The organism is Pseudomonas delhiensis, from assembly GCF_900187975.1.
GTDB lineage: Bacteria > Pseudomonadota > Gammaproteobacteria > Pseudomonadales > Pseudomonadaceae > Pseudomonas > Pseudomonas delhiensis.
Genome location: NZ_FZPC01000018.1, coordinates 55,632 through 112,323 on the forward strand (window position 1 = coordinate 55,632; position 56,692 = coordinate 112,323).

Sequence of the window (56,692 nt, forward strand, 5' to 3'; positions counted from 1 at the left end):
CAGCGGCGAATCCGCCGGCAGGTGCAGGCGCAGCGCCGCCGGGCGTACCTCGAAGCGCGCCCGGCGGGCTTCCAGGGGCTCGCCGTCGAGGTTGATCGCCAGGCCCTCGCCGGCCTCCAGTTCGAGCCACGGCAGGCGCGCGCGGACGAACAGCTCCTGCAGCCCGCCACCACTGCCGAGCAGCGTCCCCAGGGCCGACAGCATGTCGCCCGGCGCCGGCAGGATGCTGACGTCCAGCAGCCCGTCGTCGGCCAGGGCCTGGACGCACAGCGGGTGACCGCCGCCGGCCTGGCGGCCGTTGCCGATGCCCAGGGCGAGGAACTCGCCCTGCCAGTCGAAGCCCGGGCCGCGGAAACGGCCCTGGGCCGAGTGCACCTCGGAGAAGCGGCTGATCCCGGTCAGCAGGTAGGCCGCGCCGCCCAGGGCCTTCTTCAGGTCCTCGGAGGTGTTGGCGGTGACCGTGGAGCCGAAGCCGCCAGTGGCCATGTTGAGGAAGATGCGCCCTTCCACCTCGCCCAGGTCGATGGGCCGCGCCGCGTCCTCCAGCAGCCCCAGGGCCGCGTCCGGCTCCAGCGGGATGCCGGCGGCGCGGGCGAAGTCGTTGGCCGTGCCCAGCGGCAGCAGCGCCAGGCTGGCCGCTGCGCCGGCGCGGTACAGCGCCTCGGCCACGGCCCGCGCGGTGCCGTCGCCACCGCCGGCGACCAGCGCCGGGTAGCCGGCCGCCAGCGCCTCGCCGACCAGGCGCTCGGCGTCGCCTTCCTCCCAGGTGACCCGCACCTCCAGCCGCCAGCCGGCCTCGCGGCGCGCCAGCACCGCCGCGCGCACGGCGTCGTTGGCCGCCTGCTTGCCGTGCAGGATGAGCATTGCCTCGGGTTTCGCCATGGTCCCTCTCCCCTTCTCGAAATCCATTCACTATGGACCAACGAACCGGGGAGCGAAGTTCAGGCCGGGTAGCCGGTGATCTCGCGGATGCTCCGGTACAGCGGCCGGAGTTGCCGGTACATACGCTGGTAGACCTCGCGGTAGAGCCGCTCGTAGGTGCGCTGCGCCTGCGGGCGCGGCTGGAATACCTGGCCGACGCGGGTCATGGCGGCGATGGCGCTGGCGAAGTCCGGGTACAGCCCCAGCCCCACCGCGCAGTCGATGGCCGCGCCCAGGCCGGAGGCCTCGTAGACGTGCGGGCGCTCCGCCGGCAGGCCGAAGATGTCGGCGGTCAGCTGCATGGCGGCGTCGCTCTGGGAGCCGCCGCCGGCCACGCGCAGGCGCTCGATGCGGGTGCCGGAGCGCTTCTCGATGCGCTCCTTGCCCTGGCGCAGCGCATAGGCCAGGCCCTCGAGGATGGCGCGGTAGATGTGCGCGCGGGTGTGCACGTCGCCGAAACCGATGATCGCGCCCTTGGCTTCCAGGCCGGGTTCGCGGATGCCCGGCGTCCAGTAGGGCTGCAGCATCAGGCCCATGGAGCCGGGCGGCACCTGCTCGACCAGTTCGTCGAACAGCTTCTCCGGCTCCACGCCCAGCTCGGCGGCGCGCTGCATCTCGCGCAGGCCGAACTCGCGCTTGAACCAGCTGACCATCCAGAAGCCGCGGTAGATCATCACCTCGGTGTTGAAGTGGTCGGGGATCGCCGCCGGGTACGGCGGGATCAGCGGGATGGTCTCCAGGTAGCGCGGGCGGGTGGTGTTGATGGTCGCGGTGGTGCCGTAGGACAGGCAGGCCACGCTGGGCTCGATGGCCCCGGCGCCGAGCACCTCGCAGGCCTTGTCGGCGCCGGCGGCGATCAGCGGCAGGCCGGCGGGGATGCCGGTGTGGCGGCTGGCCTCGGCGCTGATCTCGCCGAGCTTTTCGCCAGGCTTGAACAGCTGCGGCAACTGCTCCTGGCGCACCTTCACCGCCTGCCATTTCCAGTCGCGCGGGGCGGCCCATTTAAGACGTTTGTAGTCGAACGGCAGGTAGGCCACGCTGCACGCCAGGGAATCGACGAAGCGCCCGCACAGGCGGTGAGTGAGAAAACCCGACAGCAGCAGCACCTTGTGCGTGGCCGCGTGCAGCTGCGGCTGCTGCTGCGCCACCCAGTTGACCTCGGCCTGGCTGCGGAAGTAGTCCACCGCGCCCTCGGCGCCAGCCAGCTTGAACAGCCAGCCCCAGGGCCCCTTGATGCGCCCCTCGACCTCGGCGCGGCGCTGGTCCAGCCAGAGGATCGCCGGGCGCAGCGGCCTGCCCTGCCCGTCCACGTGGATCACGGTGCCGCGCTGGGTGGTCAGCGACACGCCGCGGATCAGGCTGCGGTCGACGCCGGTCTGCGCCCAGAGCAGCTGGCAGGCCTCGCCGAGCCTGGCCCAGTAGTACTCCGGGTCCTGCTCGGCCCAGCCGGGCTGGGCCGAATAGTAGGCCTCCAGCTCCACCTTGCCCTTGCCCACCAGGTTGCCGGCGAGGTCGAAGAGCAGCACGCGCACGCTCTGGGTGCCGTTGTCGATGGCCAGCAGGTAGCTCTTGTCGTTGTCCATTGCGCGCTCTCGGTCTTCTTGTGGCTTGCCGCCCGTGGCTCTCAGCTACCCGCCGGGGCCGGCAGGCTGTAGCAGCGCCGCCAGAGGTCCAGGTAGGCACGTTCTTCCTCGCTCCAGCGGGCGTCGTCCCAGCCCAGGCGCGCCTGGCACAGCGCGCGGATGGCCGGCAGCTCGGCGGCGCCGCCGCTCTCCAGCAGCAGGCCCAGGCGCGTGCGGCGCAGCAGCAGGTCGTCCAGGTGCAGCACCAGTTCGCCTTCGGCGGCCCAGGCCAGCTCGGCCCACAGGCAGTCGCTGTCGCCCACCCGGCCGTTGCCGACTTGCGCCAGCAGCCCGGCCAGCTGCGCCAGGTTGCGCCCGTGGCGGCCGGCCAGGCGCCGCCGTTGCTGTGGCCCCAGGCCCGGCAGGTCTACTTCGGGGGCTGCGGCGAAGATCGGCTCGGGGCTGTCTTCCAGCGTCTTGCCGAGCATGGGCGCGCAGGCCCGCAGCACTTCCAGGGCCAGCAGGCGGAAGGTGGTCAGCTTGCCGCCGGCCAGGGTCACGCAGCCGGGTTCGCTCCACAGGGCGTGCTCGCGCTTCTCGTCCGAGGGCTTCTTCTGCTGCGCGGCGCCGCTGGCGACCACCGGGCGCACGCCGGCCCAGGTCGAGCGCACGTCGGCCTCGCCGATGCGGGCGGCGGGAAACTGCTGCACGCAGGCCTCCAGCAGGTAGTCCAGCTCCGCGCGGCTGATGCGGGCGTCGCCGTCCAGGCCGTCGCCATGGTCCAGGTCGGTGGTGCCGACCACGGTGGCGCCTTCCCAGGGGAAGACGAAGACCGGGCGCTTGTCCGCCCGGTGCATGAAGCTGAAGGCATGGGCCACCGGCAGGCGCCAGGCCGGCAGCAGCAGGTGGCTGCCGCGCAGGGGGCGGATGTGCTCGTCGCCCTCCATCCGGCGCAACCGGTCGGCCCAGGCGCCGGTGGCCAGCGCCACCGCGCCGGCGCGGAAGGCGAAGCGCCCCGCGCCTTCGCGGTCCTCCGCCAGCAGGCCGGTGACCCGCCCGCCGTCGCGGCGCAGCTCCAGCACGCGCAGGCCGTTGAGGGCCTCGCCGCCGTCGGCGCGGGCCTCGTCCAGTACGCGCATGACCAGCCGGGCGTCGTCCACCACCGCATCGGCGAAGCGCGTGCCGCCCAGCAGGCCTTCCTCCTTCAGTCCCGGCGCCAGGTAGCGCAGTTGCTGCAGCGGGTAGTAGAGGTGGTTGCGCTTGCCGGCCAGGGCGTCGTACACGGCCAGCAGGCCGCCGAACACCTTCGGCCCGGGGAAGCCGCCGCGGTAGTGCGGCATGATGAAGCTCAGCGGCTCCACCAGCCCCGGCGCCTCGCCGAGCAGGCGCTGGCGCTCGCGCACCGAGTCGCGGGTCAGGCCGACCTGGCCCTTGGCGATGTAGCGCAGGCCGCCGTGGACCATCTTCGAGGAACGGCTGGAGGTGCCCCAGGCGAAGTCGCGCTGTTCCAGCAGCAGGCAGCGCCAGCCGCGCCGCGCGGCCTCGCGGAGGATGCCGGCGCCGGTGATGCCGCCGCCGACCACGATCAGGTCCCAGTCGCGCCCGGCCAGTTCGGCCAGCGCCTGCCCGCGCCAGGCGGCGTTCCACATGGCGTCAGTCCTGCAGCAGGCTGCCGGGGTTGAGCCGGCCGGCGGGGTCGAAATGGCTGGCCAGGGCCCGCAGGGTGGCCATGCCCAGCTCGCCCTTCTCCACCGCCAGGTAGGGCGCGTGGTCGCGGCCCACGCCGTGCTGGTGGCTGATGGTGCCGCGGTTGTCGACGATCGTCCGGCTGGCGGCGTCCTTGAGCCGGCGCCAGCGTTCGAGGGTGGCGGCGTAGCTGGCCGCGGGGCGGAACACGTAGGTGGTGTAGATGCTGGAGCCTTCGCCGTAGACGTGGGACAGGTGGGTGAACACGTGCACCCGCTCGCCCTCCGCCGCCAGGCCGTCGCGCAGGCTGGCCTCGATGCGCCGCATGAGGTTGTCGACGTTGCTCCAGTCGGTGGCGGTCTCCAGGGTGTCCACCACGTAGCCGGCCTGCCACAGCGTTTCGCGCAAATAGGGCGAGCGGAAGCGGCTGGCCTCCCACTTGCGCCCCAGCAGGGTACCGGTGAACACCCCGCCGAAAGCCTTCAGCAGGCGCCGCGCAAGCTTCAGCGAGGCGGCGTTCTGCGCGCGGCTGCCAGTGACGCCGAAGGTCAGCATGCACTTGCCCTCGCCCGCCCCGCGCCACTTCAGGTAGCGCTCCAGCCAGGCGATCTGCCCGGGGTGCCCGGCGAGGGTCAGCTGGGTGCGGGTTTCCACGGCATTGGACAGGCGCAGCATGGACAGCTGCACCCGTGCCTGGGCCAGGTCGCGGATGGCTGCCAGGCCCTGTTCCCAGGACGGCAGGAAGACCACGTAGAAGCGTTCCTGCTCGGCCAGCCGCGAGACGCGCACCTTCACCGAGGAGAGGATGCCGAAGCGGCCTTCCGAGCCCAGCACCAGTTCGCGCAGGTCGGGGCCGGCGGACGAAGCCGGGAAGGTGGGGATGTCCAGCGGCCCGGCGAAGGTCTCCAGGGTACCGCCGGCGAACAGTTGCTCGATGCGCCCGTAGCGCAGCGACTGCTGGCCGCTGGAGCGGCTGGCCACCCAGCCGCCGAGGGTCGAGAGCTCCCAGGACTGCGGGAAGTGGCCGAGGGTGTAGCCGCGGGCGCGCAGTTGGCTTTCCACCTGCGGGCCGTTGGCGCCGGGGCCGAAGGTGGCCACCAGGCTCTCCTCGTCCAGTTCCAGCAGGCGGTTCATGTGCGCCAGGGAGACGGTCAGCACCGGCTTGCCGGCGGCCGGCGGGTTGATGTGCCCGGCCACCGAGGTGCCGCCGCCGTAGGGGATCAGCAGGCAGTCGGTGGCCTGGGCATGGCGCAGCAGTTCGCGGATCTGCTCGGCGCTCTGCGGGTAGGCCACGCCGTCGGGGAAGCGGCCGAACTCGCCCTCGCGCATGGCCAGCCAGTCGGCCAGGCTCTGGCCGCGGGCGTGCAGCAGGCGGTCCATGGGCTCGCGCAGCACCAGCGGGTGCTCGGCCAGGCGCGAGGCCGGCACCCTGGCCAGCACGCTGTCGAGGCTGGCGTCGGGCAGCGCGAGGCCAGGGCCGATCTGCTCGGCGAGAAAGGCGCGGCCCGAGCCGGGCAGCTCCATCGAAGTGCTTTCCTCACCCCAGCCATTCCAGCGTCGCATGCCTGCCGTGCTCCTGTTCCGATCGCTTGCAATGGCTGCCTATACTAGTGCGCCGCCCGAGCCTGTCACTGTCGGATCGGGCCAGCGCCTGTCGCCAATAGAGCCACCAGAACAAGAGCGCCCCATGCACGCCCTCGGCTACACCTCCGTACCCGCCCTGCTCAAGTACCTGCGCCAGGCCGAGCACCTCGGCCTGGACGTCGACGCCGCCCTGCGGGCCGCCGGCCTCACCCGCGCGCAGCTGGCCGACAACAGCCAGCGCCTGCCCAGCGAGGCCCACGAGCGCCTGCTGGGGCATTTCTGCGAACACGCCGGCGACCCGCTGTTCGGCCTGCACGCCGCGCGCTTCGTGCAGCCGGGCTCGTGGAGCGTGCTCGGCTACATCACCATGAACTGCGCCACCCTGGGCGAGGCGATGAACCGCATCATCCCCTACGAGAAGCTGGTGGGGGACATGGGCGTGAGCCGCGTCGAGCCGGGCGACGGCCACGTGCGCCTGGTCTGGAGCTGCCGCCACCAGGCCGCCGACATCCGCCGCCACATGGTGGAGAACGTGCTGGCCTCCTGGCTGCTGTATGCGCGCTGGATCGCCGACTTCGAAGGCTCGCCCGAGGAGGTCTGGTTCGAACACCCGCAGCCGGCCGGCACCGACCTGGCCGAATACGAGCGGCTGTTCGGCTGCCCGGTGCGCTTCGAAAAGCCCTGCAGCGCCCTGCTGGTGCCCCTGCCGCTGCTGGCCTTCCCGCTGCGCCAGGCCGACGCCAACCTACTGCGCACCCTGGAAGAGCACGCCCTGGCCATGATGGCCGAGCTGGACGACGATGAGCCGTTGCCGCTGCGGGTGAAGAACGCCCTGCGCCTGCTGATGAAGGACGGCCTGCCGCGCAAGGAGCGCGTCGCCGAGCGCTTCGAGATGACCGTGCGCACCCTGCAGCGCCACCTGCAGCAGGCCGGCACCAGCTACCAGCAGATACTCGACACGCTGCGCCAGGAGCTGGCCGAGCACTACCTGCTGCACAGCGACCTGCAGATCCAGGACATCGCCCAGTACCTGGGCTTCACCGAGTCGCGCTCCTTCCACCGCAGCTTCAAGGGCTGGACCGGGGAAACGCCGGGGGAATACCGCCAGCGCCACCGACCGGCGGCGGGGTGAACGGCTTCGCCCTACGTCACGGGTAGGCCCGGCGTAGGGCGCATAACGCCTACGGCGTTATCCGCCGCTTTGCCGTGCCCTCCGGCGGCTCCGAGGCTGACCTGGGCATTGGCCGTGGCCCCGGCGCATCGGCGGATAACCGCGAACGGTTATTCGCCCTACGTCACGGATAGGCCTGGCGTAGGGCGCATAACGCCTACGGCGTTATCCGCCGCTTGGCCGTGATCCTCCGCGGCTCCGAGGCTGACCTGGGCATTGGCCGTGGCCCCGGCGCATCGGCGGATAACCGCGAACGGTTATTCGCCCTACGTCTGGGCGTGGGGAAATGCCTGCTGGGAAAAATCGCAGGCAATAAAAAACCCGCCGGTTAAGGCGGGTTTTTCGGGAATTGGTCGGAGCGACTGGATTCGAACCAGCGACCTTCTCGTCCCGAACGAGACGCGCTACCAAGCTGCGCTACGCTCCGTTTGATGGCGCGCATTCTACCGAAAAACTTTTGATGCACAAGGGGTTAGCGAAAAATTTTTCAGAAATATTTTCCTCCCCCCGAAAAAGCCGACGCCCCGCGGGACTCGGAGTCCGGCGGGGCGCCCGGGTGCTGGCGGTCGGGGATCAGAGATCCTTGACGGTGCGCACCTGGTCCTTGTTCACGCGTACGCGTTTGCCGTCCAGTTGTTCGAATTCATAGAAACCGGTGTCGTCGTCGTACTTGGGCGTGTCGACGGACTGGATCTCGCGGCCGTCGTTCAGGGTGATGACGCTGGGGCTGGAGCAGCCAGCGAGTGCGCCAAGGCCCAGGACGAGCAGGAAAGCTGGGAGCGCGCGATTGATCATTCGTATATCTCCTGTACGAATCGAGGTTTGTTCGGACTTTCCGACTGGGAGAATAGTGGCAAAGTTCCCCGTCATTTCTCGAAAGACCCTGGATCGAGCGTCTAGCCCGGGCTGTTCAGCAACTCGGGGGAGTTCAGGTTGGCCAGGCGCGGGTCGTCCCTGGCGCAGGCCACCGGGCATGCCCCCAGGGGCAGCAGGACCTGGCGCGGGCTGCGCTCGCCGCGTTGCCAGGCGGCTTCCAGCTGGGGCGCCAGGGCCTTGGGCAGGATGCAGAACAGCGGCTCCCAGTGCTCGCCGTCGTGCAGCATGTGCGGTACTTCGGGTCGCGCGGCGGCGGCCTGGCGCAGGCGCCCGATGAGTTCCTCGTCGAACAGCGGGGCGTCGCAGGGCAGCACCAGCAGCCAGGGGTGGCGGGCGGCCCGCAGGCCGGCGCGGATGCCGGCGAGCGGGCCGGGGTAGTCCGGGGTGTCGTCGTGCACCAGTTGGTCGGCGTAGGCACGGTAGATGTCGGCGTTGCGGTTGCAGGAGACGATCAGGTCGTCGCTCAGCGGGCGCACGCGTTCGTGCAGGTAGCTGATCAACGGGCGCCCGCGCCATTCCAGCAGGCCCTTGTCGCGCCCCCCCATGCGCTGGCCGCGGCCCCCGGCGAGCAGCAGGACGGAACAGGGCGGCAGGATGGTGTCAGGCATGGCGAGGTCTCCGGAACGGGCCTGTGATATAACACCGGCATCCCCGTCTCTCAAGCAAGGACACCGTCCATGAGCCACCTGGCCACGCCCGAATTCGTCCCGCTGAACATCGCCGTGCTCACCGTCAGCGACACCCGCACCCTGGCGACCGACACCTCCGGCCAGTTGTTCGTCGACCGTCTGAGCGCCGCCGGCCACAACCTGGCCGCGCGGGTGTTGCTGAAGGACGACCTCTACCGCATCCGCGCCCAGGTCGCCACCTGGATCGCCGAGGAGCAGGTGCAGGTGGTGCTGGTCACCGGCGGCACCGGCTTCACCGGCCGCGACAGCACCCCGGAGGCGGTGACCTGCCTGCTGGACAAGGTGGTGGACGGCTTCGGCGAGCTGTTCCGGCAGATCTCGGTGGCCGACATCGGCACTTCCACCGTGCAGTCCCGCGCCCTGGCCGGGCTGGCCAACGGCACCCTGGTGTGCTGCCTGCCGGGCTCCACCAATGCCTGCCGCACCGCCTGGGACGGGATCCTCGCCGAGCAACTGGACGCCCGCCACCGCCCGTGCAACTTCGTGCCGCACCTGAAGCAGGCCGCGCCCTGCGAGAGCCGCGGATGAGCTGCTGCGACAAACCCGGCCTGCTGCCGGTCGAGGAGGCCCTGGCGCAACTGATGGCGCTGGCGGCCCAGGCGCCGATCGAGGACGTCGAGCAGGTTCCCCTGGCCGAGGCCGAGGGCCGCGTGCTGGCCGCGCCGCTGCTGTCCGGCTTCGACCTGCCGCCCTGGGACAACAGCGCCATGGACGGCTACGCGCTGCGCCTGGCCGACTGGCAGGGCGAGCCCCTGGTGGTGAGCCAGAAGATTTTTGCCGGCGTCGCCCCCGAGCCGCTGCGGGCGGGCACCTGCGCGCGCATCTTCACCGGCGCGCCCGTGCCCCATGGCGCGGATTGCGTGGAGATGCAGGAAAACGTCGAGGTGCTGGAAGACGGCCGCGTGCGCTTCCTCGAAGCGCTGCGCTTCGGCCAGCACATCCGCCCGCAGGGCCAGGAGACCCGCCAGGGCGACCAGGTGCTGCCGGCCGGCACGCGCCTGGGCGCCATCGAGCTGGGCCTGGCCGCCTCGCTCGGCCAGGCCGTGCTGAACGTGCGGCGCAAGCCGCGGGTGGCGCTGCTGTCCACCGGCGACGAGCTGGTGGAGCCGGGCCAGCCGCTGCGCACCGGGCAGATCTACAACAGCAACCGCGCCCTGCTGAAGGCCTGGCTGCTGCGCTCCGGCTGCGAGGTGCGGGATGCCGGCATCCTCCCCGACGACCTGGCGAAGACCCGCGAGGTGCTCGGCTCGTTGGGCGGCGCCGACCTGATCCTGACTACCGGCGGCGTCTCCGTGGGCGAGGCCGACTTCCTCGGCGCGGCCCTGCGCGAGGCCGGCGAGCTGGCGCTGTGGAAGCTGGCGATCAAGCCGGGCAAGCCGCTGACCGTCGGCCACTACCAGGGGACTCCGGTGATCGGCCTGCCGGGCAACCCGGCTTCCACCCTGGTCACCTTCGCCCTGCTGGCGCGCCCCTACCTGCTGCGCCGCCTGGGAGTGGAGGCGGTGACGCCGCTACGTGTCGAAGTGCCCGCCGGCTTTGCCTGGAAGCGCGCCGGCAACCGCCGCGAATACCTGCGCGCGCGCCTGGAGAATGGCCGTGCGCTGATCTACCCGAACCAGAGCTCCGGCGTGCTGCGCAGCGCCGCCTGGGCCGACGGCCTGGTGGAAGTGCGCGAGGGGCGGACGCTGGAAGAGGGCGAGACGGTGCCCTTCATCCCGCTCAGCGAGGTGCTGTTGTAGGGCGAATAACCGTTCGCGGTTATCCGCCGATGCGCCGGGGCCACGGCCAATGCCCAGGTCAGCCTCGGAGCCGCGGAGGATCACGGCCAAGCGGCGGATAACGCCGAAGGCGTTATGCGCCCTACGCCAGGCCTATCCGTGACGTAGGGCGTATAACCGTTCGCGGTTATACGCCGTTTCACCCAGCTCATGCCCGGCTTCGCGGTTGAACTCGGAGTGCCCGGAACGAGGTACTCCGTGACCAAGCCCGAGGCGCGCCTGAGGCCAAGGTCAAACGGCGGATAACGTCGAACGTTATCCGCCCTACGCCCTTACGCCTGCCCGGAGCGGCGCATCGCCACCTGGGCCAATGCCGCCCAGTCCCGCTCGCCGTCGCCCTGGGCCACCGCCTCCAGCAGGTTGTCGCGCAGCACGCTGGCGAACGGCAGCGGCACGTGGCGGCTCTGCCCCGCCGCCAGGGCCAGGCCCACGTCCTTCAGGCCGAGCACCAGGCGGAATGCCGCCGGCTCGTAGCGCTGCTCGGCGATCAGCGCGCCGTAGTTGCGGTACACCGGCGCGTTGAACAGGGTGCTGCCCATGATCTCCAGCAGTTGCGCCGGCTCCACGCCGAAACCCTTGGCCAGGGCCGAGGCCTCGCCCATGGCCTCGATGGCGCTGGCGATCATGAAGTTGCCGGCGATCTTCACCGCCGCCGCGCTCAGGGGCTCGTCGCCCAGCGGCCAGGTCTTCTGGCCCATCAGGTCGAGCAGCGGCTGCACTTCGGCGATGGCCTCCGCGGGGCCCGCGGCGAGGATGTTGAGCTTGCCGGCCTCGGCCACGTCGGTGCGGCCGAACACCGGCGCGGCGATGAAGGCCAGGTCGCGCTGGCGGTGGCGCTCGGCCAGTTCGCCGATCAGGGCCACCGACAGCGTGGCCATGCTCAGGTGGATCAGCCCCGGCCGCGCCGAGTCCAGGGCGCCGCTGTCGAGGAGCACCGCGCGGGTCGCGGTGTCGTCGGCGAGCATGGAAATCACCACGTCGGCATCGAAGGCCGCCACCGGGTCGGCCGCCGCCAGGCCGCCCAGGGCCAGCAGCGGCTCCAGCGCCGCCGGCGAGCGGTTCCACAGGTGCACCTGGTGGCCGCCGCGGATGAGGTTCGCGGCCATGCCGGCGCCCATGCCGCCAAGGCCAAGGAATCCGATTTTCATAGTGCTGTCTCCAACGAGGGGGTTAGACAGCACAAGACTGACACAGAGCGACACCGGGCGCAGAGGCGTCGCCGGCAAGGATCAGCGACTGAGGAAGGCGGCCACCTGTTCGGCGTCGAACGGCCAGTTCAGCTCCGCCCCCGTGTCGCAACGGCGCAGCACCGGGATGCTGAGGCCATAGCGCTCGACCCACTCCTCGCGGTCGGCGATGTCGACCAGCTCCACCAGCAGGCCGTGCTCGACGAACGGCATCAGCAGCGCCTCCGCCACCTCGCACAGGTGGCACCCCAGGGTTCCGAACAGCTGGCATTCAGGGCCCATCGCATCCTCCCCCGTCAATGGCCGGCCTGGCGCAGCAAGGCTTCCGCCACCTCGCGCGCCTCCAGGGCCTGGTCGGCCGGACCGTGCATGTGCGCCATGACCAGCACCCCTTCCAGCAAATATTGCAGCTGCCGCGCCAGCTTGCCCGGCTCGTGTACGCCCAGCGCCTCCAGTTGGCGGCGGAAGAACGCCTCGACGAAACCCTTGTGCTCGGCGGCCTGGCGGTGGATCGGGTGCCCACGGTCATGGAACTCGGCGGCTGCATGGATGAAGGCGCAACCGCTGAAGCCGTCCTCGTGCAGGTAGCCGTGCAGGTTGTCGAAGACCGCCAGTATGGCCTCGCGCGGGGCCAGGCGCGAGCCGTCGCGGAAGCGGCGCAGGGTGCGCGCGTGGCGTTCCTCCAGGGCGGCCATGATCAGCTCGTCCTTGGACTTGAAGTGCTTGTACAGGGTCATCTTGGCCACCCCGGACTCGGCCAGGATACGGTCGATGCCCGTGGCGTGGTAGCCCTCGCGGTAGAACAGGTCGAGGGCGGTATTGAGCAACTGCTCGCGCTTGCTGGAAGCCTTGCTGGACGTCATGGGCACCTCCTGGGCGGTCATTATGCGCGAGGCGCCGGCGCTCTTGAACCGGCGGGCACCGGGAGGGGCGTATTTCGAGCTTGAACTATACAGACTTGTCTGTCTAATATCTACCGGAACCGTTCCCGACAACCCCCCAGCAGGAACACAGCCATGAAACTGCACGACATCCCGCTCTCCGGAAATGCCTACAAGGTCCGCCTGTTCCTCAGCCTGATCGGCCAGGGCGCCGACCTGGTCAACGTCGACCTGCGCAGCGGCGTGCACAAGCGCCCGGCCTTCCTCGCCATCAACCCGCGCGGCCAGGTGCCGGCCCTGGAAGACGGCGACTTCGGCCTGGGCGACTCCCAGGCCATCCTGGTCTACCTGGCGCGCCGCTATGCCGAGCCGTCCTGGTACCCGCTCGACGCCGAGCCCCAGGGGCGCATCGCCCACTGGCTGAGCTTCGCCGCCAACGAGATCCAGCACGGCCCGGCCCAGGCGCGGGTCATCCAGCTGTTCAAGCGCCCCGGCGACCTCGGCGCGGCCCAGGCCAAGGCGCGCCAAGCCCTGGAACTGCTCGACGGGGAGCTCTCGCGCCAGCCCTGGCTGGCCCGCACGGCCGGGCCGAGCATCGCCGACATCGCGGTCTATCCCTACGTAGCCCTGGCGCACGAGGGTGGCCTGGAGACCACCGGCTACCCCCACGTGCTGGCCTGGCAGGAACGCATCCGCGCCCTCCCCGGCTACCTCCCCCTGCCCACCCTCTGAGCCTACGGACCAGGATGCCCGCCATGCCCCTCGCCAGACTCCTCCTCGCCCTGCTGCTGGGGTTCGCCAGCCTGCCCGGCCACGCCGACGGGCTGCGCTTCGCCCTGGTGCGCACCTCCGGGCTCACCACCCTCGACGCCCTGACCCTCGCCGGCGGCGACTGGACGCGCCAGGTGCGCGTCAACCACAGCGCGCTGCTCATCCAGCACCACGCGGCCACGCTGCTGTTCGACACCGGCCTGGGCAGCCGGGCGCAGGCGCAGTTCGAGCAGGACATGCCCTGGTGGGACAAGCCGCTGTTCCGCTTCGGCGAGGTGCGCCCGGTGCGCGAGCAACTGGCCGGCAGCGGCATCCGCATCGACCGCATCTACCTGTCCCACGCCCACTGGGACCACGCCTCGGCCCTGGTGGACTTCCCCGAGGTGCCGGTGTGGGCGCCCTATGCGGAAATCGACTACGCCCACGTCGCCACGCCGCCGGCGGTGTTCCCCAGCGAGTTCAGCGCGGCGACGCCCTGGCGGCCCTATGTGTTCTCGCCCACGCCCTTCCTGGCCTTCGACGAGAGCCTGGACCTGTTCGGCGACGGCAGCCTGGTGCTGGTGCCCATGCCCGGCCATACACCCGGCTCGGTCGGCCTGTTCCTCACCCTGGGCGACGGCCGCCGCTTCTTCTTCAGCGGCGACACCAGTTGGCGCCTGGAAGGCTTCAGCGGCCCGCGGCAGAAGTTCTGGGTCAGCAGCCGCCTGGTGGACCGCGACCGCGAGCAGACCCTGGCGCAGTTGGCGAAGGTCCACGAAATGCTCCTGGCGCACCCGGAAATCACCGTGGTCCCGGCGCACGACGCCCAGGTGCAGGACCGCCTCGGCTACTACCCGCAATGGGTGCAGTGAAAGTCCTTCGGTCAACTCCAGGCAAATCAGCGGGATACCCCGGGCAACAGCGACTAAGGTCTAAGAGTCGGAAAAAGCCTGTAATGATTTAGTAGGCAGGCTGTAACAGATCGACATGCCGGCGTAGTCCAGGCATCACCGAACTGCTCAAAGCGCTCGAGGAGACAATAACAATGAGCAAGACTCCGATCGCCCGTGCCGTGGCCATGGCCGCGCTGGGTTCCAGCTGCATCATCCCCGCCCTGGCTCACGCCGATTTCATCTCGGACAGCAAGGCCAGCGTCGAACTGCGCAACTTCTACTTCAACCGCGATTTCCGCACCTCCACCCCGGCCCAGCAGAACAAGGCCGAGGAATGGGCGCAGGGCTTCATCCTGCGCTACGAGTCCGGCTATACCGACGGCACCATCGGCGTGGGGGTAGACGCCATCGGCATGCTCGGCCTGAAGCTGGATTCCAGTGCGGACCGTACCGGCTCCGGCCTGCTGCCCAAGACCGCCAGCGGCGACGCCGCCGACGACTACAGCAAGCTGGGCATGACCGCCAAGCTGCGCTACGAGAAGAACACCCTGAAGGTCGGCACCCTGATCCCGAAACTGCCGGTCATCATGCCCAACGACAGCCGCCTGCTGCCGCAGGTGTTCCTGGGCGGCGCCTTCAACTCCACCCAGCTCGACGGCCTGACCTTCGACGCCGGCCGCCTGAACCAGACCAACCTGCGTGACTCCTCCGACTACCAGGAGATGACCATCACCGGCGGCGGCAAGAAGAACATCAGCTTCCGCACCGGCACCACCACCAACGAGTTCGACTTCGCCGGCGGCACCTACGCCTGGACCAAGAACTTCAGCACCGGCTACCACTACGGCCAGTTGGAGGACTTCTACAAGCAGCACTTCCTGACCGCGACCTACCTGCTGCCGATCACCGAGGGCCAGTCGCTGAAGACCGACTTGCGCTGGGCCAAGTCCACCGACGACGGCAGCAGCAACGTCGACAACAAGGCGCTCAACGCCATGTTCACCTACAACCTGGGCTACCACGCCTTCGGCGTCGGCTACCAGAAGATGAGCGGCGACACCGGCTTCGCCTACATCAACGGCGCCGACCCCTACCTGGTGAACTTCGTCCAGATCAACGACTTCGCCAACAAGGACGAGAAGTCCTGGCAGGCCCGCTACGACTACAACTTCGCCGGCCTCGGCATCCCCGGCCTGACCTTCATGACCCGCTACATCAAGGGCGACAACATCGACCTGCTGACCACCAGCGGGGAAGGCAAGGAATGGGAACGCGACACCGACGTCGCCTACGTCTTCCAGGACGGCGCGCTCAAGGGCTTCGGCGTGAAATGGCGTAACGCGACCACCCGCAGCAACTTCAGCCGCAATACCGCCGCCAGCAACGCCGCGGACGAGAACCGCCTGATCCTCAGCTACACCATGCCGCTGTGGTGACAGTGCGCTGAAGGAAGACACCGCTCCTATGGTTTGAGCCCCGCCATCCGGCGGGGCTTTTTTATACCCGCGGCATACCTGCAGGGCGGATGGCGCCCCAGGCGTTATCCGCCTGATCGCGGACAGAGTCCGCTCCTACAGTTCCCGGCAAGCACGGCCGTAGGAGCAACTGTCTCGCGCCCGCGCCGAGATGCTCTTCGTAGGAGCGAGCTTGCTCGCGAACTCTAGCCTCTCGCTCCTCCCTTAACCTTGCCATTCCCGCGAACGCGGGAACCCAATGATGTCGGGTTTGGGTGTAGCGCGCCGCTCCGAGTGCTCGGATGTCTCTTGTTTCGCCCCCTCGGGCGAGTCACTTCTTTCAAACGTCGGGAAGCCGAACCTCAAAGAAGTAACCAAGAAGGCTTGCCCCGCATACGGGCCCGATGGAGCCGGGCTACCCTCACGAACTCCCCCGCCACGGAGGCCCGCCCCGACAGCACGTCCCTGTGCTGATCGGGGCTCTCGCGACATCCATGTCGCATGACCTCCTGAGCGCCGGTTTCGCTCGGCCTTCTGAAGGGGCGTTCCGGTGCGCTCGGTTGTTTCTCTGGAAACCCGTAGGGCGCATAACGCCTACGGCGTTATCCGCCATCGTCGTCGGGCATCGGTGTTTGGGCCAATGGCGGATAACCGCGAACGGTTATTCGCCCTACGAGTTTGCCGGCTGACGCTGCGTTATCCGCTTGCTCGGGACAGCCCCCTCTCCCCTCAGGGAGAGGGTTGGGGAGAGGGAGCGGACTTCGCCCACGCACCTCTGCCACCTCTTACGCCGCCCCCCTCCCTAACCCTCCCCCGCAAGCGGGAGAGGGAACCGTCCGGCGCGGGGCGAAACCACAAAGCTCCAGGGCTCTCCGTAGGGCGCATAACGCCTACGGCGTTATCCGCCATGATCGCGGACAAGGTCCTATGGCTCCAGGAGGCACGAGCGTAGGAGCGGACTCCGTCCGCGATTGGACTCAACGGCCGCGCCGGACGCCGCGGTGGCGCGAACGGCGCTCAATCGTGGTTGATCGCCCCGATCTTGTGGATCGACAGGTCGGCGCCGTAGTACTCCTCTTCCTGGCTCAGGCGGATGCCCACCACCGCCTTGATCCCGCCGTAGACCAGCAGCCCGCCGGCGAAGGCGATGACGACGCCCAGCACGGTGCCCAGCGCCTGGCTCGCCAGGCTCACCCCGCCCAGGCCGCCCAGGGCCTGCTGGCCGAAGATGCCGCAGGCGATGCCGCCCCAGGCGCCGCACAGGCCGTGCAGCGGCCATACGCCGAGCACGTCGTCTAGCTTCCAGCGCGTCTGCGCCGCGGTGAACACCCAGACGAACAGCGCGCCGGCCACCAGCCCCGTGGCCAATGCGCCGACCGGGTGCATCAGGTCGGAGCCGGCGCACACCGCCACCAGGCCGGCCAGCGGGCCGTTGTGCAGGAAGCCGGGGTCGTTGCGCCCCACCAGCAGCGAGGCGATGGTGCCACCGACCATGGCCAGCAGCGAGTTCACCGCCACCAGGCCGCTGGCGTGGTCCAGGGTCTGCGCGCTCATCACGTTGAAGCCGAACCAGCCGACCACCAGGATCCAGGCGCCCAGGGCCAGGAAGGGGATGTTCGACGGCGCGAAGGCCACCAGCCGGCCCTCGCGGTAGCGGCCGTTGCGCGGGCCCAGCAGCAGCACCGCGGCCAGCGCCAGCCAGCCGCCGAAGGCGTGCACCACCACGGAGCCGGCGAAGTCATGGAAGGGTGCGCCGAACTTCAGGGCCAGCCAGGCCTGCAGGCCGTGGTTGCCGTTCCACGCCATGCCCTCGAAGAAGGGGTAGACGAAGGCCACGATCAACGCCGTGGCGCACAGCTGCGGGGCGAACCGGGCGCGCTCTGCGATGCCCCCGGAAATGATCGCGGGGATGGCGGCGGCGAAGGTCAGCAGGAAGAAGAACTTGACCAGCGCATAGCCGTTCTCCGCGCTCAGCTCGCTGGCCGGCTTGAGGAAATCCACGCCGTAGGCGATCCAGTAGCCGATGAAGAAGTACGCAAGGCAGGACACGGCGAAGTCCGAGAGGATCTTCGACAAGGCGTTGACCTGGTTCTTCAGGCGCACCGTGCCGACCTCGAGGAAGGCGAAGCCGGCGTGCATGGCCAGCACCATCACGGCGCCCAGCAGGATGAACAGGGTATTGGAACCGTGGATCAGGGTTTCCACGGCACTGTTGAGGTTTTCCATGAATCAGGCAGCCCCGGATCAGACCGAAAAAGCACCAAAACAGCTCATCGCCCCGGCGCGCCGCACCAGCATGAAGCGCAGGCGCACCGATAAGGTCCAGCCCCCTGCTCCACACGGCACACGAGGGCGCGGAGGGGCACCTCTGTTTTTTTGATTTTTCTTTTGTCTTTCAGTTGGTTAATGGATTTTCCGGCGGTCTTCGGACGTCCCTGAACGCCCCCGTCTGGGGCACTCGCACCGGATGACGCACCACGGCGTTGCAAGCGGCATACCATGCACCCGACGGGCGAAGCGGCGCAGACTGGTCTTCACTGAACGGGCCTGAGTCCTGCTCTGCGTCGCCGCTTCGCCGTCGATTTATGGGAAACTTCCCAACGCCCTGGGGCTCAGAAACCAGTGAACCCCTCGCAAACACAAGGAGCCTCACAATGCCCCGCAAGAGCACCGCGAATACCACCAAGGACGAGCTGCTGGCCGAGTTCCAGGCCCTGGTGGCCGACACCGAGAAACTCCTGCAGACCTCCGCGGAACTGGCCGGCGAGGAAGCCGATGCCCTGCGCGAACAGCTGCGCTCCGGACTGGGCCGGGCCCGCGAACGCATCGACGCCGCGCAGAGCGCCGTGCGCGACCAGGGCCGCGCCGCGGTGGACGCCACCGAGGACTATGTCGGCGAGCATCCCTGGCAGGCCGTGGGCCTGGCCGCGGGCGTCGGCTTCCTGCTCGGCCTGCTGGTCGGGCGGCGCTGACCGATGAGCGACGCCAAGGACGCCCCGCCACACCAGGGCCCTTCCGTGCGGCGCTTCGGCGCCGCACTGCTGGGCCTGCTGCATGGCCACGTCGAACTCTTCGGCCTGGAGCTGCAGGAGCAGAAGAGCCGTACCCTGGCGCTGCTGCTGTTCGCCGGGCTGGCGTTGCTGTTCGCCCTGCTGCTGATACTGGGCCTGTCGCTGCTGGTGCTGGTGCTGTTCTGGGACAGCGACCGGCTGGCCGCCGTGCTCGGCCTGTGCGCCTTCTATGCGCTGGGCGGCGGGCTGTGCGCCTGGCGCCTGTACCAGCTGGTGGACGACGACAGCTCGCCATTCAGCGCCACCCTGGAAGAACTGGCCCGTGACCGGGAGCAACTGCTGCCATGAGTGAACTGCCGCAACTCTCCCCCCGCCCCACGCGGCGGGAACTGCGCAAGGCGGTGCTGCGCCTGCGCCTGGAAGTCCAGCGCCAGCAGCTGCGCCAGGAAAGCGAGAAGCTCCTGCAGCCGCTGCGCCAGGCCCGCGACCTGGGCCAGGGCGTGCGCCAGCAACTGCGCGGCGGCGCCTCGCTGTGGGCCGCCGGCGGCGCGGCGGCCGCGGCCGCCCTGATGCTGCGCCGCAAACGCGGCCTGGTGCGCCTGCTGCGCCTGGCCATCGTGCTCGCGCCGCTGCTGCTGAAGCTGCGCCAGCCGGCCGCGGGCAGCCCGGAGAAGCCGTCGGCGGGCCAGGGCGGCTGAGCGCCCTGGCTACATTCTTGCTAGGAGGCAATCCCGGGCCGGCGGCAACGCCCTCCCTTCCCCTTCACTAAGGATGTGTCCCTTGATCGACGGGCAACCGATCGCCTGCTTCCAGCCTTTCATCGATACCGCCACCGGCCTGATCGCCGGGGTCGAGGCTCTCGGCCGGATGCGCCAGGCCGACGGCCAGTTGCTCTCGGTGGGCCCGCTGTTCGTCGATCCGAAGATTCCCCCGGCGACCTTGCGCCGCCTCGACCGGCAGATCCGCGACGACGCCCTGGCGCGCCTGCCGGAAGCGCCCGCGGACTGGTTCCTCAGCCTGAACATCTCGCCGCGCTGGATCAGCCGGCTGCGCCCCAACCAGCCGCTGCCCAGCCTCAAGCAACTGCAGCAGCACGGCGTCGACCCGCACCGGGTGGTCTTCGAGATCACCGAACTGGGCGGCGGCAACCAGCGCCTGCCCGAGGTGGTGGCGCGCTACCGCGAGGCCGGGGCGCGCATCGCCATCGACGACTTCGGCGCCGGCTACTCCCAGCTCGACCGCGTCCTGGCGCTGCAGCCGGACATCCTCAAGCTGGACATGCGCCTGTTCCAGCAGGCGGCCCGTGGCGGCCCCAGCGGCGAGGTGGTCAAGGCCCTGGCGCAGATGGCCGAGAAGACCGGCTGCTGGATCATCGCCGAAGGAGTGGAGACCGAGGCGGAACTGGACTTCGCCCTGGAGTGCGGCGCGCGCTTCGTCCAGGGCTACCTGTTCGCCCGCCCGGCCCTGGACTTCCCCGCCAGCGACGCCTACCTCGACGCCTTCGGCCAGTGGCGCGACCGCTACGTACAGCGCAAGCTGCAAGAGCGCGCCCGGCTGGTGCAGCTGCGCCAGCAACTGGCCGAACTGGTCGCCAGCCTGCGCCCCTGGGCCGAGGGCGGCGCGCGCCTGGCCAGCCTGCCCACCCCCGACGCCTTCCCGCGCCTGCTGCGGGTGTACCAGTGCGACCGCCACGGCACGCAGATCTCGCCCAACCTGGAATGGAACGGCCTGTTCTGGAAGGAGGACCGGCGCTACGTCGGCCACAACTGGTCCTGGCGCCCCTACTTCTACCAGTTGCTCGCCGAGGGCTGGGAAGAACGCCGGCTGACGCTGTCCAACACCTACCGCGACGCCACCTCCAACCAGTACTGCATGACCGCCGGGCAGTTCATCGACCAGGGCCGCCGCCTGCTGCTGATCGACATCGACGCCGAAGGCCTGTGACAGGCCGCGATTGAGATTGCCGCGGGCAAGGGGTAGCGTTGGCCCCACCACGAGCAATCGGACGAGCGAATGGACTGGCATACCCTGCTCCCCCGCGAGCGCCTCGGCAAACCCGTGCACAGCAGCACGGAACTGGGCCGCAGCGCCTTCCACAAGGACCACGACCGCATCATCTTCTCCGGCGCCTTCCGCCGCCTGGGGCGCAAGACCCAGGTCCACCCGGTGTCGAGCAACGACCACATCCACACGCGCCTGACCCACTCGCTGGAGGTCGGCTGCGTCGGCCGCTCCCTGGGCATGCGCGTCGGCGAGATGTTGCGCGACGAGCTGCCGGAATGGTGCGACCCCAGCGACCTCGGGGTGATCGTGCAGTCGGCCTGCCTGGCCCACGACATCGGCAACCCGCCCTTCGGCCACTCCGGCGAGGACGCCATCCGCCACTGGTTCCAGCAGGCCGCCGCGCGCGGCTGGCTCGACGCCATGGACGCCGACGAGCGCGCCGACTTCCTCAATTTCGAGGGCAATGCCCAGGGCTTCCGTGTGCTCACCCAGCTGGAGTACCACCAGTTCGACGGCGGCATGCGCCTGACCTACGCCACCCTCGGCAGCTACCTGAAGTACCCCTGGACCGCGCGCCACGCCGACTCCCTCGGCTACAAGAAGCACAAGTTCGGCTGCTACCAGAGCGAGCTGCCGCTGCTGGAGCAGATCACCGCGAAGCTGGGCATGCCCAGGCTCGACGACGAGCGCTGGGCACGCCACCCGCTGGTCTACCTGATGGAGGCGGCGGACGACATCTGCTACGGCCTGATCGACCTGGAAGACGGCCTGGAGATGGAGCTGCTCGACTACCCCGAGGTGGAGGCCCTGCTGCTGGACCTGGTCGGCGACGACATTCCCGAGACCTATCGCCAGCTCGGCCCCAGCGATTCCCGCCGGCGGCGCCTGGCGATCCTCCGCGGCAAGGCCATCGAGCACCTGAGCAACGCCGCCGCGCGGGCCTTCGTCGAGCAGAAGCAGGCCCTGCTGGAGGGCGGACTGGGCGGCGACCTGGTGGAGCACATGAGCGGTCCGGCCAAGCGCTGCGTGCAGCAGGCCAAGGCCCTGGCGCGACAGAAGATCTTCCAGGACAAGCGCAAGACGCTGCACGAGATCGGCGCCTACACCACCCTGGAAATCCTGCTCAACTCCTTCTGCGGCGCGGCCCTGGAACAGCATGGCGGCCGCAGCCCGTCGTTCAAGAACCAGCGCATCCTCGACCTGCTCGGGCACAACGCCCCCGACCCCGACTGGCCGCTGCACAAGGCCTTCCTGCGGGTCATCGACTTCATCGCCGGGATGACCGACAGCTATGCCACCGAAATGGCGCGGGAGATGACCGGGCGCTCCAGCCCGGTGTGAGGCCCGGTTCCGTCGCGGCCGCGACGAAATCTCGGCACTGGGCCTAATGCCGTTCATTTAAGCGATGCTTTGAGTTGGCGAAGGCAGGAGCGTAGGGCGCATGACCTACACCGCCATCCGTGCCACTGGGATTTCCGGCGTGGCCGGTGAGCCCAATCGCGGACGGAGTCTCTGCGACCGTGCTCGACCGCAGGGCGAATAACCGTTCGCGGTTATCCGCCCTGCGGGCCATTCGGCGTTCGGCGTCAACCTGTAGGAGCGGGCCCTGCCCGCGATTTCGCGCGCAGGGCGCGCTCCTACAGGGAGTGATGTGGGTAGGGTGGCGTAGGAGGCGGACTCTGTCCGCGATTCGGCTGGGCTCCCGAACCACGCCATGAGCCCAAATGAAAAATGCCGTTTCTCCCAGACGGAGAAACGGCATCCTTACGGCCCTAGGCCGGGTCGTTCTCGGTGGCCGACGACGCCGGCCGGATGCAGCCTTCCTCGTCCAGCCGCCTCAGGTGGCCATGCAGGCTGGCCTGCAGCGCATCCAGCGCCCGGCGCAGTTGCTCCACGGCACTGCGCAGGGTCGAGAACTCGGCGCGCTCGGCGCAGGCCTTCTCCAGCTCCGCGCAGCGGTCGTGCAGGGCCATGGCGCCCACCAGCCGCGCCGCGCCCTTGATGCGGTGGGCCAGCTCGGCCAGGCGCCGCCGGTCCTGCGCGTGCAGCAGGGGTTCGAGCTGCTCGGCGTCCGCCTCGTTGCTGGACATCAGCTCGGCCATCAGGTTGCGCGTCAGTTGGGCGTTGCCGCCGGTCATCTCCAGCAGCGCGCCGATGTCCAGGTCGCCCTCCTCCTGCGGTGCCTCTTCCGGGGCCGGCGCCGGCGGCATCATCTCGCCGCGCTGCAGTTGCTCCAGCTGGTCGCGCAACTGATCGATGCTGATCGGTTTGAACAGGCAATCGTCCATGCCGGCCTCCTTGCAGCGCGCGATCTCGTCGGGCTGGGCATTGGCCGTGAAGCCGAGGATGGGGGAATGCGCCGCGCCGGTCTCCCGCTCGATCTCGCGAATCCGCCTGGCCAGGCTGTAGCCGCTGAGCACCGGCATGTTGCAGTCGGTGATCATCAGGTCGAACTCGCCGGGCCGCCACAGCTGCAGGGCTTCGCCGCCATCCGTGGCCATGGCCACGGTGTGCCCCAGGTGCTCCAGTTGCTGTGCCAGCAGCAGGCGGTTGACCGGGTGGTCGTCGACCACCAGCACGTGCAACCTCCGCTGCTCCACCGGACGGCGCAGGATGATCGAATCCTCTTCCGGCGCGAGGGGCTCCAGCACCTGCAGCACCAGCCTGACGTGCACCTTGGTGCCCACGCCGGCCACGCTCTCCAGGCGCACCGAGCCGCCCATCATTTCCGCCAGCTTGCGGCAGATGGTCAGCCCCAGCCCCGTGCCGCCATGGTTGGCGCGCCCTTCGCGCTGCACCTGGCTGAAGGGCTCGAAGAGCTGCTTCTGGTCTTCCTCGGCGATGCCGATGCCACTGTCCTCGACGCACACTTCCAGCGCCAGCCGCTCGTTGGGCAGCGGCTCGCCCGAAACCCGCACCCAGACGCTGCCCTGGTCGGTGAACTTGATGGCGTTGCTCACCAGGTTGGAGAGGATCTGCTTGAAGCGCAGCGGGTCGATGAGCACGTCGCAGGCGGCCTCGGTCTCGATCTCCAGCTTCAGCAGCAGGCCCTTCTGCCTGGCCAGGCCATCGAAGACGCGGGCCACCGACTCGATCAGCTCGCGCAGGCGGGCCCGTTCGGGCAGTAGCGTCAGGCGGCCGGACTCGATCTTGGCGACGTCGAGGATGTCGCCGATCAGCAGCAGCAGCGACTTGGCCGACTCGTAGGCCACCTCGATGGGCCCCTGCTCGCCGCAACCGCTGCAGCGGTTGCGCGTCAGCGCCAGTTCGAGCATGCCGATCACCGCATTCATCGGCGTGCGGATCTCGTGGCTCATGGTCGCCAGGAAGGTGCTCTTCGCCCGGCTGGCTTCCTCGGCCTGCTCCTTGGCGATCTCCAGCTGCTGGTGCAGGCGCTCGCGCTCGGTGACGTCGACCCAGCCGGAGACCAGCCCGCGAACCTTGCCGGACGCGCTCCGGTAGGGCGTGAGCCAATGGTGCACCTGGCGCGGCTCGCCGTTGATCTCCAGCACCCGGTCGACGGCGACCGGCTCGCCGCTGGCCATCACCTGGAGGTATTCCCGGTGCAGGCCCTCGGCCTGTTCGGCGGAGAGCCAGATGCAATCCCGCAGCAGCGACCCCGCCGCCGTCTCCTCCGACAGCCCGGTGGCCTCGCGGAAGGCCCGGTTGCAGGTGACCAGGCGCCCTTCGGCGTCGCGCACCGAGACCGGCTGGGGAATGCCGTCGATGAGCGCGCGCTTGAACGCCAGGCGGTCCTGCAGCTCCTGCTCGGCGCGCTGGCGCGCGCGCACCCGCAGCAGCAGGTAGCAGTTCCACAGCAGGATCAGCCCGAGCAGCACCAGGCCGCCCCACAGCAGCCAGTAGAACTGCGAGCGGTAGCCTTCCCAGATGCTGTCCGGCGAGGCGCCGCTGGTGGACCAGCGGCTGATGATGCTGGCCATGTCCTCCGGCGAGATCGCCAGCAGGGCCTTGTTGAGGATGCTCAGCAGCTCCGGGTCGGCCCGCGAGACTCCCAGGGATATCTGCGCCGGCTCCAGGTCCAGGGTCGCGGCGATGCGCAGGTCGCGGTAGTAGCGGTTGACCAGGAAGGTGGCGGTGAGCATCGGCTGCAGGGCGGCGTCCACCCGCCCTTCCTCCAGCAGCGGCAGGGCATCGCTGTAGTTGTCCACCTCCACCAGCTTCACCTGCGGGAAGTGCTCGCGCACGTAGGCCCCCACCACGCTGCCATGGGGCGCCGCCACGCGCTTGCCGTCGAGGTCCGCGAGGTCCTGGCGGGTGTCGTCCTTGCGCGAGAGCAACACGAAGGAGGTGCTCAGGTAGGGCCGGGTGAAGTCCACCTGAGCCTCGCGCTCGACGGTGGGCGTCATGGTCGCCAGGGCGTCGACCTGGCCCCGGCGCACCTGGGTGAACATGCCGGGGATGGACGAAGTCGGCAGCACCTCGAACTGCAGGCCGGTGCGCGTGCGGATCAGGTCCAGCAGGTCGGCGACTATGCCGCGGAAATTGCCCTGGGAATCGAAGAAGGTCAGCGGCGCCAGCGACTGGTCGATGCCCAGCCGCGGCCGCGGGTTGCGCTCCAGCCAGCGCAGCTCCTGGGGCGTGAGGTTCAGCCGGTGGTTGGAGATGGAGAACACCCCGCCCACGCTCCAGCGCCGCTGGATCGACAGCTGCTGCTGGGCGCTGACGTTCTGCAGCACCTCGTTGACGCTGTAGAGCAGCGGGCTGCCGTCCTTGCGCGCGGCGAAGGAGAAGCCGATGCCGTTGAAGTTGGCGAAGTTCAGCAGCTTGAGGTTGACCAGGTAGCCCTGGCTGATCAGGTACTGCGCGCTCAGGGCGTCGCCGACGTACGCGTCCACCTGCCCGAGGGCGACGGACTCCAGGGCGCGGCGCAGCGAGTCGAAATGCACGACCTCGGCATCGGGGAAATGCTCGACCAGCTCCTGCGGCGAGAAGTAGTCGCTCACCACGGCGAGCCGCTTGCCGGTCAGCTGCAGGTCGCCTTCCAGGCGCATGTCCTGCGGCCCGACGATCACCGGCTGGTTCAGGGAATAGGGGCGCGACAGCAGCAGCTCGGGGATTTCCGCCTCGAAGCCGGTGGCGCGGCCGATCAGGTCGATCTCGCCGTCCACCAGCGCCTGGATGGTCTGGCGCCTGGACGGGTAGCGGCGCATCTCGATGCGCACGTTGAGCGCTTCGCCGACCAGCCCGAGGTAGTCGGCGGTGACACCCTCCAGCTCGCTGCCGCTGACGGTGACGATCAGCGGCGGGTAGTCCGGCGCGGCCACCCCCACCACCAGCGTGCGCTTCTCGCGCAGCCACTGCCAGTCCGACTCCGGCAGCTCGATCCGCGGCCTCTCGGGAAGCGCCGCCGTGCGGGCCAGCAACGCGAGCTGCGTCCAGGGCGCGGGGGCCCGGGCCTCGTCGGCCCAGGCCCCCATCGCCAGCATCGCACCGAGAACGATACCCAGCAGCGCCCTGCACCTCGACCCCATGGCGGACATCTCAGACCAGTGCGTTGCGCTTGGCGAACTCGATCAGGTCGACCAGCGAATGGGCATTGAGCTTCAGCAGCAGGCGCGTCTTGTAGGTGCTGACGGTCTTGTTGCTGATGAACATCTGCTCGGAGATGTCCTTGTTCGAATAACCATTGGCCAGGTATTGCAATACCGACATTTCCCGGTCGGACAGCCGCTGGATGAGTTCATGGTCGTCCATGCTGCCGTTGTTCTTGCGCGCCGGCCGCACGGCGGTGCTGGGGAAATAGTTGTACCCGGCGATCACCGCGTTGACCGCGCTGATCAGTTCGGCCAGCCCGCCCTGCTTGCAGACGAACCCGGATGCCCCGGCCTGCATGCAGCGCATGGCATAGAGCGAGGCGCTCTGGCCGGTCAGCACGAGAATTTTCAGAGGCAGGTTGAACGCGGTCAGGCGGCTGATGACCTCGAGCCCGTCCAGCTTGGGGATGCCGATGTCCAGCACCACCAGCTCCGGCAGCAGATCCTTCACCAGGGACAGGGCGTCCACGCCGTTGTCGGTCTCCCCGATGATGGTGTGACCTTCCTTTTCCAGCAGGACGCGCATTGCCATCCGTATTACCGGATGGTCATCAACAATAAGAACCTTGCTCAATTTTCAATCTCCGACAGACTTCCCAAGAGTGCGCCGTAAGATATCGTCTAGGGAATCGGTGTCGAGATTAACTGGGGCCACTTTTAACATCTTAAGTAAATTCCCATACATCAAAGGATAAATTCCTACACAAACTTGATTGGGCAACTTCCCCCAACTTTCCGATCGGTCTTTTTCAACATTCCCTGATGCAAATTCCCACAAGAAAATTGGAAGTTCTTTAAATAAATGGCGCCCGCCAGCCGGCACACTTCGCCCGTTATCCAATTCGGTACGCGCGACCATGAACAGATCGATCCCATCCAGCCTGCTGGTGCTGGAGGACCATGCATTTCTGCGCGAGGCGACCGTGCACGGCCTGCGGGTCCTCGGCTACGAGCAGGTCCTGGCCGCCGGCGACGGGGACAGCGCCATCGAGCTGCTGAGGCGGGAAGGCGGAGTCGACATCTGCATCTGCGACGTGCTCCCGCCGGGCATGGACCTGCTCGGGTTCCTGCGCCTGGCGGCCCAGGAGAAGCTGCTGCGGGCGATCATCGTGGTCAGCGAGATTCCCGCCGACCTGCGCCGGGCCATCGCCCACATCGCCACGCTGTACGGCCTGTCGGTGCTCGGCGAGCTGACCAAGCCGCTGCAGATGTCCAGCCTGCAGGCGCGCCTGCGCCACTACAGCGCCACGCCCGCCGCCGCCCCGCCGCTGCCGCGGCCGACGCCCTCGGCGCTGGAGGTCTGGCAGGCCATGCGCAACCGCGAGCTGAAGGCCTACTACCAGCCCAAGGTCGACCTCGACACCCTGCAGGAGGTCGGCGCCGAGGTGCTGGTGCGCTGGGACCACCCGGTCCACGGGCTGTTGCGCCCGGCCTACTTCCTCGCCGCGATCCGCCGGATGAAACTGCTGCCCGACCTCTTCGACCTGATCCTGGACCAGGCCCTGGACTTCGCCCGCCGCGAGCTGCGCCAGGGCACCCAGCGGGCGCTGTCGATCAACATCGACCTGGAGGTGCTGCAGCAGCGCGACCTGGCCACCCACCTGAAGGAAAAGCTGCGGCAGACCGGCATCGACCCCGCCAGCCTGACCATCGAGATCATCGAAGGGGGGCTGGCGACCACGCCCCTGGCCAGCCTGGAGAACCTCACCCGCCTGCGCCTGCTCGGCTGCAACGTCGCCATCGACGACTTCGGCACCGGCTACTCCTCGCTGCAGCGCCTTTGCGACCTGCCCTGCAACGAGATCAAGCTGGACGCCTCCTTCATCCGCGACATGCAGCACAACCCGCGCACTCACGAGTCGGTGGCCAGCACCCTGGTGCTGGCGCGCCACCTGCAGCTGCGGGTGATCGCCGAGGGCATCGAGACCTGCCAGCAGCTGCAGCGCATGCGCGAACTGGGCTGCCGGTTCGGCCAGGGCTTCCTGTTCTCGCAGCCGATGTCGGAGGACGACTATCGCCGCTGGGCGGGCGTCGACCTGCCGGCGCCCGCGACGGAGGCCGGCGCCGAACGGGAGCTGGAAGGCGCGCATACCCCGCCGGGCTGAGCCGCGGGGCGTATGCCCGGCCGCCCTCAGGCAGGCTGGTGAATGGGCTGCTCCGGATACCAGGCGTCCTGCAGTGGGCTGACCGAACTGCCGCTCAGTTCGCCCTGCTGCTTCAGCCAGTCCTCCACGGCCTTGCGCTGCGCCTCGGTGACCGAGCCGCGGCGCGCCAGGCAGACGAAGCCGAAGTCGTCGCAGCCGGTGTAGGCCAGGCCGTTGGCGGTGATGGCCTGGTCCACGAAGCGCCCGAGGAAGGCCTGCAGTTGCTCCGCGGGGAGCCCTTCGCGGTAGTCGAGCGACAGCTCGAAGCCCAGTTCCTGGAACTCATCGACGCAGAGCTTCTTGCGCAGACGACGGGAACGGTTGCTGGCCATGGGGCGGATCTCCTCGATTGATGACGGCTTGCGGGGTACGGCGGGCGCCGCCCCGCACAGACTCTAGCAGCTCGGACGCGGCGCCCGCACGCGCATCGCGTGCAAACCCCAGCGCATCCCGCAACGGCTTGCGGCATAATGCGCCGGCGCGTTGCCGCGCCACTGGCGCAATCGTCTATCGTCAGTGTCTGCTTTCGTCACCCTAGTCATGTCCATGCCCTGAACCGGGATTTCACCTCAACTATGTTCAAGTCACTGCGTGTTCTCGCCTTCGCCACCCTGCTGCCCTTCGCCCTGCCCACCCTGGCCGCCCCGATCAAGTCCGTCCTGCCCGAACGGGTGGAGAAGGCGCTCAAGGCCAGCAAGCTGACCAACGACGCCCTGTCGCTGGTGATGATCCCCCTGGACGGCCCGGGCACGCCGACCTACTTCAACGCCGACGTCTCGGTGAACCCGGCCTCGACCATGAAGCTGTTCACCACCTATGCCGCCTTGGAGCTGCTGGGCCCCACCTACCAGTGGAAGACCGAGTTCTACACCGACGGCAAGCTGCAGGACGGCGTGCTCAACGGCAACCTCTACCTCAAGGGCGGCGGCGACCCCAAGCTGAACCTGGAGAAGCTCTGGCTGATGATGCGCGACCTGCGCGCCAACGGCGTGCTCAAGGTCAACGGCGACCTGGTGCTGGATCGCAGCTACTTCAACCAGCCGCAGCTGCCGGTGTTCAACGATGACGGCGGCGACGACAACAAGCCGTTCCTGGTCGGCCCCGACGCCGCCATGGTCAACCTCAAGAGCGTGCGCCTGGTGGTGCGCAGCGAAGGCAACCAGGCCTCGGTGATGATGGACCCGCCGCTGGCCAACGTGCGCCTGGAGAACCAGATCAAGGTCAGCGGCCCGGCCAACTGCCCGGCCTGGCCGAAGCTGCGCTTCGTGCCGGAGACCCGCGCCGAGGGCACCGTGCTGGTGGCCGCCGGCGAGATTCCCCGCGGCTGCAGCGCGCAGACCTACATGTCGCTGCTCGACCACCCGGGCTACACCGCCGGCGCCATCCGCGGCATCTGGCAGGAACTGGGCGGCAACATCAGCGGCGCCGACCGCCAGGGCAGCGTGCCGAAGAACGCCACCCTGCTGGCCCGCGCGCTGTCGCCGGACACCGTGGACATCATCCGCGACATCAACAAGTACAGTAACAACACCATGGCCCGCCAGGTGTTCCTCAGCATCGGCGCGCAGAACCGCACCAGCGCGGACGCCAACGACGGCCTGGCGGCGCAGCGGGTGATCCGCCAGTGGCTGGCGCGCAAGGGCATCACCGCCTCGCACCTGGTGATGGAGAACGGCTCGGGCCTGTCCCGCGACGAGCGCGTCAGCGCCCGCGAGATGGCCGCCATGCTGCAGGCCGCCTGGCACAGCCCCTACGCCTCGGAGTACATCTCCTCGCTGCCGATCGTCGGCGTCGACGGCACCATGCGCAAGCGCCTGCGCCACACCCCCATGACCGGCGAGGCCCACGTCAAGACCGGCACCCTCAACACCGTGCGCGCCCTGGCCGGGTTCAGCCGCGACGCCCGCGGCAACAACTGGGTGGTGGTGGCCATCCTCAACAGCAACCGGCCGTGGGGCGCCTCGTCCATCCTCGACCAGGTGCTGCTGGACCTCTACGCCTCCACCCGCGGCCAGTGACGCTGGCCGCGGGGCTTCGGAACCTGTCTACGCAGTCATGCCGACGCGCAGCAGATCGTAGGCAGGTTCTCAGCGTGCGCTGATGCGCCAGGCCCTGTGGATCTTCGGATTGCGCACGAAGTCCGGGTCCAGTGTCTGGGCGCTGATGTCCTCGACCTGGTAGCGCGCCGCCAGGCCCGGGTCCAGTTCGAACTTGCGGAAGTTGTTGGAAAAGTACAGCACGCCGCCCTTGGCCAGGCGCGTCATGGCCAGGTCGATCAGCTCGACCTGGTCGCGCTGCACGTCGAACACCCCCTCCATGCGCTTGGAGTTGGAGAAGGTCGGCGGGTCGATGAAGATCAGGTCGTACTCGCCGCGGTCCGCCCGCAGCCATTCCATGACGTCGCCCTGCACCAGCTTCTGCTTGTCGGAGAAACCGTTGAGCGACAGGTTGCGCCGCGCCCAGTCCAGGTAGGTCTTCGACAGGTCGACGCTGGTGGTGCTGCGCGCGCCGCCCCTGGCCGCATGCACGGTGGCCGTGGCGGTGTAGCAGAACAGGTTGAGGAAGCGCTTGCCGGCGGCCTCGCGCTGCAGGCGCAGGCGCATCGGCCGGTGGTCGAGGAACAGCCCGGTGTCCAGGTAGTCGGTCAGGTTGACCAGCAAGCGCACGCCGCCCTCCTCCACTTCCATGAACCGGCCTTCGCTGTTCTGCCGCTCGTACTGGCGCTTGCCGCCCTGGCGTTCGCGACGCTTGATGACGATGCGTTCGCTGGGGATGCCCAGGGCCTGGGGCAGCGCCGCCAGGGCATCGAGCAGGCGCGCCTGGGCCTTGGCCGGGTCGATGGACTTGGGCGCGGCGTACTCCTGCACGTGCACCCAGTCGCGGTACAGGTCCACGGCCAGGGCGTACTCGGGCATGTCGGCGTCATACAGGCGGTAGCATTCGATCTTCTCGCGCCTGGCCCACTTGCCCAACTGCCTGAGGTTTTTCTGCAGGCGGTTGGCGAACATCTGCCCGCCCTCGCTCAAGCGCGCCTGCTCGACGACCGGGGCCGGGGCCCCGGCGGACGCCTGGCGGGGTTCGGCGCCACGCTCGCCGGTGACGAACTGCCGGGGCTCCACCTCGAACATCAGCAGCTTGCACGGCAGCGCGCCGTTCCAGAAGGCGTACTGCTTGTGGCTGCGGATGCCCATGCGCTTGCCCAGCTCGGGCGCGCCGGTGAAGACCGCGGCGTTCCAGCCCAGGCAGGCCTGGCGCAGGCGCTCGCCCAGGTGCTGGTAGAGATACAGCAGGCTGGCCTCGTCGCCCAGGCGCTCGCCGTAGGGCGGGTTGCAGACCAGCAGGCCGCGCTGGCCCTTGTCCGGGCGCGGCTCGAAGGTGGCCAGTTCGCCCTGGTAGACCTTCACCCACTCGCCCAGCCCGGCGCGCTCGATGTTGTTGCGCGCCGGCTGGATCAGCCGCGGGTCCGCCTCGTAGCCGCGGATCCACAGCGGCGTGCGCGCAAGGCCGGCGGCGGCGCGCTGCTCGGCCTCGGCCAGCAGCTTGCGCCACAGCGCCGGGACGTGGCCCAGCCACTTGTCGAAGCCCCAGTGCTCGCGCCTGAGGTTGGGGGCGATGTCGGCGGCCATCAGGCCGGCCTCGATGAGGAAGGTGCCGACGCCGCACATGGGGTCGGACAGCGCCCCGCCCTCGGCGGCCAGTTGCGGCCAGCCGGCGCGGATCAGGATGGCCGCGGCGAGGTTCTCCTTCAGCGGCGCGGCGCCCTGCTGCAGGCGGTAGCCGCGCTGGTGCAGGCTGTGCCCGGAGAGGTCCAGGGACAGTACCGCCTGGCCGCGGTCCAGGTGCAGGTGGACGCGGATGTCCGGGTTGACCTTGTCCACCGTCGGCCGCCGGCCGAACTCGGCGCGCAGGTTGTCGACGATGGCGTCCTTGACCTTGAGCGCGCCGAAGTGGGTGTTGTCGATGCCCGAGCCCTTGCCGCTGAACTCCACCGCCAGGCTGCCGCCGGGGTCGAGGTGGTCGCGCCAGTTGACCGCGTTCACCCCCAGGTACAGTTCCTCGGCGTTGGCCACCGGGAAGCGCGCCAGCACCAGCAGCACGCGGTTGGCCAGGCGCGACCAGAGGCACAGCCGGTAGGCCGTCTCCAGGTCGCCGCGGCCGCGCACGGCGGACACCTGCGCCCGCGCATCGATCAGACCCAGCGCCTGCGCCTCGTCCAGCAGCAGGCCGTCGAGGCCCTTGGGGCAGGTGAGGAAGAGTTCGTAGTGTTCCGACATCGCGATTCCCGGGCCGAAGCCCTTTTCCAGGGGGGCCTCGGCCCCCGGTACCGGCTGACGCGTCCAGACGCTGGCACCCGGCCATGATTCATTTCAAGAGGTTTCACCAACCTGCGACCAGAGGTCGCAGGCACAAGCCCGCTCGTCGGGATGAGAGAACCTCTCAATTTCCTGGCAGCTTGCCAGCTTCCGTAGCACAAGCCCCTGAACATGCGGTTCCGGGCATTTTGCCCGACCCGCCTGCGGGGAAAACTTATGGCCTGAGCCCATAAGAGTTAAGTCTTTATGACAAATCGGTTGTTCACAGGCTCGAAGCCCATGGTTTAGAACTCAGCTTAACCCGTCGCCGCAAAGGTGTCGGGCGGGGTCTGTCACGCCGGCAACGGACCCCTTTTGGCGGAATTGTCCGCCAGGCCTCCCCAGGGGGCCAACGGGACATAACAGTCAACAAGTGAGGGCAACACCCTATGAGAAGACTCAAGCGTGATCCGTTGGAAAGAGCCTTTATGCGCGGTTACCAGTACGGCATCAGTGGCAAGTCTCGCGATCTCTGTCCTTTCACCCATCCCACCACCCGGCAGTCCTGGCTCAACGGCTGGCGCGAGGGTCGCGGCGACAACTGGGATGGCCTCACCGGCACCGCCGGTCTTCAACGCCTGAATCAGATGCAACACGCCACCAGTTGACCAAAGGATCACACCGATTTCCCCAAGGCACGCCCCATCCGGGCGGCAGGGCGTAAGCCCAAGGGCTCCGAAAGGAGCCCTTTTTATTTGCCCGCGCGCTGCGCCTGGGCGATGGCGTCCACCGCCTCGCGGATCAGCGCCGGCCCCTTGTAGATGAAGCCCGAGTAGATCTGCACCAGGCTCGCCCCGGCGGCGATCTTCTCCGCCGCGTGGGCGCCCTCGGTGATGCCGCCGGCGGCGATGATCGGCAGGCGCCCGCCCAGCTCGCCGGCCAGGACCCTGACCGTGTGGGTGCTCTTCTCGCGCACCGGCGCGCCCGACAGGCCGCCGGCCTCGTCGCCGAACGGCAGCCCCTCGACGCCTTCGCGGCCCAGGGTGGTGTTGGTGGCGATCACCGCGTCCATCCCCGCCTCCACCAGCGCCACGGCGACCATGGCGGTCTCCTCGTCGGTCATGTCCGGGGCGATCTTGATCGCCAGCGGCACGCGCCGGCCATGCTGCTCGGCCAGGTCCTCCTGGCGCTGGCGCAGGGCTTCCAGCAACTGCTTGAGCGAGTCGCCGAACTGCAGGCTGCGCAGGCCCGGGGTGTTGGGCGAGCTGACGTTGACCGTGACGTAGCTGGCGTGGGCGTAGACCTTGTCCAGGCAGATCAGGTAGTCGTCCACCGCACGCTCGACCGGGGTGTCGAAGTTCTTGCCGATGTTGATGCCCAGCACGCCGCGGTACTTCGCGGCCTTGACCCGCTCCACCAGGTGGTCGACGCCCAGGTTGTTGAAGCCCATGCGGTTGATGATGGCGGTGGCCTGCGGCAGGCGGAACAGCCGCGGCTTGGGGTTGCCCGGCTGCGGGCGCGGGGTGACGGTGCCGATCTCGACGAAGCCGAAGCCCAGCTGGGCGAAGCCGTCGATGGCGTCGCCGTTCTTGTCCAGGCCGGCGGCCAGGCCCACCGGGTTGGGGAAGTCGATGCCCATGACCTGCACCGGCAGGCTGGCCGGCTTGGGGCAGAACAGGCCGTTGAGCCCCAGGCGGCCACCGGCGCCGATCAGGTCGATGGACAGCTCGTGGGAGGTTTCCGGGGAGAGTTTGAACAGCAGCTCGCGGGCCAGGCTATACATGGTCGGGCATCGGTCGGCAAAATGGGGCGCTAGTATAGCCGGCCGGCCAGCCCCTAGGCGAGGCGCGGCCGCCGCGGTCGAGCCCGCGCCCGCGTGGCGCTCGCCATCGAAGGAAGGAAGCAAGATTTGTCACTGCCCGGACGCACAAGCGCTACTGGCTTACCTATGCTTAAGGCTGTCCGCCGGGCATCGGGAGTTTGCCGTCGACCATGAATCCACCCCGCAACATGGCCCAGCGCCTCGCGGCCATCGCCCAGCGCCTGGGGCTGGGCGGCACCGACCAGCACAAGGTCGCGCAGCGCACCCGTTCCCTGGCGCTGAGCTTCAGCGCCCCGGCGAGCCCGCCCGGCGGCATCGGCTGGCAGTCCGGCGCGCCGCTCTACCGCCTGCTCGACCTGCCGCGCGGCGCCTTGTCCGGGCCGGTGCAGGAAGACAAGGCGCGCGCCCATGCCGCACTGAAGAAGCTGGTCGGCTCGCGCCTGCTGGAACCCGAGGAAGTCGACCTGCGCGCGGTGGACGGCCTGTACACCCGCGGCCCCCTGGCGAATTCCGCGCTGCCCGACTTCGAGGCGCTGGCGGCCAGCGACGCCGGGCGCCAGGTGCGGATCATCAGCTACCGCGACTTCGGCAAGGCGCTCGGGCAGGCCCTGCCCGGCTTCGAGCGCGGCATCGAGCTGCAGTTGCGGCGGGCCGACTGGCATGGCCAGCGGCTGTTCCTGGAGCTGGACAACCACGTCGAAGCCTTCGCCTGCGCGGTGGCCTATGCGCGCCGCCGCGGCCTCGAACTGCGCCTGCCGGCCCGGGTGCGCCAGTTCAGCCTGCAGGGCAGCGCCCTGGACGACCTGGAGCGGCGCTACCACGTGCTGGCGATGCCGACCCAGGCCTGGAGCGACGCCGGGTTCATGGGCCTGCTGCTGGACACCGGCCTGCCCTATGCGCGCTTCGGCCTGTTCAACAGCGAAACGCCGGAAACCCTGCTGCTGCCCAAGGACCACCCGCAAGCCGATGAGTTCGGCAACGGCCTGCGCAGCATCGGCGCCCCCGACCTGCTGGGCTACCTGCGCGGCTGCGCCGCCTAGTCGCGCGTCTCTTCGTCGTCGGGGTCGTCGTCGGTTTCCTCGCAGATTTCCCGCCCCGGCTCCTGGCGAAGGCGTTCGAGCACGTCGTGGTGGCGGCTGCGCCACTCCTCCAGGCTGAGGTTGCTGCTGGCCAGCAGCGAGGGGTTCTGCTCCACCAGGTAGACGGCGGCGGACTGCGCCGAGTCGGCGATTTCCCAGGCCACGGATACCGGGTCGATGGGCCCTTCGTAGGTGATCCAGCGAGCGAAATCCGGATAGACGCTGCAGACCTTCTCGAAATCCTCGTCGCGCATGCGCTGGCGGCCGAACTCGATGTTCTCCACGGTCTTGGCCTTCATGCCGACGATCCTGGCGAATTCCGGGCGCTTGAGCCCGGTCAGCTCACGCAGGCCACGCAGTCTTTCCCCAGCGGTAAAAAGGAAACGTTTCTTCACGATCTGTAATCCATTTCCGGACATTCGAAGCACCATACAAAAACACTAATATTTAGTGTATTGTCGCCGGGAGACCCGTATCGCCTCTCTCCCAACAGCGCTGGTCATGGTGCAGGACACCACATGAAAGTGGAAGAACCCTTCTCCCCCGCTCCCGAGGATGAAACCTACTACCTGAGCCTCGAGCGTTTCGCCGAATGGATCGGGATGTCCGATCAGCCGGAGGTTCTGGAGGCCTGGATCGCCAGCGGCAAGCTGCCCATGCGGGAGATTGCCGGACATCGCCTGGTTGACCTCAGAGCATTCCTACGTGCGGAAGGGAAGCCCAAACCCTGAACACGCCAGGGCTCCCACGAGCGTAGGCCGCCCGCCACCCCATTGCGCGGCCGGCTGCCGTGCCGGCCACGCAAGGGCGCCTTCATTCGACAGGGGGTTGCTGGAAGCGCGGCCGCGGGGCCGTCAGTCTTCCCGGCTGGCCTCGACCAGGCGCTCGTAGGCCGGGGCCGCCGGAATGCCGATCTCCAGGCACAGGGCCATGACCCTTTCCAGGTCGCAGCGGTACACCAGCACCGCCTGCAGCTCGTCGTCCAGCGGCTCGCTGAAGTCCAGCAGCACGTAGCCGCCCTTTTCCGGATAGAGCGCGCCCAGCTGCACCTGGATGCGCTTCAGCGCGGAGAGCGGGTCGGCCTTGTGCAACTGCTTGGCCTGCAGCACGAAGCTCACGCTCGCATCGAACGAGGCGCGGATGCCCTCGAACAGTGCCTTGTAGTCGTCGGCCTGGAACAGCACGATGTCCGGCAGGCTGCCGACCACCACCCATTCGCCCAGGGGGATGGGGAAGCTGTCGTCGTAGTTGATGTCCGGGTTGGCGGCGAGGAAGGCCTCGGGGTCGGCGTAGGCCGCGGCGGCCTCCTCGGCGATCCGGCGGATTTCCTCCTCGCCCATGCAGCCCGAGCTGATCAGGGTGAGGAGTTCGGCGAGCTGCTCTTTCATGGCGCGGTCCCGGGCAATTGCGAAAGCCGCGAAGGATACCCCGAATCGGCCCGGCCTGCTGGGCCGCCGGAACCTATGGCGGCCCCGGGTGTCGGAACTCGGCCCGGACGATAGCGACTATCGACCGGGATGATTTCCCTGGATGCCGGGCCCTCGATAGCCTTTGTCCACCCCCACTTTCCACGCCCCGGGTGAACCCGCCATGTTCCGATCCCTTTCCAGCCTGGTGCTGGCCGTCCCCGTGCTGGTGGGCTGCGCCGCGCAACCGCCCGCCAGCGAGCCCCAGCGGGCGTACAGCGACGCCGAGGTCAAGGCCTTCGCCCTGAAGATCCTCAGCGCCAGCAACATGGACAGCGACCTCTACGCGCGCTACCGCCGCGCCCTCACCGAGCCGCGCCACGCGCGCAACGAGGACAGCGGCAGCTGAGGCCGCTCAGGGCGCCTCGACTTCCATTTCCGCCGGGTTCTCCACCCACACCAGGTTGCCGTGCTCGTCGTTGTGCAGGGTCACCACCTGGGCGCCATGCAGGCGGGCCAGGGTATCGCCACTGATGTTGAAGCTGCGCGACAGCGCCTGGCGCGACAGGTCGGGCATGCGCGAGCGCCGCTCGTAGCGCGCCGCGCGCAGCTGGTTGTAGCGGGCCCAGGAAACCAGCAGCGCGGCGATCAGGGCGCTGCACAGCACGTAGACCATCAGCGTGTCGAGGGTCTGCAGCAGCTTGCCGCCCCAGTCCAGGCGCGGCCCCTGCCAGCCGCTGGCGAGCAGGGCCGTCATGCCGCGCACCATCAGCCAGGCGAAGACCGCCCAGGCGCACAGCGTCAGCAGTACGTCCAGGCTGCGGGGCAGCCAGTGCTGCGGTGTCTTGATCAGTTCCATCACGTACTCCTCTTGATGCCGCGGTCGGGGCTGGTCCAGCGCGCGCGGCCCTGGCGCGCCCTGAGCATGACCTTGGGGAAGCTCACCAGGGTGGTCAGCAGGGTGACCAGCCAGAAGGCGAAGGGGTACCAGATCACCCAGAACAGCGAACTGGCCAGGTGGCGCTCGTAGCGCCGCTCGATCAGCAGGCTCAGGGCGAACTGCAGCAGGCACACGCAGGCCAGCAGCAGCCCGGTGAAGGCCGGCGGCACTATGTCGGTGACGCGCAGGCTGGGCGGCATCTCGACCACCAGGCCCAGCGCCCAGAGCAGGATCGACAGCAGGAAGGTGAACGCCCAGGCCGCCGACAGGCTGAACTCGATGAGCAGCGGCCACATGTAGCGGTAGCGCCAGGTCCAGATGCTGCGGATGTTCTTCAGCAGCACCTCGGCCCCGCCCTGCGCCCAGCGCAGGCGCTGCTTCCACAGCCCGCGCAGGGTCTCGGGCATGAGGATCCAGCACAGCGCGCGGGGCTCGTAGAAGATCGACCAGTGGTCCAGCTGCAGCTTCCAGCTGATGTCGATGTCCTCGGTGATCATGTCCGTGCTCCAGTAGTCCACCCGCGCCAGCGCGGTGCGGCGGAACGCGGCGACCACGCCGGAGACGGTGAAGACCCGCCCGTAGACGCGCTGGGTACGCTTGATCAGGCCGATGATGGAGGAGAACTCGCCGACCTGGACGCGGCCGATCAGCGTCGAGCGCGTGCGGATGCGCGGGTTGCCGGTCACCGCGCCGACCCGCGGGTTGTCGATCAGCGGGGCCACCAGGTAGGCCACGGCGTCGGGGTCGAGCAGCGCATCGCCGTCGATGCACACCAGGTACTCGCTGCGCGCGGCCAGCGCGCCCATGCGCAGGGCCACGGCCTTGCCCTGGTTCTGCGCCAGGTGCAGCACGCGCAGCCGCGGCTCGCCCTCGGCCAGGGCATCGAGCACCTGCGCGGTGTTGTCCGAGGAGCCGTCGTTGATGGCGATGACCTCGATGTTCGGGTAGTGCTGCGCCAGGGCGGCGCCGATGGTGTCGGCGGCGTTGTCGCCCTCGTTGAAGCAGGGGATGAGGATCGACACCAGCGGCTCGTCCTCCAGGCGCGGGACGTCCTGCCGCCAGGCCCAGTGGCGCTCCCAGTGCAGCCAGAAGTAGGCGCCGCCGGCCATCCACAGGGCCGACATGAACAGCGGATAGAAGAACACGAAGTTCAGCAGTATCTCGCCGGTGAGGACTATGGCTACGCCGATCGGGCCGCCGAGCAACAGCAGCAGGACCAGCAGGGCAACGATGCGATCGATCATGGCTCGGGGTACCAGGCGTTGGAGATGGCCGGACGCAGCGCCTGGAGCGGGGGCTGGTCGTTGACGAAATCGTCCGGGTAGTAGCCGAAGCTGCGCACGCCCTCCCACTGCAGGCGGTGCATCCAGCGCCGCAGCTGGGCGGCGTCGACGGGCGCCTCGCGCCCTTCGCGCCAGTCGCGCGCCTGCAGCTCGAAGACGGTGCGCTGCAAGGCCCCGGGGCGCTTGGCCACCTCGCGCACCAGGCGCTGCAGCCAGGCCTCGGACTGCTCCGCGGGCACGCCCTCCATCAGCGGCATGGCCATGGGCGCGGTCCAGTCGTAGGCGGCCAGGAAGTCGTCCAGGTTCTGCGCGAACCAGGCCTCGCTCTGCGGCTCGAGGATCGGCAGCGCATAGAGGTTGCGCGCCGTCCGCACCTGCGGGCCGCGGATGGCGCGCACGCGCTCGGCGAGCTGGCGGGTGAAGTCCACCAGGTAGCGGCTCTTGAAACGCGTCCAGCGCTGCAGCGTCTGCGCGTCGCCGCGCAGGCCGGCGATGTCGCCCGGCAGGCCGGCCGCGCGGTAGGCCGCCAGCGCCTGGGGCCCGGCGTCCTCGAAGTCGGAGAGCAGCGCATCGTCGTGGAACAGCAGCCCGGCGAAGGCGGCGTGCCCGGCCAGGTCCTCGTAGATCTCGGTGATCTGCCGGCGCACCTGGGGGTCGAACGGCGACAGCCGCCGGTACTGCTGCGGGTCGATCTCCAGGCGCCCGCTGCGCGGGTCCCAGCGCTGCACCCGCGGCAGCTGCGGGGCCAGGTCGAAGGCCAGCACCGGCATCCAGGCGAAGACCTCCACGCCGGCGCGGGTGCGCAGCTGCCAGGCGGCGCGGTTGAACAGGTCGGCGCGCATCGGCAGGTGGCGGTTAGGGAAGTACAGCGCCTTCACCGTGCCGTCGCCCGTCGGGTCGGCATAGGCCTGCAGGAACACGGTGTTGATGCGCAGGTCGGCGATGCGTTGTACCAGTTGCCCGAGATTGGCTTCCATCTGCCGCGGGTCGGGATCGTAGACGTAGTCCAGGTCGACGTGGGCGACGCGCAGGTTGTCCTGCGCCTGGACGTGGCTGATGGCCGAGGTGAAGCGGTGCAGGTCGGGGTCGCCGTTGAGCAGGAAGCGCGGCAGGTTGTCCAGGTGGTCGATGCTGCCCAGGCCGTCCTCGAGGGTCAGGGCCAGGGCGTAGCCGTCGTCGCCGACCACCTGCAGGGCGGTACCGCTGGCCGCGCCGTAGGGCCATACCCACACCCGCGGCGGCTTGCCGGTGATGCTCTGCAGGGTGCGGCTGATGCGCTTGACGTCGATGCCCACGCGGTTGCGGTATTCGGCCTCGGTTTCATAGCGCCCGGCATTGGCCAGGTACAGGCGGTTGGCCGCCGCCGGCAGCTGGCTGCCCTGCGGGTTGCCGGGACCGCCGAAGTGCAGGGCCTCGGTGTGCGCGCCTATTTCCACCAGGCCGGACTTGGCGACTTCCGCCAGTTGCTGGCGGGTGAGGAAGCGCCGGCGCTCCACCGCCAGGCCGCCGAAGTCCACGCGCTGCTGGTCCGGGGTATCCAGCCAGACGCCCACCGGCGCCATGATCGCCGGCCAGTCGTAGGCCTTCAGGATCGGCAGCACGCGCTGGTAGAAGCTGCTGTAGCCGTCGTCGAAGCTCAGCAGCAGCGGTTTCTCCGGCAGGCTGCCGCGGCCGGCGCGGGCGGCCAGCAGCTGGTCCACGGAGATCGCCTGGAAGCCCTGCTCGTGCAGCCAGGCCAGTTGGTCCACCAGGTTGGCGGTGCGCACGGTCATGAAGGCCTGGTCGGCGTCGCGGTCGGCGACCTCGTGGTAGGCCAGGGTCAGGATGCGCCCCGGCGGCCAGGGCTTCTCGCTGGCGGCAAGGGTGCGCTGCGCCGGCTCGACGAAGGGGGGCGCCTCGCTGGCACAGGCCCCGAGCAGCAGCGCCAGCCCCAGCAGCAGGAAACGGTAGGTGGCTCTCATGTTCGGGTCCTAGAAGCGGTAGCTGAGGTCGAAGACCAGGCGGTAGTCCAGTTCGCGGTCGCCGTCGTAGGGGCGGCTGACGGCGGACAGGGCCAGGCCTGCGTCGAAGCGGTCGTCCAGGCTCAGGCGCTGGCCGTAGCCGATCAGGCCGACGGCGCCGGTGCCGTGGTGCTGCTGGCTGTAGCTGCCGGCGCCGAGCTGGCCCTGCTGGGTCCAGCGCGTCTGGTAGCGGCGGTAGAGGGTGTGCTCCAGGTTCAGGCTGGGCAGCAGCAGCAGGTCCGACTTCGGGTTGAAATAGGGGACGTCCTCCGACTTGCTGTTGCGGCTGCCGGACACCTCCAGGCCGAGGTCCGCCACCAGGTAGGGCGAGCTGTAGAAGCGCTGGCTGCCGGTGAGGGCGAGTTCGTGGCGCATGTTGCCGTCGCTGAAGTGCGAGGGCGCGTAGGCCAGGCGCCATTCGCGCTGCTCGCTCTGGCGCCAGCGCAGGAAGCCGTCCAGGCGGTCGGCGCGGATACCGCTGTTGAGCGCCCGCAGCGGCGTCTCCCGGGACAGGCGCGCGGCGCTCCAGCCGTACTGCCATTGGTCGTCGATGTCGTGGACGCCGGACAGCCGCAGGCCCAGCTTGTCGCCATCGCCGTAGTCGTTGTGCGACACCTCCGCCTCCAGCGTGGTGTCGCGCCCGGTCCACTCGGTGCCCACGCGCTGCCAGCGGTAGTGCCCGGTGCCTTCCTCGAAGTCGCCGGTGGCGTAGCCGGCGCCGCCGAACAGGCGCCAGTGGTCGGCGATCGGCGGGCTGTAGAGCACGCTGTCGAAGCCCAGGTCGCGGCTGCCGTTGACCTCGCCGCCATTGGCATGGCCGCCGTAGGCGCTGATGCGCAGCTCGGCCATGTGGTGCACCTGGCGCAGGTAGTCCAGGCGCTGGGCCTGCAGCTGTTCGGGGAAGCGCTGGATGACGTCGTCGGCCAGCAGGTCCAGTTGCCGCCACTCCTGCAGCTCGCGCGCCACCATGCCCTGCTCGGTTTCCAGGGCCACGCCGCGCGGGTCGGTGCTTTCGGCGATCTTCAACTGGTCTTCCGCGCGCCGCGGCCAGCCGCGGGACAGGTAGGTGCTGGCCAGGCCGGTGCGCAGCCGCGAGTTGTCCGGCGCGCTCGCCACCAGGCGTTCGTAGTCCCGCTGCGTCGCCGGCAGGTCGTTGCGGTACAGCCGGCCGTTGGCCTGCAGCAGGCGGGCCTCCAGCCAGTCATCGTTGGGCACGGCCACGCCCATGCCCGGCGGATGCAGGCGCACCGGCTGCTGCGCCACCAGGCCATCGGCCAGGGTGGGCAACTCGTCGAGCCGTTCGCTTTCCACCAGGGCGTAGAACAGCCCCTGGTGGTCGTCCATCCAGTCGCTGTCCTTGGCGTTCTCGCTGGCGATCACCTGGCGGTACAGCTCGGCGGCCAGCTCCGGCTGGCGCTGGTACAGGCTGGCGCCGGCGACCCAGCGCAGGGCGTAGGGCGGCAGCTCCACGCCCTCGGCATGCAGGCGTTGGTATTCCTCGACCACCTCGGCCATGCGCGCCCGGGCATAGAGGCCGCCCAGGCGGTCGATACGTACCCGGCGCACTTCCTGCGCCGCGGCCGGGTCGCCGGCCCATTGCGCGAGCAGCCGGTCCGCCTCGGCGATGGCCCGGTCGGCGACCACGAAGCGCTCGCTGTCGCGCAGCGGCGACACTTCCGCCAGGCGCACCAGCTCGGCGACGCGGTCGGCCTGCAGGCTGCGCTGCTGCGCCGCCGACAGCACGCCGGGGTGGCGCTCGCCGAAGGCCAGGGCCTGGCGCGGCAGGCCGGCGGCCTGCAGGGCATCGACGTATTCGCCCAGCACACGGCTGTGCTGCGGGGCCAGTTGGCGGGCCTGGTCCACCTGGAACAGCGCCGCGTAGGGCTCGCCCATCTGCTGGTGGACATAGGCCAGGGCCAGGCGCCGCTCGGCGTCGCGCGGCGCGGCGGCGACCAGGGCCGCGGCCTTTTGCAGCGCCTCGGGGCCACGGCCGGCATCCACCAGGGTCATCGCCTGGCCCTGTTGCAGGGCAGGGTCGCCGGGGTGGGCGGCCAGGCCGCGGCGGTAGGCCTCCAGCGCCTGGGGCCAGCGCTTGAGGTTGCGATAGGCCCGCGCCACCGCGGCCCAGGCGCCGCCGGACAGCCGGGCCTGGGGGTGGCGCTGGTAGGTCTGCAGCACTTCCTCGTCCAGCCCCGCCCACCCGGCGATGACCAGGTGGTCGTCCAGGTGCGCGAGGTCGTCGGGGTTCTGCCGCAGGCGCTGCAAGGCCGGCTGGTAGTTGCCGGCGCGGGCTTCGCGCACGAGCTGGTCGTAGTCTTCCGCGGCCTGGGCCCAGGTGCTGCCGAGCAGCAGCACGGCCAGGCAACCGCCCATGGGCAGCCGCCGCTGGAAAAGCTGCGAAGCGAGAAAGGACAAGGGGGTCTTGGACAGCACGGAGCAATCATCCCTAACTGCATGGAAGCCGCGCGAAAGCCGACACTCTGTCGAAAACTGACGCAGCCGCCGCATGCCGGTTTATTGACATTCAGGCGAAAATAAAAGCGTTCTGTCAGAATCCAGTCAAGCGCCGTTCGTGAGAAAACGCTGAAACCCTACAGCGAATGACTGATTTCGCCTCGATAAAAGCCAGAAATTTGACGAACAAGGACAAAACCCGGGAAAGCGATTTTTTGACAGAGGCGGGTCATGGCGGGGCCAGGAGCGGCATTCGGGACCTGAAAAGTCGATAAATATCGATATCTATACCTGCCTTCCGGAAATATCGTTGAGAGATGGCTAATAGCCATTGACCATAGCCGTTCTTTCTGAAAGAGCGAATATAAATGTAACTAAATATTTCCAAACCGAGCGAAACGCGAAAGAATCTCAAGCGGGGTTCGCTGGGGGATGGGGAGTTTCCCTGTAGGCGCGGATTTATCCACCCCACGTCGGGCTCGACCATGACGTAGGGCGAATAACCGTTCGCGGTTATCCGCCGATGCGCCGAAGCCGCGGCCAACGCCCAGGTCAACCCCGGAGCCGCCGAGAATCATGGCCAAACGGCGGATAACGCCGTAGGCGTTATGCGCCCTACGTCGGGCCCGACCGTGATGTAGGGCGAATAACCGTTCGCGGTTATCCGCCGATGCGCCGAGGCCACGGCGCGCCATGGCCGCATGCGATGAAAAAAAGCCCCGCACAAGGCGGGGCTCGGTATCGGCAATGGGTTCAGCTGGCGGGCATCAGGCGATGCTCGTGGCGTGCTGGCTGCTCTGCGCCAGGTCCAGCAGTTCGCGGTTGGCCACCGCGTACATGGCGTAGTCGGTGCTGGTGGAGGCGCGCAGTTCCACCAGCATGGCGCGCCAGCGCTCGGCCATTTCGCGGTGCTGCTCGATCCACAGGGCCACGCGCTCGCCCATGTCCTGCGGGCCGTCCTGCATCTGCAGGACCGAGACGGTGATCGCCCGCTGCTGCCAGTCGAGGTCGTCGCGGAAGGCTTCGCGGGCCAGCGCCTGCCAGTTGTTCTCCACCGGCAGGTTGCTGATCTGCTGCAGGTACCAGGTCAGCTCCAGCTCGCTGCCGATGGCGAAGAAGGCGCGCGCCACTTCGGCCGGGTCGCGGCCGGTGACGTCCGCCGCCTCGACGATCGGCAGCAGGGTGTAGAGGTGGCTGGTGCCGGCGACCATGCGCGCCAGCAGTTCCGGCACGCCGGCGTCGACGTAGGCCTGGTAGCGCGCCTGCCACAGCTCGCGGGTCGGGCCTTCGAGCAACTCGTTGAGCTTCAGCCCCAGGGCCGCGATGCGCGGGCCGAAGTGGGCCACATCGCGGGCGGCATCCTGTTCGTTGCGGCGGCTGCGCAGGAACCAGCGGGTGGCGCGGCGGCCCAGGCGCATCAGTTCGTCCATCAGGGTCAGCTGGACTTCCGCCGGCACCTGGTAGTCGAGCTGCTCGATCTGGCGGAACCAGTGCGGCAGGTGGAACACGTCGCGGACGATCACGTAGGCGCCGGCGACGTTCGCCGGGGTCATGCCGGTGGACTCCTTCAGGCGCTGCACGAAGGTGATGCCCATGTGGTTGACCAGGTCGTTGGCGATCTGGGTGCTGACGATCTCGCGCTTCAGCCGGTGCCTGCGCATGGCGCTGCCGAACTTGGCCACCAGGGTCTGCGGGAAGGCCGTCTCCATGTCGCGGGTGAGGTAGTCGTCGTCCGGCACCTGGGACTTGAGCAGCGACTCCTTGAGGTCGATCTTGCTGTAGGAGATCAGCACCGACAGCTCGGCGCGGGTCAGCCCCTGGCCGGCGGCGATGCGTTCGGCCAGGCCATCGTCGGTGGGCAGGAACTCCAGGGCGCGGTCGAGCTTGCCGCGGGCCTCCAGGTCGTTCATCAGCCGCTTGTACTCGGCGATGCGCTCGCGGGCGCGGCGTTCGGCCAGGCTCAGCGCCTGGGTCTGCTTGTAGTTGTTGCCCAGCACCAGGTCGCCGACCTGCTCGGTCATCTCGGCGAGCAGGCTGTTGCGCTGCTTGCCGGTCATGTCGCCGGCGGCCACCACCTCGTTGAGCAGGATCTTGATGTTGACCTCGTGGTCGGAGCAGTCCACGCCACCGGCGTTGTCGATGAAGTCGGTGTTGCAGGCGCCGCCGTTCAGGCCGAACTCGACGCGGCCCAGCTGGGTCACGCCCAGGTTGCCGCCCTCGCCCACCACCTTCACGCGCAGCTCGCGGCCGTCAACGCGCAGGGCGTCGTTGGCCTTGTCGCCGACGTCGGCGTGGCTCTCCTTGCTGGACTTGACGTAGGTGCCGATGCCGCCGTTCCACAGCAGGTCCACCGGCGCCTTGAGCAGCGCGTTGATCAGCTCGGTGGGGGTCAGGCGCTCGGCCTGGATGTCGAAGCGCGCGCGCACTTCGGGGCTCAGGGTGATGCTCTTGGCGCTGCGCGGGAAGACGCCGCCGCCGGCGGAGATCAGCGCGGCGTCGTAGTCCGACCAGGCCGAGCGCGGCAGGTTGAACAGGCGCTGGCGCTCGACGAAGCTCAGCGCCGGGTCCGGGTTGGGGTCGAGGAAGATGTGCAGGTGGTTGAAGGCGGCCACCAGTTGCAGCTTGTCGGACATCAGCAGGCCGTTGCCGAACACGTCGCCGGCCATGTCGCCGATGCCGATGACGGTGACGCTGTCCTTCTGCACGTCGATGCCGCGCTCGCGGAAGTGCCGCTGCACCGAGACCCAGGCGCCGCGGGCGGTGATGCCCATGCCCTTGTGGTCGTAGCCGGCCGAGCCGCCGGAGGCGAAGGCGTCGCCCAGCCAGAAACCGTACTCGGCGGCGATGCCGTTGGCGATGTCGGAGAAGGTCGCGGTGCCCTTGTCGGCGGCCACCACCAGGTAGGGGTCGTCCTCGTCGTGGCGCACCACGTTGGCCGGCGGCACCACCTCGCCTTCCTTCAGGTTGTCGGTGATGTCCAGCAGGCCGGAGATGAAGATGCGGTAGCAGGCGATGGCCTCGGCCTGGATCTCGTCACGGCTGCCGCCCACCGGCAGGCGCCGCGGGATGAAGCCGCCCTTGGCGCCCACCGGGACGATCACCGCGTTCTTCACCTGCTGGGCCTTGACCAGGCCGAGCACCTCGGTGCGGTAGTCCTCCTCGCGGTCGGACCAGCGCAGGCCGCCGCGGGCGACCTTGCCTCCGCGCAGGTGAACGCCTTCCACCCGCGGGCAGTAGACGAAGATTTCGTACTTGGGCACCGGCTTGGGCAGCTCGGGGATCGCCTTGGGGTTGAACTTGAAGCTGAAGTAGCTCTTGTTCTGGCCGGCGGCGTCGGGCTGGTAGAAGTTGGTGCGCAGGGTGGCCTTGATCAGGTCCAGGTAGCGCCGCAGGATGCGGTCCTCGTTGAGCACCTGGACGTTGTCCAGGGCCGCGAGAATGGCCTGCTCCAGCTTCTGCTGCTTGTCTTCCAGGTCCTCGGCGGCGAGCTTGCGGGCCAGGTAGAAGCGCGTCTTGAACAGCCGCACCAGCTCGCGGGCGATGTCCACGTGGGCGTTCAGCGCGCTGGCGATGTAGCCCAGGTCGAAGCCCAGGCGGATCTGCTTGAGGTAGCGCGCGTAGGCGCGCAGCAGGGCGACGTCGCGCCACGGCAGGCTGGCGGTCAGCACCAGGCGGTTGAAGGCGTCGTTCTCGGCGTCGCCGTTGACGATGTGGACGAAGGCGTCCTGGAGAATCTCGTTGAGCTGCTGGATGTCCACGTCCAGGCCTTCGGCGTAGGTGAAGGCGAAGTCGTGGATCCAGTACTCGCGGCCGTTGGCGTGGCGCAGGCGGTAGGGGAACTCGCCGAGCACGCGCAGGCCGAGGTTCTCCAGGATCGGCAGCACGTCGGACAGCGCCAGCGGCGCGTCGGCGTGGTACAGCTTGCAGTGCAGCTGCTGCTCGCTCTGCGCCAGCGGCTGGTAGAAGCTCATCACCAGCGGGCGGGCCTCGGACAGGCTGAGCAGGTGCTGCAGGTCGACCACCGCGAAGTGCGGGGCGAAGCGCTCGCGGTAGCCGGCCGGGAAGCCCTTGGGGAAGTCCTCGAGGAGGTTGGTGCCCTGCCCCTCGCCGAAGTTCTCCACCACCAGCGCGGCGTAGTCGTCCTGCCAGGAACGGCAGGCCTGGATGGCCTCTTCCTCGAGCCGCTTGGTGTCGATGTCGATGCGCGTCTTCGGGTCCACCCGCAGGATGAACTGCACCCGCGCCAGGGTGGATTCGGAGAAGAAGGTCCAGAACTCGCAGTCGCTGGCCTTCAGGCGCTCGCGCAGGACCTGCTCGATCTTGATCCGCGTCTCGGTGGAATAGATGTCGCGCGGCACGTAGGCCAGGCAGTAGGCGAAGCGGCCGTACGGGTCCTTGCGCAGGAACAGGCGGATCTTGTTGCGCTCCTGGATCTGCACGATGGCCATGGCGGTGCTGAACAGCTCGTCCACCGGGGTCTGGAACAGGTCGTCGCGGGGCAGCACCTCCAGCACCTGGGCCAGCTCCTTGCCCAGGTGGCCGTTGGCGTCGAAGCCGGAGCGGCGCTCGACCTCGGCGACCTTGCCGCGGATCGAGGGGATGTGGTTGACGCTCTCGTTGTACACCGAGGAGGTGAACAGGCCCATGAAGCGGAATTCGCGCAGCACCTTGCCCTTGGCGTCGATCTCGCGGATGGACACGTAGTCCGGGTAGGCCGGGCGGTGCACGCGGCTGGGGTGCGAGGCCTTGGCGAAGGACAGCAGCAGCGGCTCGCGCAGGTAGGCCACCGCGTAGTCCTCGATGTGCAGTTCCTCCTTGCTCAGGCCGGTGCGCAGCAGCTTGGTCACGCCGAGGAAGGACTTCTCGTCGTAGTTCACCCGGCCGCCGTCGCCCTCGTCGACCACGGTGAATTCCTCGTAGCCGAGGAAGGTGAAGTGGTTGTCCAGCAGCCATTCGAGGAAGGCGCGGACCTCGGCGGTCTCCTCGGCGCGGGCCTTGGCCTTCGACTTGCCGAGCCAGGCCAGCAGTTCCTCGGCCTTGCCGCGCATGGCCGGGAAGTCGGCCACCGCCAGGCGCACCTCGCCCAGCACCTCCAGCAGGCTCTTCTCCAGGGTGCGCAGCTCGCCGACGTGGGAGGCGCGGTCGATCTCCAGGTACATCAGCGACTCATGGCCCACGTCCTTGCCCTGGCTGTTCTTCGGCAGCACTTCCAGCAGCTCGCCCTTGGCGTTGCGGCGCACGCTGACCACGGTGGTCTGCAGGGTGTGGATGCTGTAGCCGCGGCGGTTCAGCTCCATGCGCACCGAGTCGACCAGGAACGGCTGGTCCGGGTGCAGCACCTGCACGGCGGTGTGCGTGGACTGCCAGCCGTGCTTCTCGTAGTCGGGGTTGTACACGCGCACTTCCGGCTCGGCCGGGTCGAAGCGCTCCAGCAGGCGCCAGGAGGACAGGGTGCAGCCGACCAGGTCGGACAGGCGGCGCTGGGTCAATTCGTCGAGGGAGATGAGGCTGAAGAACTGTTCGGCGAACAGGGCTACTTGTGGCAGCACCTTTTCGCCGACGTGCTGCGCCAGCGCCGATTGCAGTTGCTGCTGGAAATCGGCTTTGCTGGCCGCGGTGAAGAACGCCATGGTCAATGCTCCGCTTGGCTTGTCATTGGGTGAAGCAAGGGCTTTCTCGAGCTGCGAATCGCCCCGGGGGCGGCGCCGGGCCGCCGTCTTCCGATGAAGTTCAGCAGATGCCGGGCATTAATCCAGGCAGGGGAAGCATCCAGGATGGCGGCCGGACCGCCCGGTCACGATTCACTTGCGGAGCTTAACGAGACGGCGGGGCGATGGGATTACCACGCCGCGACATATTCGTTCATGCAGGGGTAGCGGCGGCCCTGCCCGGAGGCGTGCCGGCCGGCGGCCGGCACGCCCGTCGCCGGCTCAGCGCTCCCAGTCGGGCTTCTGCAGGCGCAGGCCGTGGAGGCCGTCGTAGGCCGCGCGCTGCGGCGGCTGCCAGCCTTCGAGCAGGGCCGGCTCGACGCGGTAGATCTCCACCCCCAGCGGCCGGCAGACGCTCAGCGGGTCCTGGGCCTCGGGGCCCCACATCGGCAGCGACAGGTCGCCGCCCGGGCAGGTGGACAGTGCGCAGAGCACGTCGATCTCGGCGAAGAACTCCAGGTAGTCGCCCTGCTTCGCCGGGCAGGCCTTCATGAAGTACATGTCGTCGTGGTTCAGGCCGGTGCACTGGAAGATGTTCAGCACGTCGTGCACGTCGAACTCGGTCAGCCCGTGGGGCAGCACCGCGCGGGTCAGGTTCGAGTGGCAGTGGTGGTGGAAGTCCTCGCCGGTGAGCATCTTGTTGACGTAGGGGTCGCAGCGGGTGCCGAGCAGGTCGTGGAGGCGCCCGCCGTGCTCGTCGATGCCGTAGGCGGCCAGGCTGTCGTCGGTGATGGTCAGCAGCGGGCGCAGGAACGGCAGGTTGGACCACAGGCGGTCGTAGGTGGTCACGTGGGCGCCCTGCAGCTGGCGGGTGCGCGCGGCCCACATGCGCTCGCGCGGGTCGTTGGCGTTCCACACGTTGAAGTCGCCGACCTGCGGGCCCACCGGGGTGGTGACGCGGAACAGGTGCCCGGCCGGCACCTTCCAGGCGCGGCCGGTGCGGATCGGCACCTCGAACTGCTCGATCAGGGTGCGCGCGCCCTTGTCCTCGCGCAGGCGGTCGTAGAACGCCTTGTCCACCTGCAGGGCGGAACCCTTGTTGGCCTGGTAGGCGGCGGGATAGTCCTTGTACATGTTCGGTGTCTCCTGGTTCAGAGGGAATGGGGCGTGCTGAGCAGGTCCAGCAGCGCGTTTTCGGAATCCTCGAGGTAGCTGGCCATGGCCTCCGCCGCCTCGTGCTTGCGACCGGCGCCGAGCAGGTCGTGGATGTGCCGGTCGCGGTCGATCCAGGGGCGCTGGAAGTTCTCCTCGTTGGGCGCGAGGGAAAACACCAGGCGCATCTGCGCCGCGACGTTGGCGAAGAACTCGTCGAACAGCGGACTGCGCATCAGCCCGACGATGTGCTGGTGGAAGTGCAGGCTGTGGGTGCCGAAGGCCTGCCAGTCCTCGCGGTCCTGGGCCAGCTCGGCGGCTTCTATGGCCTCGAGCATGCGGTCGGACTGGTACTCGCGCAGCGGCTTGCTGGCGAGGATCGCCTGCAGCTCCAGGGTGCGCCGCACCAGGAAGATGTCGCGCACCTCGGCCAGGCCCAGGCGGCGCACCATCACCCCCTTGTTGCGCACGTAGGTGGCCAGGCCCTCGCGGCCGAGCTGGTGCAGGGCCTCGCGGATGGTGTTGCGCGAGGCGTTGTAGGCCTTGACCAGCTCGCCCTCGACCAGCGCCATGCCCGGCAGCAGGCGCCCGCCGATGATGTCCTCGCGCAGTTCGTTGGCCACCTGGGCCGACAGCGACAGGCCGCCGGCGTCTTTGCTTTTCATCTGCGGCCCTCCTCAGGCCAGCTGGACGTCCTTGAGGAAGCGCCCCATGCGCTCGCTGCGCTGCTCCAGCAGCTCACGCGGCGGCCCGGCCTGGACGATGCGCCCGGCCTCCATGAACACCACGCGGTCGGACAGGCGGAAGGCGAAGTTCATCTCGTGGGTGACGATGACCATGGTCATGCCCTCCTTCGCCAGCTCCTCGATCACCGCCAGCACGTCGCCGACCAGTTCCGGATCCAGCGCCGAGGTCGGCTCGTCGAACAGCATCACCGCCGGGCGCATGGCCAGCGCGCGGGCGATGGCCACGCGCTGCTGCTGGCCGCCGGAGAGCTGGTGCGGGTACTTGCCGGCGTGCGCCAGCATGCCCACCTTGTTCAGCAGCGCCAGGCTCAGCTGGCGCAGTTCGGCGGCAGTGGCGTGGCCGTGGTGGTGCGGGGCGAGCATGACGTTCTCCAGCACCGTCTTGTGCGGGAACAGGTTGAAGCCCTGGAACACCATGCCGACCTGCACGATGCCCTGCATGTGCACCTTGTTGCCCAGCGGCCCGCCCGGTTCGCGCGCGCCGCGCAGGAACGGCTTGCCGCAGAGGGTCACCTCGCCCTGGTCGAGCGCCTCCAGGCCGTTGAGGGTGCGGATCAGGGTGGTCTTGCCGGAGCCCGAGGGGCCGATGATCGACACCACCTCGCCCCAGCGCACGTCCAGGTCGATGCCCTTGAGCACTTCCAGCTCGCCGTAGTGCTTGCGCGCGCCACGCACCTGCAGGGCGAAGGCGCCCTGCCCCGCGGCGCCCTCGTTGCGCCGCGGCAACACCGCCGGCAGGTCGCCCACCGGCACCGGGCGCGGCTGGCGGCGGGTGACGTCGAGGTGGTTCTCCAGGCGCCGCAGCAGGTAGCCGAACAGGGTGACGATGAGCACGTAGTAGAAGGCCACCGCCAGCATGGTCTCCATCACCAGGAAGTTCTGCGTGTAGAGCTGCTGGCCGACCAGCAGGATCTCGCTGAGGGAAATCACCGAGACCAGCGAGGTCAGCTTGACGATGGTGATGTATTCGTTGGCCAGGGTCGGCAGCGCCACGCGCAGCGCCTGGGGGATCACGATCAGCCACTGCACGCCGCGGTAGCCGATGCCCAGCGCCTTGCCCGCCTCCAGCTGGCCCTTGGCGACCGCCAGCAGGCCGCCGCGGTGGATCTCGGCGATGTAGGCCGTTTCGCTCAGGACCATGGCGATCAGCCCGGCGCCGTAGGGGTTGGACAGCAGCGCGCTGGTGCCGGGGAACACCTGAGGCAGGTTGTAGACGAAGATCAGCAGCACCAGCAGCGGCAGGCTGCGGAAGAACCAGATGTACAGCGCCGCCGCGTCGCGCAGGTAGCGCCGCGAGGATTGCCGGGCCAGGGCCACCAGGAAACCGAGGGCGATGCCCAGCAGCCAGGTCTCCAGGCTCAGCTCCACCACGGTGCCCACCGCGCGCCAGAAATCGGCGTTCCACAGCAGGCCCAGGGCATAGTGCCAGTCGAAATGCATGTTCGTGCTCCGTGTCGCTCGGCCGGCCGGCTGGCCGGCCGTCGGTTCAGTTGCCCAGCGCCTGGGCGACGTCCGCCGCGGTCGGCTCGGCGAGGTTGTAGCGCTGCAGCAGGGCCTGGTATTCGCCGTCCTGCTTCATGGCCTCGAAGCCCTGGCGCAGGCCGTCGAGCAGCTCGCCATTGCCCTTGCGCACGGCCAGGCCGATGACCACCGGGTAGATCAGCTCGCGGGAGGCGATCTGCAGGCGGCCCTGCAGCTTCTCGGCGGTGATCCTGGCCACCGCGGCGTTCTCGAACTGCACGTCCACCGCCTTGGCCAGCAGGGCCTGGGCGGCTTCCGGCGAGGTGGGGAACTCGCGCGACTGGATCGCCGGCTTGCCCTGGGCCACGCAGTAGTCGCGCGAGACCTCCAGCAGCCGGGGAATCCACGAGCCACCCTTGATCGAGGCCACGCGCTTGCCGCACAGGTCCTCGGCGCGCTGCGGGCGGAAGTCGTCGTCGCTGCGCACCAGCAGCGAGGCGCCGCTCTTCAGGTAGGGCAGGAAGTCCACCTGGCGGGCGCGCTCCGGGGTGACGTAGAGTGCCGAGGCGACCACGTCGAAGCGCCGCGCGTTGACGCCCATCACCAGGTTGGCGAAGCGGGTGTCGCGGAACTCCGTCTGCAGCTTCAGGTGCTCGCCCAGGCCCTTCATGAACTCCGGGTCGAAGCCGGCGGGCTGGCTCTGGTCGAGGTAGGCATAGGGTGGGTAGGTAAGGTCCGAGCCGACGCTCAGCCGCCCCTCCTCCAGGGTGCCGGTGACCGCCGCCATGGCCGGCGCGGCCAGCGCCAGCACGCCGGGCACCGCCAGTGCCGCCAGCCAGCCCGCCTTCCTGCCCACAATTCGCTGTTTCATGGTGATGCCCTCGCAGAGTGATTGTTCAACAATCTTTCCATTGCGAGTAATCAAACTTGATGCCAACTCAGAAAAAGGCCGCCTGAAAATGGCCTTCGGCAGGAAAAAATCCGCTCTCTCGGAGGAAGCCCCCGCGTCCACGTGCGCCGTTACGGGGCAGGCGTTACCAAATGGAGCAGCGCGCTATCGAAAGGCTACCCGGCGCCCCGGCGGGAGCAGCGGCAAGCCTGGCTGCACGGCCGAAGAAGGTCGGTAACACCACGGGGATGCCGCTCAGCCGCGGCCAGCATCGATGGCCTGGCGCAGCGTCTGAGCGGATGCAGGCGTGGCGGGGCGTGGCCTGACGGCAGGGCACTCCCCGCTACCGGCGTGCAGGGCGAGGGACTCAGAGCTGGCCGTAGAGCAGGTCGCTGACCAGCATGCAGCCCGGCGCATGGGTGATGAACAGCTCCGGCTCGGCCTCGGCCAGCACCGCCTGCGGGGTAACGCCACAGGCCCAGAACACCGGCAACTCGTCGTCGGCCAGGTCCACCGGCTCTCCGTAGTCCGGCGCCTGCAGGTCGGCGATACCGATCAACCCCGGGTCGCCGATGTGCACCGGGGCGCCGTGGGTCAGCGGGAAACGTCCGGTGATCTGGCTGGCGCGTACCGCGTCGGCGGCCTTCAGCGGGCGCATCGACACCACCATGCTGCCGGCCAGGCGCCCGGCGGGGGTGTTGGCGAGATGGGTGCGGTACATGGCCACGTTGCGCCCCTGCTCGATGTGCCGCAGGGCGATGCCCTCGTCCTGCAGCGCCTGCTCGAAGGAAAACGAGCAGCCAATGGCGAAGGCGACGAAGTCGGCCTCCCACAACTCGCCGATGTCGCTCGTTTCGCGGTGGGGCTGGCCGCGGCGGTACACGCGGTACAGCGGCACGTCGCTGCGCACGTCGATGTCGGCGCCGAGCTTGTGGAAGCGCGGCGAGCCGGGCTCGGTGACGTCCAGCAGCGGGCAGGCACGCGGGTTGAGCACGCAGAAGCGGAGGAACTCGTCGGCCCAGGCGCGCTGCAGGATGACGATGTTGGCCTGCAGGTGGCGCTGGCCCAGGCCGCTGGTGTGCCCGGCGTAGTCGCCGCGGCGGATCAGCCGGCGCAGCTCCAGGGGGCTGAGGGAGGCAAGGTCGTGGGGCGGTGTCATCGGAGGCTTCCTCGTGCGGGGCGGAACCGACCTTTTAGGCGGCCGGGCGCCACAGCGTCCAACAAATAGTTTCCGGGGCCGGGCATAAGGAAAGTTGATTCAGGCGTCGGTCACCGGCGGCAGCAGGACGAAGTGCGCCGGGCCGACCCGCTCCGCGTAGGCCGCCAGTACCGCGCGGCCCATCCCCAGCACCTGCTCCACCAGTTCCAGGCCGCTGCCGCCTCGCCAGGAGGCCACCAGCGGCAGGTCCGGCGGCGGCGGCTCGACGCGCAGCACGCGGAGCTCGCCGCGCTCCAGCTCCTGGGTCACCAGAGCCGGCGGCAGCGCGCCTATGCCGAAACCATCGCGCACCAGGCGGGTCATGGCCGCCACCGAGTTCACGCAGTTCAGCCGCGGCACGCTGATGCCTCGGGCCTGGAGCAGGGTGAGCAGGTCCAGGTGCGGCCGCGAGTGCTTGGAGAAGGTCACCACGCGCTCGCTGGCCAGTTCCTCCAGGCTCGCGTAGTCGCGGGCGTAGTGCGAGCCGCTGGCCACCACCCAGCGCAGCGGGTAGCTGCCCAGCTCCAGGTTGAGCACCGACTCGTGGCGGATCGGGTCGGTCTGGAAGACCAGGTCCAGGTAGCCCTTGCGCAACTGCTCCGCGAGGTTGATCGCGGTATCGGTCGTCAGCTCGATCTCCAGTTCCGGGAAACGCTCCATGCCCCGCGCCACCAGCGGGCTGAGCCAGGTGTGGACGACCGTGTCCATGGCGCCGATGCGGATGCGCCCCTGGCTGACGCGCCCCGCATCGATCGCCTGGTGCAGCTCGTGCAGGGTGTCGAGCATGCGCTCGGCGTATTCCAGCACCTGATGGCCCTCGGGCGTCAGGGTCACGCCGCGCGAATCGCGGACGAACAGCTTCACCCCCAGCTCGCTTTCGAGCACGGCGATGCGACTGGAAATGGCGGCCTGGGTGCTGAACAGCTTCTCGGCGGTGAGGCGGAAGCTTTTCAGGCGAGCGACCCAGACGAAGGTCTCGAGGAATTTCAGGTTCATGGGCGGTACCGGGAGCGAACGGGCAAGCATACCCCCCGGCCGCCGGCGCGGCGACCCGGGCGCATGCCGGCGGCCATCGGAATTTCTTGTCACCGGCGACCGCTTTTATTAGCTGGACGACTGCCGCCGGGCCTCGAAGAATCTTCCCCCAGGTGACGCTATCCGGCCACCGAACAAGTCCAATAACGATGATCGGAGAATCCCATGGAAAAGCAGGCGGCCGCCGTGGGCGGCCTCGAGGTGCGCAGCAGCGGCCATTTCGGCTGGTACCGCGACCTCAGCAAGCAGGAGCGGCGCACCTTCTGGAGCTGCAAGATAGGCTACGGCCTGGATGGCATGGACACCCAGATGCTCAGCTTCGTCATTCCCACGCTGATCGCCCTGTGGGGCATCGGCACCGGCGAGGCGGGGCTGATCCACACCTTCACCCTGCTCGCCTCGGCCCTCGGCGGCTGGATCGCGGGCATCCTCTCCGATCGCATCGGCCGTGTGCTGACGCTGCAACTGACAGTGCTCTGGTTCGCCTTCTTCACCTTCCTCTGCGGCCTGGCGCAGAACTACGAGCAACTGCTGCTCGCCCGCACCCTGATGGGCTTCGGCTTCGGCGGCGAGTGGACCGCCGGCGCGGTGCTGATCGGCGAGGTGATCCGCAGCAGCGACCGCGGCAAGGCGGTGGGCCTGGTCCAGTCCGGCTGGGCCCTCGGCTGGGGCGCCACCGCCCTGCTCTACGCCTTGCTGTTCAGCCTGCTGCCGCCGGAGTACGCCTGGCGCGCGCTGTTCCTCCTCGGCCTGCTGCCGGCGCTGTTCGTGCTCTTCGTCCGCCGCCTGGTCAAGGAGCCGGAGGTCTACCAGCGCTCCAAGGCCCGCGAGAGCGGCGAGAAGATCAACTTCCACGAAATCTTCGCCCCCGGCATGCTCAGCATCACCCTGCGCGCCTCGCTCCTCACCACCGGCGCCCTCGGCGGCTACTACGCCATCACCTCCTGGCTGCCGACCTACCTCAAGACCGAGCGCCACCTCAGCGTGCTCGGCACCGGCGGCTACCTGGCCATGGTCATCCTCGGCTCCTACGTCGGCTACGTGGTCAGCGCCTTCCTCACCGACCTGCTGGGGCGCAAGAAGAACTTCATCCTCTTCGCCGTCGGCTCCTTCATCGTGGTGCTGCTCTACACCCGGCTCC

The 56,692-nt window shown here is 68.9% G+C and carries 46 protein-coding genes and 1 tRNA gene (2 of these 47 only partly in view); 18 read left to right on the top strand and 29 right to left on the bottom strand.

Translation table 11 applies throughout. The features are described 5' to 3' along the window. The 4 genes in view from yegS to CHC02_RS17080 are tightly spaced (at most 59 nt apart) and all read right to left on the bottom strand, a layout consistent with a single transcriptional unit that may run on beyond the window. Positions 1-882, bottom strand: the 5' portion of a protein-coding gene (gene yegS, locus CHC02_RS17065; protein WP_089392643.1) for a lipid kinase YegS. It extends 12 nt beyond the left edge of the window; the window shows 882 of its 894 coding nt (coding positions 1-882); its start codon is at positions 880-882; its stop codon lies beyond the left edge, outside the window. A 59-nt stretch (positions 883-941) separates the two neighbouring features. Continuing rightward, positions 942-2,504 (bottom strand): FGGY-family carbohydrate kinase, encoded by a 1,563-nt coding sequence (locus CHC02_RS17070; RefSeq protein ID WP_089392644.1) that lies wholly within the window; start codon positions 2,502-2,504, stop codon positions 942-944. Between the two features lie 41 nt (positions 2,505-2,545). After that, entirely contained in the window at positions 2,546-4,132 is a 1,587-nt protein-coding gene (locus tag CHC02_RS17075) for a glycerol-3-phosphate dehydrogenase/oxidase (RefSeq protein WP_089392645.1), read from the bottom strand. A 4-nt stretch (positions 4,133-4,136) separates the two neighbouring features. Then, a complete protein-coding gene (locus tag CHC02_RS17080; RefSeq protein WP_089392646.1) occupies positions 4,137-5,732 on the bottom strand; it encodes an FAD-binding oxidoreductase in 1,596 nt (531 codons plus the stop codon). Between the two features lie 124 nt (positions 5,733-5,856). On the opposite strand from CHC02_RS17080, the gene gliR reads away from it, so the two are divergent. Next, positions 5,857-6,885, top strand: a complete 1,029-nt coding sequence (gliR, locus tag CHC02_RS17085) for an AraC family transcriptional regulator GliR (protein ID WP_089392647.1) — start codon at positions 5,857-5,859, stop codon at positions 6,883-6,885. A 389-nt stretch (positions 6,886-7,274) separates the two neighbouring features. Here gliR and CHC02_RS17090 read toward each other — a convergent pair. The 3 genes from CHC02_RS17090 to mobA form a co-directional block, all read right to left on the bottom strand. Continuing rightward, positions 7,275-7,351: transfer RNA gene (locus tag CHC02_RS17090), tRNA-Pro, on the bottom strand. Positions 7,352-7,497: 146 nt separating this feature from the next. Next, positions 7,498-7,719 (bottom strand): YgdI/YgdR family lipoprotein, encoded by a 222-nt coding sequence (locus tag CHC02_RS17095; RefSeq protein WP_009621327.1) that lies wholly within the window; start codon positions 7,717-7,719, stop codon positions 7,498-7,500. A 101-nt stretch (positions 7,720-7,820) separates the two neighbouring features. Continuing rightward, entirely contained in the window at positions 7,821-8,408 is a 588-nt protein-coding gene (mobA, locus tag CHC02_RS17100; RefSeq protein WP_089392648.1) for a molybdenum cofactor guanylyltransferase MobA, read from the bottom strand. A gap of 69 nt (positions 8,409-8,477) precedes the next feature. Here mobA and moaB point away from each other — a divergent pair, with 69 nt between their 5' ends. Continuing rightward, the gene (moaB, locus tag CHC02_RS17105) at positions 8,478-9,017 is read left to right on the top strand and encodes a molybdenum cofactor biosynthesis protein B (protein WP_089392649.1); all 540 of its coding nucleotides are present in this window, start codon (positions 8,478-8,480) and stop codon (positions 9,015-9,017) included. Beyond that, positions 9,014-10,228: a molybdopterin molybdotransferase MoeA gene (locus CHC02_RS17110; protein WP_089392650.1), complete on the top strand. Its 1,215-nt coding sequence runs from the start codon at positions 9,014-9,016 to the stop codon at positions 10,226-10,228. The genes moaB and CHC02_RS17110 overlap by 4 nt, the downstream gene beginning before the upstream one ends. Before the next feature lie 311 nt (positions 10,229-10,539). Here the strand turns inward: CHC02_RS17110 and CHC02_RS17115 are convergent, their stop codons facing one another. The 3 genes from CHC02_RS17115 to CHC02_RS17125 all read right to left on the bottom strand — a co-directional run bounded on the left by CHC02_RS17115 (position 10,540) and on the right by CHC02_RS17125 (position 12,317). After that, positions 10,540-11,415, bottom strand: a complete 876-nt coding sequence (locus CHC02_RS17115) for an NAD(P)-dependent oxidoreductase (RefSeq protein WP_089392651.1) — start codon at positions 11,413-11,415, stop codon at positions 10,540-10,542. An 81-nt stretch (positions 11,416-11,496) separates the two neighbouring features. Beyond that, positions 11,497-11,736: a glutaredoxin family protein gene (locus tag CHC02_RS17120; protein WP_089392652.1), complete on the bottom strand. Its 240-nt coding sequence runs from the start codon at positions 11,734-11,736 to the stop codon at positions 11,497-11,499. A gap of 14 nt (positions 11,737-11,750) precedes the next feature. Further along, on the bottom strand, positions 11,751-12,317 hold the full coding sequence (locus CHC02_RS17125) for a TetR/AcrR family transcriptional regulator (RefSeq protein WP_089392729.1): 567 nt from the start codon (positions 12,315-12,317) through the stop codon (positions 11,751-11,753). A 153-nt stretch (positions 12,318-12,470) separates the two neighbouring features. Here CHC02_RS17125 and CHC02_RS17130 point away from each other — a divergent pair, with 153 nt between their 5' ends. From CHC02_RS17130 to CHC02_RS17140, 3 genes are all read left to right on the top strand, one after another. Next, the gene (locus tag CHC02_RS17130) at positions 12,471-13,067 is read left to right on the top strand and encodes a glutathione S-transferase family protein (RefSeq protein ID WP_089392653.1); all 597 of its coding nucleotides are present in this window, start codon (positions 12,471-12,473) and stop codon (positions 13,065-13,067) included. Between the two features lie 23 nt (positions 13,068-13,090). Continuing rightward, on the top strand, positions 13,091-13,957 hold the full coding sequence (locus CHC02_RS17135; RefSeq protein WP_089392654.1) for an MBL fold metallo-hydrolase: 867 nt from the start codon (positions 13,091-13,093) through the stop codon (positions 13,955-13,957). Positions 13,958-14,130: 173 nt separating this feature from the next. Beyond that, on the top strand, positions 14,131-15,414 hold the full coding sequence (locus CHC02_RS17140; protein ID WP_089392655.1) for an OprD family porin: 1,284 nt from the start codon (positions 14,131-14,133) through the stop codon (positions 15,412-15,414). A 1,035-nt stretch (positions 15,415-16,449) separates the two neighbouring features. Here the strand turns inward: CHC02_RS17140 and CHC02_RS17145 are convergent. Next, complete coding sequence (locus CHC02_RS17145; protein WP_089392656.1) at positions 16,450-17,658, bottom strand: ammonium transporter; 1,209 nt, start codon at positions 17,656-17,658, stop codon at positions 16,450-16,452. A gap of 428 nt (positions 17,659-18,086) precedes the next feature. Here CHC02_RS17145 and CHC02_RS17150 point away from each other — a divergent pair, with 428 nt between their 5' ends. The 5 genes from CHC02_RS17150 to CHC02_RS17170 all read left to right on the top strand — a co-directional run bounded on the left by CHC02_RS17150 (position 18,087) and on the right by CHC02_RS17170 (position 21,788). Further along, the gene (locus CHC02_RS17150; protein ID WP_089392657.1) at positions 18,087-18,404 is read left to right on the top strand and encodes an ElaB/YgaM/YqjD family protein; all 318 of its coding nucleotides are present in this window, start codon (positions 18,087-18,089) and stop codon (positions 18,402-18,404) included. Between the two features lie 3 nt (positions 18,405-18,407). Then, positions 18,408-18,791, top strand: coding sequence for a phage holin family protein (locus CHC02_RS17155; RefSeq protein ID WP_089392658.1), 384 nt, complete (start codon positions 18,408-18,410; stop codon positions 18,789-18,791). Next, positions 18,788-19,141, top strand: coding sequence for a hypothetical protein (locus CHC02_RS17160; protein WP_089392659.1), 354 nt, complete (start codon positions 18,788-18,790; stop codon positions 19,139-19,141). Before CHC02_RS17155 ends, CHC02_RS17160 begins: the two co-directional genes overlap by 4 nt. Before the next feature lie 82 nt (positions 19,142-19,223). After that, positions 19,224-20,387, top strand: a complete 1,164-nt coding sequence (locus tag CHC02_RS17165; RefSeq protein WP_089392660.1) for an EAL domain-containing protein — start codon at positions 19,224-19,226, stop codon at positions 20,385-20,387. Positions 20,388-20,456: 69 nt separating this feature from the next. Continuing rightward, positions 20,457-21,788: a deoxyguanosinetriphosphate triphosphohydrolase gene (locus tag CHC02_RS17170; protein ID WP_089392661.1), complete on the top strand. Its 1,332-nt coding sequence runs from the start codon at positions 20,457-20,459 to the stop codon at positions 21,786-21,788. Between the two features lie 431 nt (positions 21,789-22,219). Here the strand turns inward: CHC02_RS17170 and CHC02_RS17175 are convergent, their stop codons facing one another. Continuing rightward, positions 22,220-25,939, bottom strand: a complete 3,720-nt coding sequence (locus tag CHC02_RS17175; RefSeq protein ID WP_089392730.1) for a transporter substrate-binding domain-containing protein — start codon at positions 25,937-25,939, stop codon at positions 22,220-22,222. Positions 25,940-25,949: 10 nt separating this feature from the next. Beyond that, positions 25,950-26,576, bottom strand: a complete 627-nt coding sequence (locus CHC02_RS17180) for a response regulator transcription factor (RefSeq protein WP_024128782.1) — start codon at positions 26,574-26,576, stop codon at positions 25,950-25,952. 283 nt (positions 26,577-26,859) lie between these two features. Here CHC02_RS17180 and CHC02_RS17185 point away from each other — a divergent pair, with 283 nt between their 5' ends. Further along, the gene (locus CHC02_RS17185; protein WP_089392662.1) at positions 26,860-28,107 is read left to right on the top strand and encodes an EAL domain-containing response regulator; all 1,248 of its coding nucleotides are present in this window, start codon (positions 26,860-26,862) and stop codon (positions 28,105-28,107) included. A gap of 26 nt (positions 28,108-28,133) precedes the next feature. On the opposite strand, the gene CHC02_RS17190 is transcribed toward CHC02_RS17185, so the two are convergent. After that, positions 28,134-28,478 (bottom strand): YggL 50S ribosome-binding family protein, encoded by a 345-nt coding sequence (locus tag CHC02_RS17190; RefSeq protein ID WP_089392663.1) that lies wholly within the window; start codon positions 28,476-28,478, stop codon positions 28,134-28,136. Between the two features lie 243 nt (positions 28,479-28,721). On the opposite strand from CHC02_RS17190, the gene dacB reads away from it, so the two are divergent. After that, complete coding sequence (dacB, locus tag CHC02_RS17195) at positions 28,722-30,164, top strand: D-alanyl-D-alanine carboxypeptidase/D-alanyl-D-alanine endopeptidase (RefSeq protein WP_089392664.1); 1,443 nt, start codon at positions 28,722-28,724, stop codon at positions 30,162-30,164. 69 nt (positions 30,165-30,233) lie between these two features. Here the strand turns inward: dacB and rlmKL are convergent, their stop codons facing one another. Continuing rightward, positions 30,234-32,420 carry a bifunctional 23S rRNA (guanine(2069)-N(7))-methyltransferase RlmK/23S rRNA (guanine(2445)-N(2))-methyltransferase RlmL gene (rlmKL, locus tag CHC02_RS17200; RefSeq protein WP_089392665.1) on the bottom strand — a complete coding sequence of 729 codons (2,187 nt, stop codon included), beginning with the start codon at positions 32,418-32,420 and terminating at the stop codon, positions 30,234-30,236. A 467-nt stretch (positions 32,421-32,887) separates the two neighbouring features. Between rlmKL and rmf the strand changes: the two genes are divergently transcribed. Then, complete coding sequence (gene rmf, locus CHC02_RS17205) at positions 32,888-33,106, top strand: ribosome modulation factor (protein WP_009621292.1); 219 nt, start codon at positions 32,888-32,890, stop codon at positions 33,104-33,106. An 83-nt stretch (positions 33,107-33,189) separates the two neighbouring features. On the opposite strand, the gene CHC02_RS17210 is transcribed toward rmf, so the two are convergent. Continuing rightward, complete coding sequence (locus tag CHC02_RS17210; protein ID WP_089392666.1) at positions 33,190-34,221, bottom strand: quinone-dependent dihydroorotate dehydrogenase; 1,032 nt, start codon at positions 34,219-34,221, stop codon at positions 33,190-33,192. 209 nt (positions 34,222-34,430) lie between these two features. On the opposite strand from CHC02_RS17210, the gene CHC02_RS17215 reads away from it, so the two are divergent. Further along, on the top strand, positions 34,431-35,300 hold the full coding sequence (locus CHC02_RS17215; protein ID WP_244160966.1) for a DUF6685 family protein: 870 nt from the start codon (positions 34,431-34,433) through the stop codon (positions 35,298-35,300). Here CHC02_RS17215 and CHC02_RS17220 read toward each other — a convergent pair. Beyond that, positions 35,297-35,734: a helix-turn-helix domain-containing protein gene (locus CHC02_RS17220; RefSeq protein ID WP_244160965.1), complete on the bottom strand. Its 438-nt coding sequence runs from the start codon at positions 35,732-35,734 to the stop codon at positions 35,297-35,299. The two genes, CHC02_RS17215 and CHC02_RS17220, sit on opposite strands and share 4 nt — an antisense overlap. A 123-nt stretch (positions 35,735-35,857) precedes the next feature. Here CHC02_RS17220 and CHC02_RS17225 point away from each other — a divergent pair, with 123 nt between their 5' ends. Continuing rightward, positions 35,858-36,070 (top strand): DNA-binding protein, encoded by a 213-nt coding sequence (locus tag CHC02_RS17225; protein ID WP_089392669.1) that lies wholly within the window; start codon positions 35,858-35,860, stop codon positions 36,068-36,070. Positions 36,071-36,193: 123 nt separating this feature from the next. Here CHC02_RS17225 and CHC02_RS17230 read toward each other — a convergent pair whose 3' ends face one another. Next, entirely contained in the window at positions 36,194-36,727 is a 534-nt protein-coding gene (locus CHC02_RS17230; protein WP_089392670.1) for a hypothetical protein, read from the bottom strand. A 202-nt stretch (positions 36,728-36,929) separates the two neighbouring features. Between CHC02_RS17230 and CHC02_RS17235 the strand changes: the two genes are divergently transcribed. Further along, positions 36,930-37,154 (top strand): hypothetical protein, encoded by a 225-nt coding sequence (locus tag CHC02_RS17235; RefSeq protein ID WP_089392671.1) that lies wholly within the window; start codon positions 36,930-36,932, stop codon positions 37,152-37,154. 6 nt (positions 37,155-37,160) lie between these two features. On the opposite strand, the gene pgaD is transcribed toward CHC02_RS17235, so the two are convergent. The 11 genes from pgaD to CHC02_RS17290 form a co-directional block, all read right to left on the bottom strand. Continuing rightward, the gene (gene pgaD, locus CHC02_RS17240; protein WP_089392672.1) at positions 37,161-37,604 is read right to left on the bottom strand and encodes a poly-beta-1,6-N-acetyl-D-glucosamine biosynthesis protein PgaD; all 444 of its coding nucleotides are present in this window, start codon (positions 37,602-37,604) and stop codon (positions 37,161-37,163) included. Beyond that, positions 37,604-38,929, bottom strand: coding sequence for a poly-beta-1,6-N-acetyl-D-glucosamine synthase (pgaC, locus tag CHC02_RS17245; RefSeq protein ID WP_089392673.1), 1,326 nt, complete (start codon positions 38,927-38,929; stop codon positions 37,604-37,606). Before pgaC ends, pgaD begins: the two co-directional genes overlap by 1 nt. Then, entirely contained in the window at positions 38,926-40,929 is a 2,004-nt protein-coding gene (pgaB, locus tag CHC02_RS17250) for a poly-beta-1,6-N-acetyl-D-glucosamine N-deacetylase PgaB (protein ID WP_089392674.1), read from the bottom strand. The genes pgaC and pgaB overlap by 4 nt, the downstream gene beginning before the upstream one ends. Before the next feature lie 9 nt (positions 40,930-40,938). Further along, positions 40,939-43,401 (bottom strand): poly-beta-1,6 N-acetyl-D-glucosamine export porin PgaA, encoded by a 2,463-nt coding sequence (pgaA, locus tag CHC02_RS17255; RefSeq protein WP_089392675.1) that lies wholly within the window; start codon positions 43,399-43,401, stop codon positions 40,939-40,941. A 788-nt stretch (positions 43,402-44,189) separates the two neighbouring features. Continuing rightward, positions 44,190-49,052, bottom strand: a complete 4,863-nt coding sequence (locus tag CHC02_RS17260) for an NAD-glutamate dehydrogenase (protein ID WP_089392676.1) — start codon at positions 49,050-49,052, stop codon at positions 44,190-44,192. A gap of 300 nt (positions 49,053-49,352) precedes the next feature. Continuing rightward, positions 49,353-50,204: an urea carboxylase-associated family protein gene (locus tag CHC02_RS17265; protein ID WP_089392677.1), complete on the bottom strand. Its 852-nt coding sequence runs from the start codon at positions 50,202-50,204 to the stop codon at positions 49,353-49,355. Positions 50,205-50,221: 17 nt separating this feature from the next. After that, complete coding sequence (locus CHC02_RS17270; protein ID WP_089392678.1) at positions 50,222-50,887, bottom strand: GntR family transcriptional regulator; 666 nt, start codon at positions 50,885-50,887, stop codon at positions 50,222-50,224. 12 nt (positions 50,888-50,899) lie between these two features. Beyond that, positions 50,900-52,408 (bottom strand): amino acid ABC transporter permease/ATP-binding protein, encoded by a 1,509-nt coding sequence (locus CHC02_RS30755; protein ID WP_089392679.1) that lies wholly within the window; start codon positions 52,406-52,408, stop codon positions 50,900-50,902. Between the two features lie 46 nt (positions 52,409-52,454). Beyond that, complete coding sequence (locus CHC02_RS17280) at positions 52,455-53,300, bottom strand: ABC transporter substrate-binding protein (protein WP_089392680.1); 846 nt, start codon at positions 53,298-53,300, stop codon at positions 52,455-52,457. A gap of 385 nt (positions 53,301-53,685) precedes the next feature. After that, a complete protein-coding gene (locus tag CHC02_RS17285; RefSeq protein WP_089392681.1) occupies positions 53,686-54,477 on the bottom strand; it encodes a putative hydro-lyase in 792 nt (263 codons plus the stop codon). 99 nt (positions 54,478-54,576) lie between these two features. Further along, positions 54,577-55,512: a LysR family transcriptional regulator gene (locus CHC02_RS17290; RefSeq protein ID WP_089392682.1), complete on the bottom strand. Its 936-nt coding sequence runs from the start codon at positions 55,510-55,512 to the stop codon at positions 54,577-54,579. A gap of 204 nt (positions 55,513-55,716) precedes the next feature. Between CHC02_RS17290 and CHC02_RS17295 the strand changes: the two genes are divergently transcribed. Beyond that, on the top strand, positions 55,717-56,692 hold the 5' portion of the coding sequence (locus CHC02_RS17295) for an MFS transporter (RefSeq protein ID WP_089392683.1). It continues 305 nt past the right edge of the window; only the first 976 of its 1,281 coding nucleotides appear in the window; its start codon is at positions 55,717-55,719; the stop codon falls past the right edge of the window.

Coding starts and splice junctions, on each gene's coding strand:
- CHC02_RS17260 (WP_089392676.1), bottom strand. CDS start 49,052: ATGGCGTTCTTCACCGCGGCCAGCAAAGCCGATTTCCAGCAGCAACTG.
- CHC02_RS17140 (WP_089392655.1), top strand. CDS start 14,131: ATGAGCAAGACTCCGATCGCCCGTGCCGTGGCCATGGCCGCGCTGGGT.
- mobA (WP_089392648.1), bottom strand. CDS start 8,408: ATGCCTGACACCATCCTGCCGCCCTGTTCCGTCCTGCTGCTCGCCGGG.
- CHC02_RS17080 (WP_089392646.1), bottom strand. CDS start 5,732: ATGCGACGCTGGAATGGCTGGGGTGAGGAAAGCACTTCGATGGAGCTG.
- CHC02_RS17160 (WP_089392659.1), top strand. CDS start 18,788: ATGAGTGAACTGCCGCAACTCTCCCCCCGCCCCACGCGGCGGGAACTG.
- pgaC (WP_089392673.1), bottom strand. CDS start 38,929: ATGATCGATCGCATCGTTGCCCTGCTGGTCCTGCTGCTGTTGCTCGGC.
- CHC02_RS17135 (WP_089392654.1), top strand. CDS start 13,091: ATGCCCCTCGCCAGACTCCTCCTCGCCCTGCTGCTGGGGTTCGCCAGC.
- CHC02_RS17225 (WP_089392669.1), top strand. CDS start 35,858: ATGAAAGTGGAAGAACCCTTCTCCCCCGCTCCCGAGGATGAAACCTAC.
- CHC02_RS17270 (WP_089392678.1), bottom strand. CDS start 50,887: ATGAAAAGCAAAGACGCCGGCGGCCTGTCGCTGTCGGCCCAGGTGGCC.
- CHC02_RS17175 (WP_089392730.1), bottom strand. CDS start 25,939: ATGGGGTCGAGGTGCAGGGCGCTGCTGGGTATCGTTCTCGGTGCGATG.
- pgaB (WP_089392674.1), bottom strand. CDS start 40,929: ATGAGAGCCACCTACCGTTTCCTGCTGCTGGGGCTGGCGCTGCTGCTC.
- CHC02_RS17285 (WP_089392681.1), bottom strand. CDS start 54,477: ATGACACCGCCCCACGACCTTGCCTCCCTCAGCCCCCTGGAGCTGCGC.
- dacB (WP_089392664.1), top strand. CDS start 28,722: ATGTTCAAGTCACTGCGTGTTCTCGCCTTCGCCACCCTGCTGCCCTTC.
- CHC02_RS17110 (WP_089392650.1), top strand. CDS start 9,014: ATGAGCTGCTGCGACAAACCCGGCCTGCTGCCGGTCGAGGAGGCCCTG.
- pgaD (WP_089392672.1), bottom strand. CDS start 37,604: ATGGAACTGATCAAGACACCGCAGCACTGGCTGCCCCGCAGCCTGGAC.
- CHC02_RS17280 (WP_089392680.1), bottom strand. CDS start 53,300: ATGAAACAGCGAATTGTGGGCAGGAAGGCGGGCTGGCTGGCGGCACTG.
- CHC02_RS17190 (WP_089392663.1), bottom strand. CDS start 28,478: ATGGCCAGCAACCGTTCCCGTCGTCTGCGCAAGAAGCTCTGCGTCGAT.
- CHC02_RS17115 (WP_089392651.1), bottom strand. CDS start 11,415: ATGAAAATCGGATTCCTTGGCCTTGGCGGCATGGGCGCCGGCATGGCC.
- CHC02_RS17155 (WP_089392658.1), top strand. CDS start 18,408: ATGAGCGACGCCAAGGACGCCCCGCCACACCAGGGCCCTTCCGTGCGG.
- CHC02_RS17235 (WP_089392671.1), top strand. CDS start 36,930: ATGTTCCGATCCCTTTCCAGCCTGGTGCTGGCCGTCCCCGTGCTGGTG.
- CHC02_RS17185 (WP_089392662.1), top strand. CDS start 26,860: ATGAACAGATCGATCCCATCCAGCCTGCTGGTGCTGGAGGACCATGCA.
- CHC02_RS17215 (WP_244160966.1), top strand. CDS start 34,431: ATGAATCCACCCCGCAACATGGCCCAGCGCCTCGCGGCCATCGCCCAG.
- CHC02_RS17145 (WP_089392656.1), bottom strand. CDS start 17,658: ATGGAAAACCTCAACAGTGCCGTGGAAACCCTGATCCACGGTTCCAAT.
- CHC02_RS17210 (WP_089392666.1), bottom strand. CDS start 34,221: ATGTATAGCCTGGCCCGCGAGCTGCTGTTCAAACTCTCCCCGGAAACC.
- rmf (WP_009621292.1), top strand. CDS start 32,888: ATGAGAAGACTCAAGCGTGATCCGTTGGAAAGAGCCTTTATGCGCGGT.
- CHC02_RS17095 (WP_009621327.1), bottom strand. CDS start 7,719: ATGATCAATCGCGCGCTCCCAGCTTTCCTGCTCGTCCTGGGCCTTGGC.
- CHC02_RS17120 (WP_089392652.1), bottom strand. CDS start 11,736: ATGGGCCCTGAATGCCAGCTGTTCGGAACCCTGGGGTGCCACCTGTGC.
- CHC02_RS17130 (WP_089392653.1), top strand. CDS start 12,471: ATGAAACTGCACGACATCCCGCTCTCCGGAAATGCCTACAAGGTCCGC.
- CHC02_RS17070 (WP_089392644.1), bottom strand. CDS start 2,504: ATGGACAACGACAAGAGCTACCTGCTGGCCATCGACAACGGCACCCAG.
- CHC02_RS17170 (WP_089392661.1), top strand. CDS start 20,457: ATGGACTGGCATACCCTGCTCCCCCGCGAGCGCCTCGGCAAACCCGTG.
- CHC02_RS17230 (WP_089392670.1), bottom strand. CDS start 36,727: ATGAAAGAGCAGCTCGCCGAACTCCTCACCCTGATCAGCTCGGGCTGC.
- CHC02_RS17075 (WP_089392645.1), bottom strand. CDS start 4,132: ATGTGGAACGCCGCCTGGCGCGGGCAGGCGCTGGCCGAACTGGCCGGG.
- CHC02_RS17265 (WP_089392677.1), bottom strand. CDS start 50,204: ATGTACAAGGACTATCCCGCCGCCTACCAGGCCAACAAGGGTTCCGCC.
- rlmKL (WP_089392665.1), bottom strand. CDS start 32,420: ATGTCGGAACACTACGAACTCTTCCTCACCTGCCCCAAGGGCCTCGAC.
- CHC02_RS30755 (WP_089392679.1), bottom strand. CDS start 52,408: ATGCATTTCGACTGGCACTATGCCCTGGGCCTGCTGTGGAACGCCGAT.
- CHC02_RS17290 (WP_089392682.1), bottom strand. CDS start 55,512: ATGAACCTGAAATTCCTCGAGACCTTCGTCTGGGTCGCTCGCCTGAAA.
- CHC02_RS17125 (WP_089392729.1), bottom strand. CDS start 12,317: ATGACGTCCAGCAAGGCTTCCAGCAAGCGCGAGCAGTTGCTCAATACC.
- moaB (WP_089392649.1), top strand. CDS start 8,478: ATGAGCCACCTGGCCACGCCCGAATTCGTCCCGCTGAACATCGCCGTG.
- CHC02_RS17150 (WP_089392657.1), top strand. CDS start 18,087: ATGCCCCGCAAGAGCACCGCGAATACCACCAAGGACGAGCTGCTGGCC.
- gliR (WP_089392647.1), top strand. CDS start 5,857: ATGCACGCCCTCGGCTACACCTCCGTACCCGCCCTGCTCAAGTACCTG.